This window comes from Bradyrhizobium sp. Kon58 (assembly GCF_055807455.1).
The window spans coordinates 55071-109986 of sequence record NZ_JBVVOT010000004.1; the positions used below are offsets into that span (position 1 = coordinate 55071).

General features: G+C 64.0%; 56 protein-coding genes and 1 tRNA gene (2 of these 57 only partly in view). 33 read left to right on the forward strand and 24 right to left on the reverse strand.

Annotation, left to right across the window (positions count from 1 at the left end):
- Positions 1 to 732 carry the 5' portion of a hypothetical protein gene (locus AC0L20_RS09010; protein WP_473288237.1) on the reverse strand. Its footprint begins 210 nt before the window's first position, so the window shows 732 of its 942 coding nt (coding positions 1–732); its start codon is at positions 730 to 732; its stop codon lies off the left edge, out of view.
- A 396-nt stretch (positions 733 to 1128) separates the two neighbouring features.
- On the opposite strand from AC0L20_RS09010, the gene dnaK reads away from it, so the two are divergent.
- The 8 genes from dnaK to AC0L20_RS09050 all read left to right on the forward strand — a co-directional run bounded on the left by dnaK (position 1129) and on the right by AC0L20_RS09050 (position 8595).
- The gene (gene dnaK, locus AC0L20_RS09015) at positions 1129 to 3030 is read left to right on the forward strand and encodes a molecular chaperone DnaK (protein ID WP_027566215.1); all 1902 of its coding nucleotides are present in this window, start codon (positions 1129 to 1131) and stop codon (positions 3028 to 3030) included.
- Positions 3031 to 3305: 275 nt separating this feature from the next.
- Complete coding sequence (gene dnaJ, locus AC0L20_RS09020; RefSeq protein WP_473288238.1) at positions 3306 to 4439, forward strand: molecular chaperone DnaJ; 1134 nt, start codon at positions 3306 to 3308, stop codon at positions 4437 to 4439.
- 88 nt (positions 4440 to 4527) lie between these two features.
- Positions 4528 to 5127: a class I SAM-dependent methyltransferase gene (locus AC0L20_RS09025; RefSeq protein ID WP_007598495.1), complete on the forward strand. Its 600-nt coding sequence runs from the start codon at positions 4528 to 4530 to the stop codon at positions 5125 to 5127.
- A 57-nt stretch (positions 5128 to 5184) separates the two neighbouring features.
- Positions 5185 to 5763: an NADPH-dependent FMN reductase gene (locus tag AC0L20_RS09030; protein WP_007604013.1), complete on the forward strand. Its 579-nt coding sequence runs from the start codon at positions 5185 to 5187 to the stop codon at positions 5761 to 5763.
- A gap of 6 nt (positions 5764 to 5769) precedes the next feature.
- Entirely contained in the window at positions 5770 to 6480 is a 711-nt protein-coding gene (gene pyrF, locus AC0L20_RS09035; protein WP_473288239.1) for an orotidine-5'-phosphate decarboxylase, read from the forward strand.
- A 23-nt stretch (positions 6481 to 6503) separates the two neighbouring features.
- On the forward strand, positions 6504 to 6815 hold the full coding sequence (locus AC0L20_RS09040; protein WP_027566211.1) for a DUF1330 domain-containing protein: 312 nt from the start codon (positions 6504 to 6506) through the stop codon (positions 6813 to 6815).
- Positions 6816 to 7075: 260 nt separating this feature from the next.
- Positions 7076 to 7891: a 4-hydroxy-tetrahydrodipicolinate reductase gene (dapB, locus tag AC0L20_RS09045; RefSeq protein WP_473288240.1), complete on the forward strand. Its 816-nt coding sequence runs from the start codon at positions 7076 to 7078 to the stop codon at positions 7889 to 7891.
- A gap of 80 nt (positions 7892 to 7971) precedes the next feature.
- On the forward strand, positions 7972 to 8595 hold the full coding sequence (locus tag AC0L20_RS09050) for a 2,3-bisphosphoglycerate-dependent phosphoglycerate mutase (RefSeq protein WP_007598504.1): 624 nt from the start codon (positions 7972 to 7974) through the stop codon (positions 8593 to 8595).
- Between the two features lie 113 nt (positions 8596 to 8708).
- Here AC0L20_RS09050 and AC0L20_RS09055 read toward each other — a convergent pair whose 3' ends face one another.
- Together AC0L20_RS09055 and AC0L20_RS09060 are read right to left on the reverse strand one after the other, a co-directional pair.
- Positions 8709 to 9605, reverse strand: a complete 897-nt coding sequence (locus AC0L20_RS09055) for a methylated-DNA--[protein]-cysteine S-methyltransferase (RefSeq protein ID WP_027514780.1) — start codon at positions 9603 to 9605, stop codon at positions 8709 to 8711.
- A gap of 56 nt (positions 9606 to 9661) precedes the next feature.
- On the reverse strand, positions 9662 to 10195 hold the full coding sequence (locus AC0L20_RS09060; RefSeq protein WP_473288241.1) for a DUF2244 domain-containing protein: 534 nt from the start codon (positions 10193 to 10195) through the stop codon (positions 9662 to 9664).
- Between the two features lie 22 nt (positions 10196 to 10217).
- Between AC0L20_RS09060 and nth the strand changes: the two genes are divergently transcribed.
- The 3 genes from nth to AC0L20_RS09075 are packed head-to-tail and all read left to right on the forward strand — an operon-like array spanning position 10218 to position 13756.
- Complete coding sequence (nth, locus tag AC0L20_RS09065) at positions 10218 to 10970, forward strand: endonuclease III (protein WP_473288242.1); 753 nt, start codon at positions 10218 to 10220, stop codon at positions 10968 to 10970.
- 34 nt (positions 10971 to 11004) lie between these two features.
- On the forward strand, positions 11005 to 12141 hold the full coding sequence (locus tag AC0L20_RS09070) for an HlyD family secretion protein (protein ID WP_473288243.1): 1137 nt from the start codon (positions 11005 to 11007) through the stop codon (positions 12139 to 12141).
- Positions 12128 to 13756 carry an MFS transporter gene (locus tag AC0L20_RS09075; RefSeq protein WP_473288244.1) on the forward strand — a complete coding sequence of 543 codons (1629 nt, stop codon included), beginning with the start codon at positions 12128 to 12130 and terminating at the stop codon, positions 13754 to 13756. The genes AC0L20_RS09070 and AC0L20_RS09075 overlap by 14 nt, the downstream gene beginning before the upstream one ends.
- Before the next feature lie 6 nt (positions 13757 to 13762).
- Here AC0L20_RS09075 and AC0L20_RS09080 read toward each other — a convergent pair whose 3' ends face one another.
- Positions 13763 to 14503 carry a sulfate transporter family protein gene (locus tag AC0L20_RS09080; protein WP_473288245.1) on the reverse strand — a complete coding sequence of 247 codons (741 nt, stop codon included), beginning with the start codon at positions 14501 to 14503 and terminating at the stop codon, positions 13763 to 13765.
- Positions 14504 to 14695: 192 nt separating this feature from the next.
- Between AC0L20_RS09080 and AC0L20_RS09085 the strand changes: the two genes are divergently transcribed.
- Complete coding sequence (locus tag AC0L20_RS09085) at positions 14696 to 15889, forward strand: CoA transferase (protein ID WP_473288246.1); 1194 nt, start codon at positions 14696 to 14698, stop codon at positions 15887 to 15889.
- Entirely contained in the window at positions 15886 to 16830 is a 945-nt protein-coding gene (locus AC0L20_RS09090; protein ID WP_473288247.1) for a beta/alpha barrel domain-containing protein, read from the forward strand. Before AC0L20_RS09085 ends, AC0L20_RS09090 begins: the two co-directional genes overlap by 4 nt.
- Before the next feature lie 154 nt (positions 16831 to 16984).
- Here AC0L20_RS09090 and nikR read toward each other — a convergent pair whose 3' ends face one another.
- Both nikR and AC0L20_RS09100 read right to left on the reverse strand, forming a co-directional pair.
- Entirely contained in the window at positions 16985 to 17431 is a 447-nt protein-coding gene (gene nikR, locus AC0L20_RS09095) for a nickel-responsive transcriptional regulator NikR (protein WP_473288248.1), read from the reverse strand.
- A gap of 186 nt (positions 17432 to 17617) precedes the next feature.
- Positions 17618 to 20047, reverse strand: a complete 2430-nt coding sequence (locus tag AC0L20_RS09100) for a heavy metal translocating P-type ATPase (RefSeq protein WP_473288249.1) — start codon at positions 20045 to 20047, stop codon at positions 17618 to 17620.
- Positions 20048 to 20097: 50 nt separating this feature from the next.
- Between AC0L20_RS09100 and AC0L20_RS09105 the strand changes: the two genes are divergently transcribed.
- Entirely contained in the window at positions 20098 to 20373 is a 276-nt protein-coding gene (locus AC0L20_RS09105) for a metal-sensitive transcriptional regulator (protein WP_007598521.1), read from the forward strand.
- 59 nt (positions 20374 to 20432) lie between these two features.
- On the opposite strand, the gene AC0L20_RS09110 is transcribed toward AC0L20_RS09105, so the two are convergent.
- Positions 20433 to 21401, reverse strand: a complete 969-nt coding sequence (locus AC0L20_RS09110; protein ID WP_473288250.1) for a YiiX/YebB-like N1pC/P60 family cysteine hydrolase — start codon at positions 21399 to 21401, stop codon at positions 20433 to 20435.
- Between the two features lie 192 nt (positions 21402 to 21593).
- Between AC0L20_RS09110 and AC0L20_RS09115 the strand changes: the two genes are divergently transcribed.
- Positions 21594 to 22982, forward strand: coding sequence for a flavin monoamine oxidase family protein (locus AC0L20_RS09115; RefSeq protein ID WP_473288251.1), 1389 nt, complete (start codon positions 21594 to 21596; stop codon positions 22980 to 22982).
- 157 nt (positions 22983 to 23139) lie between these two features.
- Here the strand turns inward: AC0L20_RS09115 and AC0L20_RS09120 are convergent, their stop codons facing one another.
- The 3 genes from AC0L20_RS09120 to pheS are packed head-to-tail and all read right to left on the reverse strand — an operon-like array spanning position 23140 to position 27421.
- On the reverse strand, positions 23140 to 23910 hold the full coding sequence (locus tag AC0L20_RS09120; protein ID WP_473288252.1) for a sulfite exporter TauE/SafE family protein: 771 nt from the start codon (positions 23908 to 23910) through the stop codon (positions 23140 to 23142).
- A gap of 23 nt (positions 23911 to 23933) precedes the next feature.
- Positions 23934 to 26342: a phenylalanine--tRNA ligase subunit beta gene (gene pheT, locus AC0L20_RS09125; protein ID WP_473288253.1), complete on the reverse strand. Its 2409-nt coding sequence runs from the start codon at positions 26340 to 26342 to the stop codon at positions 23934 to 23936.
- On the reverse strand, positions 26339 to 27421 hold the full coding sequence (gene pheS / locus AC0L20_RS09130; RefSeq protein WP_456766966.1) for a phenylalanine--tRNA ligase subunit alpha: 1083 nt from the start codon (positions 27419 to 27421) through the stop codon (positions 26339 to 26341). Before pheS ends, pheT begins: the two co-directional genes overlap by 4 nt.
- Positions 27422 to 27571: 150 nt before the next feature.
- Here pheS and AC0L20_RS09135 point away from each other — a divergent pair, with 150 nt between their 5' ends.
- A complete protein-coding gene (locus AC0L20_RS09135; protein ID WP_473288254.1) occupies positions 27572 to 27982 on the forward strand; it encodes a hypothetical protein in 411 nt (136 codons plus the stop codon).
- A gap of 11 nt (positions 27983 to 27993) precedes the next feature.
- Here the strand turns inward: AC0L20_RS09135 and rplT are convergent, their stop codons facing one another.
- Positions 27994 to 28353: a 50S ribosomal protein L20 gene (gene rplT, locus AC0L20_RS09140; protein WP_007598538.1), complete on the reverse strand. Its 360-nt coding sequence runs from the start codon at positions 28351 to 28353 to the stop codon at positions 27994 to 27996.
- Positions 28354 to 28442: 89 nt separating this feature from the next.
- On the reverse strand, positions 28443 to 28643 hold the full coding sequence (gene rpmI, locus AC0L20_RS09145) for a 50S ribosomal protein L35 (protein ID WP_007598540.1): 201 nt from the start codon (positions 28641 to 28643) through the stop codon (positions 28443 to 28445).
- Between the two features lie 270 nt (positions 28644 to 28913).
- On the opposite strand from rpmI, the gene AC0L20_RS09150 reads away from it, so the two are divergent.
- On the forward strand, positions 28914 to 29318 hold the full coding sequence (locus AC0L20_RS09150) for a hypothetical protein (protein WP_473288255.1): 405 nt from the start codon (positions 28914 to 28916) through the stop codon (positions 29316 to 29318).
- Between the two features lie 110 nt (positions 29319 to 29428).
- On the opposite strand, the gene infC is transcribed toward AC0L20_RS09150, so the two are convergent.
- A complete protein-coding gene (gene infC / locus AC0L20_RS09155; RefSeq protein WP_085349942.1) occupies positions 29429 to 29968 on the reverse strand; it encodes a translation initiation factor IF-3 in 540 nt (179 codons plus the stop codon).
- 249 nt (positions 29969 to 30217) lie between these two features.
- On the opposite strand from infC, the gene AC0L20_RS09160 reads away from it, so the two are divergent.
- A complete protein-coding gene (locus tag AC0L20_RS09160; protein WP_473288256.1) occupies positions 30218 to 31042 on the forward strand; it encodes an alpha/beta hydrolase in 825 nt (274 codons plus the stop codon).
- A gap of 188 nt (positions 31043 to 31230) precedes the next feature.
- Positions 31231 to 31695 (forward strand): nuclear transport factor 2 family protein, encoded by a 465-nt coding sequence (locus tag AC0L20_RS09165; protein ID WP_473288257.1) that lies wholly within the window; start codon positions 31231 to 31233, stop codon positions 31693 to 31695.
- Positions 31696 to 31711: 16 nt separating this feature from the next.
- On the opposite strand, the gene AC0L20_RS09170 is transcribed toward AC0L20_RS09165, so the two are convergent.
- The 3 genes from AC0L20_RS09170 to AC0L20_RS09180 form a co-directional block, all read right to left on the reverse strand.
- Positions 31712 to 32509 (reverse strand): acyl-CoA thioesterase domain-containing protein, encoded by a 798-nt coding sequence (locus tag AC0L20_RS09170; RefSeq protein WP_473288258.1) that lies wholly within the window; start codon positions 32507 to 32509, stop codon positions 31712 to 31714.
- Between the two features lie 195 nt (positions 32510 to 32704).
- Positions 32705 to 33895 carry a tRNA epoxyqueuosine(34) reductase QueG gene (gene queG / locus AC0L20_RS09175; protein WP_473288259.1) on the reverse strand — a complete coding sequence of 397 codons (1191 nt, stop codon included), beginning with the start codon at positions 33893 to 33895 and terminating at the stop codon, positions 32705 to 32707.
- Positions 33844 to 34536, reverse strand: coding sequence for a glutathione S-transferase family protein (locus AC0L20_RS09180; protein ID WP_007598553.1), 693 nt, complete (start codon positions 34534 to 34536; stop codon positions 33844 to 33846). Before AC0L20_RS09180 ends, queG begins: the two co-directional genes overlap by 52 nt.
- 169 nt (positions 34537 to 34705) lie before the next feature.
- Here AC0L20_RS09180 and AC0L20_RS09185 point away from each other — a divergent pair, with 169 nt between their 5' ends.
- Positions 34706 to 35512, forward strand: a complete 807-nt coding sequence (locus tag AC0L20_RS09185) for an undecaprenyl-diphosphate phosphatase (protein WP_027566187.1) — start codon at positions 34706 to 34708, stop codon at positions 35510 to 35512.
- Between the two features lie 169 nt (positions 35513 to 35681).
- On the opposite strand, the gene AC0L20_RS09190 is transcribed toward AC0L20_RS09185, so the two are convergent.
- On the reverse strand, positions 35682 to 36647 hold the full coding sequence (locus AC0L20_RS09190) for a complex I NDUFA9 subunit family protein (protein ID WP_473288260.1): 966 nt from the start codon (positions 36645 to 36647) through the stop codon (positions 35682 to 35684).
- 163 nt (positions 36648 to 36810) lie between these two features.
- Here AC0L20_RS09190 and AC0L20_RS09195 point away from each other — a divergent pair.
- Positions 36811 to 36897: transfer RNA gene (locus tag AC0L20_RS09195), tRNA-Leu, on the forward strand.
- Between the two features lie 370 nt (positions 36898 to 37267).
- On the opposite strand, the gene AC0L20_RS09200 is transcribed toward AC0L20_RS09195, so the two are convergent.
- From AC0L20_RS09200 to AC0L20_RS09210, 3 genes are all read right to left on the reverse strand, one after another.
- Positions 37268 to 37633: a response regulator gene (locus AC0L20_RS09200; RefSeq protein WP_473288261.1), complete on the reverse strand. Its 366-nt coding sequence runs from the start codon at positions 37631 to 37633 to the stop codon at positions 37268 to 37270.
- Positions 37626 to 39806, reverse strand: coding sequence for a PAS domain-containing sensor histidine kinase (locus AC0L20_RS09205; protein ID WP_473288262.1), 2181 nt, complete (start codon positions 39804 to 39806; stop codon positions 37626 to 37628). Before AC0L20_RS09205 ends, AC0L20_RS09200 begins: the two co-directional genes overlap by 8 nt.
- Positions 39807 to 40401: 595 nt before the next feature.
- Positions 40402 to 40707: a hypothetical protein gene (locus tag AC0L20_RS09210; protein WP_473288263.1), complete on the reverse strand. Its 306-nt coding sequence runs from the start codon at positions 40705 to 40707 to the stop codon at positions 40402 to 40404.
- Here AC0L20_RS09210 and AC0L20_RS09215 point away from each other — a divergent pair.
- Positions 40706 to 40921 (forward strand): hypothetical protein, encoded by a 216-nt coding sequence (locus AC0L20_RS09215; protein ID WP_473288264.1) that lies wholly within the window; start codon positions 40706 to 40708, stop codon positions 40919 to 40921. The genes AC0L20_RS09210 and AC0L20_RS09215 overlap by 2 nt on opposite strands.
- Before the next feature lie 54 nt (positions 40922 to 40975).
- Positions 40976 to 41320, forward strand: a complete 345-nt coding sequence (locus tag AC0L20_RS09220; RefSeq protein WP_473288265.1) for a response regulator — start codon at positions 40976 to 40978, stop codon at positions 41318 to 41320.
- Here AC0L20_RS09220 and AC0L20_RS09225 read toward each other — a convergent pair.
- Both AC0L20_RS09225 and AC0L20_RS09230 read right to left on the reverse strand, forming a co-directional pair.
- On the reverse strand, positions 41317 to 41661 hold the full coding sequence (locus tag AC0L20_RS09225; protein WP_473288266.1) for a response regulator: 345 nt from the start codon (positions 41659 to 41661) through the stop codon (positions 41317 to 41319). The genes AC0L20_RS09220 and AC0L20_RS09225 overlap by 4 nt on opposite strands.
- A 488-nt stretch (positions 41662 to 42149) precedes the next feature.
- On the reverse strand, positions 42150 to 42611 hold the full coding sequence (locus tag AC0L20_RS09230) for a lysozyme inhibitor LprI family protein (RefSeq protein ID WP_473288267.1): 462 nt from the start codon (positions 42609 to 42611) through the stop codon (positions 42150 to 42152).
- A gap of 563 nt (positions 42612 to 43174) precedes the next feature.
- Here AC0L20_RS09230 and AC0L20_RS09235 point away from each other — a divergent pair.
- The 10 genes from AC0L20_RS09235 to AC0L20_RS09280 all read left to right on the forward strand — a co-directional run bounded on the left by AC0L20_RS09235 (position 43175) and on the right by AC0L20_RS09280 (position 54105).
- Positions 43175 to 44698 (forward strand): hypothetical protein, encoded by a 1524-nt coding sequence (locus tag AC0L20_RS09235; protein WP_473288268.1) that lies wholly within the window; start codon positions 43175 to 43177, stop codon positions 44696 to 44698.
- Positions 44695 to 46209, forward strand: a complete 1515-nt coding sequence (locus AC0L20_RS09240; RefSeq protein WP_473288514.1) for a glycosyltransferase family protein — start codon at positions 44695 to 44697, stop codon at positions 46207 to 46209. The genes AC0L20_RS09235 and AC0L20_RS09240 overlap by 4 nt, the downstream gene beginning before the upstream one ends.
- A 119-nt stretch (positions 46210 to 46328) precedes the next feature.
- A complete protein-coding gene (locus tag AC0L20_RS09245) occupies positions 46329 to 46943 on the forward strand; it encodes a ribonuclease D (protein WP_027514742.1) in 615 nt (204 codons plus the stop codon).
- A 144-nt stretch (positions 46944 to 47087) separates the two neighbouring features.
- On the forward strand, positions 47088 to 47816 hold the full coding sequence (gene lptC, locus AC0L20_RS09250) for an LPS export ABC transporter periplasmic protein LptC (protein ID WP_473288269.1): 729 nt from the start codon (positions 47088 to 47090) through the stop codon (positions 47814 to 47816).
- 5 nt (positions 47817 to 47821) lie between these two features.
- On the forward strand, positions 47822 to 48532 hold the full coding sequence (locus AC0L20_RS09255; RefSeq protein WP_473288270.1) for an LptA/OstA family protein: 711 nt from the start codon (positions 47822 to 47824) through the stop codon (positions 48530 to 48532).
- Between the two features lie 256 nt (positions 48533 to 48788).
- Positions 48789 to 49799: an LPS export ABC transporter ATP-binding protein gene (lptB, locus tag AC0L20_RS09260; RefSeq protein WP_473288271.1), complete on the forward strand. Its 1011-nt coding sequence runs from the start codon at positions 48789 to 48791 to the stop codon at positions 49797 to 49799.
- 91 nt (positions 49800 to 49890) lie between these two features.
- Positions 49891 to 51504, forward strand: coding sequence for an RNA polymerase factor sigma-54 (gene rpoN, locus AC0L20_RS09265; protein ID WP_473288272.1), 1614 nt, complete (start codon positions 49891 to 49893; stop codon positions 51502 to 51504).
- Positions 51505 to 51584: 80 nt separating this feature from the next.
- Positions 51585 to 52190: a ribosome hibernation-promoting factor, HPF/YfiA family gene (gene hpf / locus AC0L20_RS09270; protein WP_473288273.1), complete on the forward strand. Its 606-nt coding sequence runs from the start codon at positions 51585 to 51587 to the stop codon at positions 52188 to 52190.
- A 237-nt stretch (positions 52191 to 52427) separates the two neighbouring features.
- The gene (ptsN, locus tag AC0L20_RS09275) at positions 52428 to 52889 is read left to right on the forward strand and encodes a PTS IIA-like nitrogen regulatory protein PtsN (RefSeq protein WP_027514736.1); all 462 of its coding nucleotides are present in this window, start codon (positions 52428 to 52430) and stop codon (positions 52887 to 52889) included.
- 103 nt (positions 52890 to 52992) lie between these two features.
- Positions 52993 to 54105 carry a tetratricopeptide repeat protein gene (locus AC0L20_RS09280; protein WP_473288274.1) on the forward strand — a complete coding sequence of 371 codons (1113 nt, stop codon included), beginning with the start codon at positions 52993 to 52995 and terminating at the stop codon, positions 54103 to 54105.
- Positions 54106 to 54156: 51 nt separating this feature from the next.
- Here the strand turns inward: AC0L20_RS09280 and AC0L20_RS09285 are convergent, their stop codons facing one another.
- Complete coding sequence (locus tag AC0L20_RS09285; protein WP_473288275.1) at positions 54157 to 54651, reverse strand: PIN domain-containing protein; 495 nt, start codon at positions 54649 to 54651, stop codon at positions 54157 to 54159.
- Positions 54648 to 54916 carry the 3' portion of a type II toxin-antitoxin system Phd/YefM family antitoxin gene (locus AC0L20_RS09290; protein WP_219681904.1) on the reverse strand. It continues 25 nt past the right edge of the window, so only the last 269 of its 294 coding nucleotides appear in the window; its start codon lies beyond the right edge, outside the window; it ends in the stop codon at positions 54648 to 54650. Before AC0L20_RS09290 ends, AC0L20_RS09285 begins: the two co-directional genes overlap by 4 nt.

Here is a 54916-nt window from a genome sequence, read left to right on the forward strand (position 1 = left end):
CTCGGACATGGTGACGCGCGACTCGCGCACGCCGGGAATCTGGAGCGCCGCCTCCTGGGCGAAGCGGGCGCGGTCGTCGGCGGCTTGCGGGGTGGCGCCAATCACGCCGAGGATGATGAACGGCTTCGATTCATAGCCGGAGCTCTCGTCGCCGTCGGCCAGGATGATGCTCGAGCCCGGCGCCAGCGTGCGAACGTCCTTGAAGTCGGCGAGATCGGTGATCTTGAACGGCATCAGCGCGATCTGCTCTTCGGCCGAGACCTGCTTGCGGGTGACGACGCTCGCAAACATCTGCCGCACCGCCTCGTCGGTGTAGATCTTGACCGCATTCTCCGGAATCTGCACCGCGACATAGCCGGAGAAGCCGGCGCCCGGCACGATCATCGAATAGCGCCGCACGGGGGTCTCGCCGGCCTTGCCGCTCTCGATCGTGAAATAGGCAAGACCCGCGGGCGTCTCGATCTTGTCCTGCTTGACGCCGTTGGCTCCGGCCGGATTGGAGTTGAAGGCGCTCACGACCTCGCCATAGGCCGCCGGCGGCAGTTCTGTGATCAGCACCTTGACGTTGCCGTCCTCGCTCTCGAAGCCGGGAAAGGTCTTGGCCGTGTTGAGACCGACCAATGGCACCATGCCGAGGCGCAAGCCGGGTGGGAAGACGGCGTCGGCAGCCAGAGCCGGAAGCGCAGAGGCAACGAGGAGGGCGAGCGCAGCAAGGGGGCGGATCAGCTTCATGGGCACTCTGATTGGTTCACATTGAGGCCGTTCGATGGTGGCCAGCCGGCCCCTTTTGTCGCGCGAGGCAGTCCGATGACGAGCCCGGCCGGCTGCCCGCCTTTTAGCGGGTTTGGACTTGCCGCAACAGGGCGGGGCGGAATGCGGTAGCCGATGCCGGCTGATCGCGGCACCTGTTAATAATTCCTCACCTGCAAGGGCGGTGCAGCCCGGATATGTTCTTCCAAAACCCAATGTTTTCACGGCCGAAACTTGCGTTCGGTCCTTGCGGGCACCTCCCCCCCTCCTATATGACCCCCAACCATCGCAATATCGCGAATGTTTGATCTTAGGGGGTTTCGGTTCGGGTGCCTTCTGGGCCCAGCCAGCCTGCCGCAAAAACAAGGATAGAGGACCATGGGAAAGGTCATCGGGATCGACCTCGGCACCACGAATTCGTGCGTCGCCGTAATGGATGGCAAGAACGCCAAAGTCATCGAGAATTCCGAAGGCATGCGCACGACGCCTTCGATCGTCGCCGTGACGGACGACGGTGAGCGCCTCGTCGGGCAGCCGGCCAAGCGCCAGGCCGTCACCAATCCCGAGCGCACGTTCTTCGCAGTGAAGCGCCTGATCGGCCGCCGCTACGACGACCCGATGGTCGAGAAGGACAAGAAGCTCGTTCCGTACAAGATCGTGAAGGCTTCCAACGGCGACGCCTGGGTCGAGGCCGACGGCCAGACCTACTCGCCCTCGCAGGTCTCGGCGTTCATCTTGCAGAAGATGAAGGAGACCGCGGAAGCCCATCTCGGCCAGAAGGTCGACCAGGCCGTCATCACCGTGCCCGCCTACTTCAACGACGCCCAGCGCCAGGCGACCAAGGACGCCGGCAAGATCGCGGGCCTTGAAGTGCTGCGCATCATCAACGAGCCGACCGCGGCGGCGCTCGCCTATGGCCTCGACAAGACCAAGACCGGCACGATCGCCGTGTACGATCTCGGCGGCGGCACGTTCGATATCTCGATTCTCGAAATCGGCGACGGCGTGTTCGAGGTGAAGTCGACCAACGGCGACACCTTCCTCGGCGGCGAAGACTTCGACATGCGCCTGGTCGGCTATCTGGCCGACGAATTCCAGAAGGAGCAGGGCATCAACCTGCGCAACGACAAGCTCGCGTTGCAGCGCCTGAAGGAAGCTGCTGAAAAGGCCAAGATCGAGCTGTCGTCGACGACGCAGACCGAAATCAACCTGCCCTTCATCACCGCGGACCAGACCGGCCCGAAGCATCTGACGATGAAGCTCACCCGCGCCAAGTTCGAGGCGCTGGTCGATGACCTCGTCCAAAAGACCGTCGAGCCCTGCCGCAAGGCGCTGAAGGATGCCGGCCTCACCGCCGCCGAGATCGGCGAAGTGGTGCTGGTCGGCGGCATGTCGCGCATGCCGAAGGTCCAGGAAGTCGTGAAGCAGCTGTTCGGCAAGGAGCCGCACAAGGGCGTCAACCCGGACGAAGTCGTGGCGATCGGCGCCGCGATCCAGGCCGGCGTGCTTCAGGGCGACGTCAAGGACGTGCTGCTGCTCGACGTGACCCCGCTGTCGCTGGGCATCGAAACGCTGGGCGGCGTGTTCACCCGCATCATCGACCGCAACACCACGATCCCGACCAAGAAGAGCCAGGTGTTCTCGACCGCCGAGGACAGCCAGAACGCGGTCACCATCCGCGTCTTCCAGGGCGAGCGTGAAATGGCGGCCGACAACAAGATGCTCGGTCAGTTCGACCTGATGGGCATTCCGCCGGCTCCGCGCGGCATGCCGCAGATCGAGGTGACCTTCGACATCGACGCCAACGGCATCGTCAACGTCTCGGCCAAGGACAAGGCCACGTCCAAGGAGCAGCAGATCCGCATCCAGGCCTCCGGCGGTCTGTCGGAAGCCGACATCGAGAAGATGGTCAAGGACGCCGAGGCCAATGCCGAGGCGGACAAGAAGCGCCGCGAGGCCGTGACTGCCAAGAACGACGCGGATGGACTGGTGCATTCGACCGAGAAGGCACTGGCCGAGCACGGTTCGAAGGTCGCAGAGACCGAGCGCCGCGCGATCGAGGATGCCGTCAGCGACCTCAAGGAAGCGCTGAAGGGCGACGATGCCGAAGCCATCAAGGCCAAGACCCAAACGCTGGCCCAGGCGTCGATGAAGCTCGGCGAGGCCATGTACAAGCAGCAGGCCGAGGCCGACGCCAAGAAGGATGCGGCCAAGGACGACGTCGTCGACGCGGAGTTCACCGAAGTCGACGACGACAAGAACAACAAGAAGTCCGCCTGAACCCCGCGAGGGTGATGATGCGGATGGCTTGGACCCCACACGCGCCAACGGCCTCCTCCCTCGCGGGGGAGGCCATCGTGTCGGGCTTGACGGGGCAAGAGTCTTTGAAAATCGGCTCTGTGAAAATCGGCCTCGTTACGATCGATCAATTCCCAGCCGTTATTCTGAATGCTGCCGTGCAATCCTCTGCCGCGAGGCGGAAGGCTGCCTATATCGTTGCATGGCGACGTTGCTTCGCTCCGACTTGAATCGCGATCGGATAGACCGAGCTCATCATGTCCACGTCCACCAAGCGCTGCTATTACGAAACCCTCGAAGTCGAACGCGATGCCGACGATTCCGTCCTGAAATCGTCGTTCCGCAAGCTGGCGATGAAGTTTCACCCCGACCGCAATCCCGGGGACGACACCAGCGAAGTCAAATTTAAGGAAATCAACGAGGCCTACGAGGTCCTGAAAGACAAGGACAAGCGCGCCGCCTATGACCGTTACGGCCATGCCGCGTTCGAGCAGGGCGGCGGTGGCGGCCCCGGTTTCGGCGCGGGCTTCGCCTCTTCCTTTTCCGACATTTTCGAAGATTTGTTCGGCATGGCCGGACAGCGCGGCGGCCGTGGCGGCCGCGAGCGCGGCGCCGACCTGCGCTACAACATGGAAATCACGCTCGAGGAAGCTTTTGGCGGCAAGACCGCGCAGATCGAGATCCCGGTCTCGGTCACCTGCGAAGCCTGCTCGGGCATCGGGGCCAAGGCCGGCACCAAGCCGAAGACCTGCTCGACCTGCGGCGGCGCCGGACGCGTACGGCAGTCGCAGGGCTTCTTCACCCTGGAGCGCACCTGCCCGGGCTGCCAGGGGCGCGGCCAGATGATCGAGGACGCCTGCCCGTCCTGCTCGGGTCAGGGGCGTGTCACCCGCGAGCGGAATCTGTCGGTCAACATTCCCCCTGGAGTCGAGGACGGCACCAGGATCAGGCTCGCCGGCGAGGGCGAGGCCGGGGTCCGCGGCGGCCCGCCTGGCGACCTCTACATCTTCCTGTCGCTGGCCCAGCACCAGTTCTTCCAGCGCGACGGCGCCGATCTGCATTGTCGTGTGCCGATCTCGATGGTGACGGCGGCGCTTGGCGGCGAGTTCGAGGTGCCGACCATCGAGAAGGGCAAGACCAAGGTGAAGGTCCCCGCGGGGACCCAGTCCAGCCGCCGATTCCGCATCGCATCAAAAGGCATGCCGGTGCTGCGCTCGCGCCAGATGGGCGACATGTATGTTCAGGTCGTGGTCGAGACCCCGCAAAATCTCACCAAGAAGCAGCAGGAATTGCTGGCCGAGTTCGAAAAACTCTCCTCCGGCAACACCCAGCCGGAATCCGAGGGTTTCTTCACCAAGGTCAAGGATTTCTTCGGTAATCGGGCAAGTTGACGCGTCTTGACCGTGCCGCCTTCGGCCTATACGTCTTTATGACCATTTTCTGACACGCCGCGGTCACGCGGTCCCGGCCGGTCCCGACATGCCATTGCCATCGTCCGCGCGTGCGTTGAAGAAGCCCCGTCTCGATGACGAGGTGCGTTTTCTCCGGTCATGGATTGAAAAGCCCCTCCACATGGGCGCGGTGATGCCGTCGGGCAAGCTGCTCGCCCGGACCATGGCCCATTACGTCGACGTCAATTCGGACGCACCGGTGGTCGAGCTCGGGCCCGGCACCGGCGCCATCACCTCGGCCCTGGTCGAGCGCGGCGTCGACCAGAAACGTCTCGTCCTCGTCGAATACAATCCAGGCTTCTGCGCCCTGCTGCGCGATCGCTACCCGCAGGCCAAGGTGGTGCAGGGCGATGCCTATCGCCTGCGCGACACGCTCTGGAACGTGCTGAGCGCGCCGGCCTCCGCGGTCGTCTCCGGCCTGCCGCTGGTCACAAAACCGATGCTGACGCGGCTGCGGCTCATCCGCGACGCCTTCACGGCCCTGGCGCCCGGTGCGCCCTTCGTCCAGTTCACCTATGCGGTGGTGCCGCCGATTCCGAAATCGCTGCCCGGCGTGTCCACAGAGGCCTCGGAACGGATCTGGATGAACCTTCCGCCGGCCCGCGTCTGGGTGTATCGCAAGGACTAATTCCGCCGGCATTCCTGTTTGCGTGGCGGGCTCGTTTCGCCGAACGCATGGAAGCGGATGTCCGCACCGAAAATCCTGATCATTCCCGGCTCACTGCGCACCGGCTCGCACAATGCGAAGCTGGCAGCGGTCGCCGCCTATGCATTCGACCAGGCCGGCGTCGACGTCACCCGCATCTCGCTCGCCGATTTTCCGCTGCCGATCTATGACGGCGACCTGCAGGCCAAATCCGGTGTGCCCAAGCACGCGATCAATCTCAAGCGCATGATCGGCGCGCATCATGGCGTGCTGATCGTCTCGCCCGAATACAATGCCTCGGTGCCGCCGCTGCTGAAGAACGCGATCGACTGGGTCAGTCGCGTGCACGAGCTGCACGAGCCGCGCGGCGAGGTGTTCCGCAACCGCGTCTTCGCGCTTGCCGGCGCCTCGCAGAGCCGGCTTGGCGCGGCTCGCGCGCTGCAGGCGCTTCGGCTGATCCTGACCTCCTGCCACGCCAATGTGATTGCCAGCCAGCTCACGCTCGCCTTTGCCGACCAGGCCTATGACGATATGGACAGGCTGAAGCACGAGGGCGATATCGCCGCGTTGAAGGAACTGGTGCGGCAGTTGATCGACATTTCCCAACGCATGATGTGAGGTGACATGACGCCAGCCGAGATCGCCCCGAAAGACCGCCTGATCGTCGCACTCGATCTGCCCGGCGTTGATGCCGCGGAAGCGATGGTCAACCGGCTCGGCGACAGCGTCACCTTCTACAAGATCGGCTATCGGCTGGCTTATGCCGGCGGCTTGCCGCTGGTCGGCAAGCTCGCCGACAAGGGCAAGAAGGTCTTTCTCGATCTCAAGCTGCACGACATCGGCAACACCGTGGCGCAGGGTGTCGACAGCATCACCAGGCTCGGCGCGACCTTCCTCACGGTGCACGCTTATCCGCAGACCATGAAGGGTGCCGTCGAAGGTCGCGGTAGCTCGAACCTGAAGATCCTCGCCGTCACTGTTCTGACGTCCTACAACGAGGACGATCTGCACGCGGCAGGCTTCCGGCTCGGCGTCTCCGAGCTCGTCGAAGCGCGCGCGCAGCAGGCGCAGGTGCTCGGCATCGACGGGCTGGTATCGTCGCCCGAGGAAGTCGGAGCCTTGCGCAAGATCGTCGGCCACCAGATGAGCCTCGTCACCCCCGGCATCCGGCCGGCGGGCGCGGCGAGCGGCGACCAGAAGCGCATCATGACGCCGGGCCGCGCGATTGCGGCCGGCGCGGACTTTCTCGTCGTCGGGCGGCCGGTGGTGGAAGCCGCTGACCCCAAGGCAATCGCTGAGGCCATTCAGGCGGAGATCGCGCAAGCGCTTGGCTAACCAACAACACAGGGAGAAGAACAATGGCAAAAGGCTACTGGATCGGACGCGTCGATGTGAGCAGTGACGAGGGCTACAAGCCCTATGCCGTCGCCAATGGTCCGATCTTCAAGAAATGGGGTGGCCGCTTCGTCGTCCGCGCCGGCAAGTTCACCACCGTCGAAGGTGCCAGCCGCACCCGCAACGTCGTGATCGAATTCCCGGACTACGAGACCGCGATCGCTTGCTACAACTCGCCGGAGTACCAGGCCAACATCAAGGTGCGCCAGCCGCACTCCGTTGCCGACCTCATCATCATCGAGGGCTATGACGGCCCGCAGCCGTCAGACGGCTGAGGCTGGGTCTGCGCGCACGCCTCGTCCTTCGAGACGACCGCTCCGCGGTCTCCTCAGGACGAGGCTAAGCAGGATCGGCGCCCGTCGAATTTGTTGCCACGGATTCCGACCTCATCCTGAGGGCCCGCCGTAGGCGGGCGTCTCGAAGGATGGCCGCAAGCGACCGGCGCTCCAGGGGAAGGTGGAAGCCCGCCTGCCCGATCCCCCTCGGTTGCCGGAACTGCCTCCCCCCGCTACAACGACCATGAGAGGATCGCACCATGTCCGACATGCGCTTGATTGTTGCTGGAGCCGGCGGCCGGATGGGCCGGGCGCTGACGCGGGCGATTGCCGAGAGCAAAGGCGCGGTGCTGGCCGGCGCGCTGGAGGCGCCGGGCTCGGAGCTGCTCGGCAAGGACGCCGGCGTGCTCGCGGGCCTGCCGGCCAACGGCATCAAACTCTCCGGCGATCTCTGGGCGTTGTCAAAGGATGCCGACGGCATTCTGGATTTCACCGTGCCCGCGGCGACGCTGGCCAATGTCGCGATCGCCGCCGAACGCGGCCTCGTTCACGTGGTCGGCACGACCGGGCTGTCGGGCTCCGACAACGCCGTGATCAAGAGCGTCACCAACCGCGCCGTCGTGGTGCAGTCCGGCAATATGAGCCTGGGTGTCAATCTGCTCGCCGCCGTGGTCAAGCGCGTCGCCAAGGCGCTCGACGAGAGCTTCGACATCGAGATCGTCGAAACCCATCACCGCATGAAGATCGACGCGCCCTCGGGCACGGCGCTGATGCTGGGCCAGGCGGCCGCTAGCGGCCGCGGCATCGCGCTCGACGAGCATGCAGAGCGCGGTCGCGATGGCATCACCGGCGCGCGCAAGCCCGGCGACATCGGCTTTGCGTCGCTGCGCGGCGGCACCGCGGCCGGCGATCACAGCGTGAGCTTCCTCGGCCCGTTCGAGCGGCTGACACTGTCGCATCACGCGGAGGATCGCATGCTGTTCGCCCACGGCGCGCTGAAGGCCGCGCTCTGGGCGCATGGCAAGAAGCCGGGGCACTACTCCATGGCCGACGTGCTCGGCCTGTCTGACATCTGAACGAAGCATGATCCGGAAAAGTGTGAAGCGGTTTTCCGACAAGATCATGCTTAGACAACGAACGAAACGGAAAGCAGTCAATGAGCGAACGTCTTCTCGTGCTGGTGCGGCACGGTCAGAGCGAATGGAATCTCAAGAACCTGTTCACGGGCTGGAAGGATCCTGACCTCACCGAGCTCGGCGTGAAGGAAGCCTCGGAAGCCGGCCGCAAGCTGAAGGCGCAAGGCCTCGTGTTCGACGTTGCCTACACCTCGGTGTTGACGCGCGCACAGCACACGCTCGACCTCATTCTCGGCGAGCTCGACCAGAAGGGCCTGCCGACGACGAAGAACCTCGCGCTGAACGAGCGCGACTATGGCGATCTCTCCGGCCTCAACAAGGACGACGCCCGCAAGAAATGGGGCGAGGACCAGGTGTTGATCTGGCGCCGCTCCTACGACGTGCCGCCGCCCGGCGGCGAAAGCCTGAAGGATACGCTGGCGCGCGCACTGCCGTATTACGTGCAGGAGATCCTGCCCGGCGTGCTCAACGGCAAGCGCACATTGGTCGCCGCCCATGGCAACTCGCTGCGCGCGCTGATCATGGTGCTGGAAAAGCTCTCGCCCGAAGGCATTTTGAAGCGCGAGCTCGCGACGGGTGTGCCGATCATCTACCGCCTCAATGCGGATTCGACGGTGGCCTCGAAGCTGGATCTGGCGGGCTGAACGATCGCGCAATTCGTAGGGTGGGTTAGCGGAGCGTAACCCACCACTTTAATTTCCGCGGGGACGGAAGAGGTGGGTTACGCCTTCGGCTAACCCACCCTACGGCAGCTCGCCTACTGCATCCCCAGCTGCCCGGCCTCCCAGCCCAGCATCGCCTGCTTGCGGGTGATGCCCCAGTGGTAGCCGGTGAGCGTGCCGCTCTTGCCGAGCGCGCGGTGGCAGGGCACGACAAAGGACACCGGGTTCTTGCCGACGGCGGCGCCGACGGCGCGTGATGCTTTCGGGCTGTTGATGTTGCAGGCGATGTCCGAATAGGACACTGCGCGACCCATCGGGATCTTCAGCAACGTCTCCCACACCCGCACCTCGAAATCGGTGCCGATCATCACCACGCGCAGCGGCTGGTCCGGCCGCCACAGTTTCGTGTCGAAGATGCGCTGCGCCAAGGGTGCGGTACCTTCGTGATCCTCGACGTAAGTTGCGTTCCGCCATCGCCGCGTCATGTCGGCGAGCGCCACCTGTTCCTCACCGGGATCGGCGAAAGCGAGTCCCGACAATCCGCGATCGGTCGCGATCACAATCGCGGTGCCGAACGGCGAGTGATGGAAGCCATAGCGCAAGATGAGCCCCGCGCCGCCGTTCTTCCATTCGCCCGGTGACATCGCTTCATGGGTGACGAACAGATCATGCAGCCGGCCCGGACCCGAAAGCCCGGAGTCGAGCGCCGCATCGAGGATGCTCGCGGAGTCCCGCAGCAAGCCCTTGGCGTGATCGAGCGTGAGCGCCTGCATGAAGGCCTTCGGCGTGATCGAGGCCCAGCGGCGGAACAAATGGTGCAGCTCGTCCGGCGTGACGCCGGCCGCATCCGCCATCGCCTCGATGGTCGGCTGTGCGCGCCAGTTTTCGGAGATGAAGGCGATCGCCCGGCGCACGGAATCATAGTCGCGCAACGCGGCGTTCTGGGAGCCCGGTCCGGCCAGGCGCTGGTCATGTATCGCGAGTGTCATCATGATTGGAAATGTAGGAGAGGGCGGGGTGCGAAACCACCCGATTTCCGATCCGCAAATCAGGTGACCGGATTGTAGGTCGGGCCGCGCCTGGCGGCATTCAATGCCTCAACCAAACCTTTGTAAAAACTTGCCTTTTCGTCCGGCCCCAGGAAGCGGGCGATCTGGATCTGGTGACCTCGCGAGATCAGATAGAGGTGCTCGATGCCAAAATCCTCGTCGATTTCCATGTCGAGACGGACCCAGAGCGGGTTGAAGGTCCACTCGACCACCTGGCCGTGCTGGCTGATGCGCCGCACGCGTAATTCAGATGGCGTGACCACGATCTCCTCGCTGGCCCGCGCCGCGCGGAAATTGGCTTTGAAGGCCCACCAGATCACCAGCACGTCCAGCCCGAAGAAGCCGAACACCGGCCACGCCCCCATCATCAGGAAGACGAGGCCGGTGACGAAGCTGACAGCGCTTAGGAACAGCATCACGGCGAGAAAGCCGGTGCGGTTCAGCGAGCGGTGCGGCGTCAGGCGCGCGGAAAAGATCTGAGGCTCGGCCTCGCTTCCGGATCGTTCGCGCTCAATTTCGTTGCCTGTGCTCATCGTCCCTCAGTATATCCCGATCATGGCGAAAATCACCCGCAAGCCGGTCCCGCGTAAAACGTCCGTGCCGAAGAAAAAGGCAAAGCCGGTCGCGGCAAAACCAAAGGCGCCCGCGAAGAAATCCCTCAAGGCCATGAAACCCTGGACGCCGCCCGAGGTCCACGAGGCCTTCAGCCGTTTCCGCAAGGCCAATCCGGAGCCGAAAGGCGAGCTCGAGCACGTCAATCCGTTCACGCTGCTGGTCGCCGTGGTGCTGTCGGCGCAGGCGACCGATGCTGGGGTCAACAAGGCGACGCGCGCGCTGTTTGCGATCGCCGACACGCCGCAGAAGATGCTCGACCTCGGCGAGGAACGCCTGCGCGAGTACATCAAGACCATCGGCCTCTACCGCACCAAGGCGAAAAACGTGATCGCGCTGTCGGCGAAGCTGCTCAGCGAGTTCGGCGGCGAGGTGCCGCGCACGCGCGCGGGGCTCGAGTCGTTGCCCGGCGCCGGTCGCAAGACCGCCAATGTCGTGCTCAACATGGCCTTCGGCGAGCACACCATGGCGGTCGACACGCATGTCTTCCGCGTCGGCAACCGGACCGGACTCGCGCCCGGCAAGACGCCGCTGGAGGTCGAGCTCGGTCTCGAAAAGGTGATCCCGGCCGAGTTCATGCTGCATGCCCATCATTGGCTGATCCTGCATGGCCGCTATACTTGCCTCGCGCGCAAGCCGCGCTGCGAGGTGTGCCTGATCAACGATCTCTGCCGGTGGCCGGAAAAGACGGTCTGAGACGAGCGTTCGGAAAAGTGATTCGGAGTCTATCGTGAGTCAGCAGGAACAAATCTCGCCGTCACCACCTCCTGCCACGCCGGCGCCGCCACCGAAGCCAACGCAGCGACCGGCGAGTTCGCTGTGGAGCCGGCTCGCGATTCCGCTGTTCGCGGTGATCGTCGCGCTCGGCTTCGTCGCGCTGGCAACGCAGCGCTTCGACGAATGGGTCGGCAATTCGGCGGTCCAGACCACCAACGACGCCTATGTGCGCGCCGAGCTGACGCGGCTGGCCAGTCGCGTCTCCGGCGAAGTGCTGACCGTGGGGGTCACCGATTTCCAGCGTGTCAAGGCTGGCGATCTCCTGATCCAGATCGATCCTGCCGACTATCAGGCGCAAGTCGCGCAGTCCGAAGCGGCGGTCGCCGCCGCGCAGGCCGTGCTCGACAATTTGGCCAATCAGATCGAGCTGCAATATGCGACGATCGCGCAGGCGCAAGCGGCGCGGCTCTCGGCCGAAGCCGTGGAGGTCGAGGCGCGGCAGGAGCAGGAGCGTCAGCAGTCGCTGTCGCAGACCGAATCCGGCACGCGGCAGCGGTTCGAGCAGGCGGTCGCAGGCTATGCCAAGGCGCAGGCCGACGTGCGCGCAAGCCGCGCCGTGATCGCGGCCCAGCAGCACCAGCTCGAGGTCCTGCAAGGCACCAGGAAGCAGCGCGCCGCCGATCTCGAAGCGACCAAGGCGACGCTGGCGAGTGCGAAGCTCAAGCTCGGCTACACCAAGATCACGGCACCGTTCGACGGCGTCGTCGGCGAGCGGCAGGTCCAGCCCGGCGACTACGTCAACATCGGCACCAACCTCATCAACGTCGTGCCGTTGCCGAAGGTCTACGTGATCGCGAACTACAAGGAGACCCAGCTTACGCACGTCGCACCGGGTCAGTCGGTCGAGATCACCGTCGACAGTTTCCCGCGCGAGAAGCTGCGCGGCCGGGTCGAGCGCATTGCGCCCGCGACCGGCGCGCAGGTCGCGCTGTTGCCGCCGGACAACGCAACCGGCAACTTCACCAAGGTCGTGCAGCGCATTCCCGTGCGCATCCAGTTCGACGACAACCAGCCACTGCTGGCGCGGCTGGTGCCGGGCATGTCGGTCGTCACCAGCATCGACACCAAGGCCGGCAATGGCGGAAAATGACGATTCCAGTCGCGGGCCGCTCTCGCGCGGCGGCGTCGCCCCGCAGCCGCTGTTTGCGGTGGCAGCGGTGCTGCTCGGCTCGTTCCTCGCCAATTTCGACAGCCGCCTGACCACGATAGGCCTGCCGGACCTGCGCGGCGCGTTCTCGCTCTCGTTCGACGAGGGCGCCTGGCTGTCCACGGCAGGCATCGGCTCGCAGATCTTCATCGCACCCGCGGTGGCCTGGCTTGCCACCGTATTCGGCCTGCGCCGCGTGCTGGGTATCCCCAGCCTCGTCTATGCCGCGGTCTCGCTAATCATCCCCTTCGTGCACGACTATTCGACATTGCTCGCGCTCAGCGTCGTACATGGCCTCTTGCTGGGCACCTTCGTGCCGGCGACGCTGATGATCGTGTTCCGCAATTTGCCGATCCGCTGGTGGCTCCCGGCGATCTCGATCTATTCGATCCGCGTCGGCTTCGCGCTTGATACCTCGAGCTCGCTGGTCGGCTTCTATGTCGACCATCTCGGCTGGCAATGGCTGTACTGGCAGAGCGTCGTGATCGCGCCGCTGATGGGCCTGATGGTTTATTGGGGCACGCCGAACGAGCCGGTGAATCGCGCTTTGCTGCGCGAGGCAGATTGGGGCGGCATGCTGCTGCTCGGCGCCGGCGTCTCGATGATCTATGCCGGGCTCGACCAGGGCAACCGGCTGGACTGGCTGGGGTCGGGGACGGTGATGGCGTTGATCACCGCGGGCGCGGTGCTGGTCGCCGGCTTCCTCGTCAACGAGGCCCTGGTGCGGCAGCCCTGGGCGCATGTGAACGTCTTGTTCTCGCGCAATATCGGCCTGGGCCTGGTCCTGATCCTGCTCTACACGCTGACCAGCCTGTCCAATGCGTCGCTGGTGCCGAACTTCCTCGCCACCATCGCCCTGCTCAGGCCGGAGCAGAGTGGCCTCTTGCTGCTCACCTATGGCGCGTTGCCGATGCTCGTGCTGGTGCCGCTTTCGATCTGGCTGCTGCGGCATTTTGATACGCGGACGGTGGTGGTCGTGGGATTTGCCTGCTTCGCCGCCGCCAATCTCTGGGGCACGCAGCTCAGCCATGATTGGGCGCGCGAGGATTTCGCCGGCATCGTGCTGCTCCAGGCCATCGGGCAGTCGCTGACCTTGCTACCGCTGATCATCACGCTGCTGTCCAATTCCGATCCGAGCCGCGCCACCTCATTTGCCGCCTATATCCAGATCATGCGGCTCGGTGGCGCAGAGATCGGCGTGGCGTTGATGGGGACGTGGCTGCGCGTCCGCGAGCAGATCCATTCCTTCTATCTCGGCCAGAATCTCGGCGTCGGTGATGTCGATGTGGTCCGCGTGCTGAAACAGTTCGCCGACCATTTTGCGGCCCATGGTGCGGGCTCGGCCCAGGCCCGCGCGGTCGGTACGCTCGCGGGCTTGGTTCAGCGCGAGGCCAATGTGCTCGCCTATATCGACGGCTTCTGGCTGTGCTTCTGGGTGGCGATGGCCGCGCTCGGCGTCGTCGCGCTGGTCACCCGTGCCCCGCCCGGCCCGTTCACGCCGGCGCCGTTCGGCTTCGCCAGGATGCTGTTGCGCAGATGCGGGCTGAAGGTGAGGTAGACACCGTCACCGCATCTGCCGCGCCGGCTCGATCAGCTCGGGTCGCGAGCCTGACAGCCGCTTGTGCATGTGGACCATGAAGGCCATGGCGAAGATCGGCGTCGCCAGATTGACGATCGGGATCGAGACGAAGGCTGCGATGAAGAGGCCCGCGGTGAAGATGGTCGCGGCATTGTCGCGCCGCATCGCCTTGGCTTCTTCCGGCGAGCGAAACCGCATCGCCGCGAGCTCGAAATATTCGCGGCCGAGCAGCCAGGCCGTGGCGAGGAAGAAGACCAGGAAACCGGCGCCGGCGAAAAGTACCAGCGGCAAGGCGATCAGGTAGACCAGGATCGTCAGCAGCGCGGTCTTGACGCCCTCGTAGATCGCCTGGCTGAACGGCAGCGCGACGCCGGGCCGGTCGGCCGGATAGTGCTCGCGCTCGACGATGTCGGCGACGTCGTCGACGAACAGGCTCGCCACCAGCGAGGTGATCGCGGGCATCAGGAACACAGCTCCGAACACGACGCCGAGGCCTGCGGCGATCGAAATGATCCAGGACAACACCTCGAGCGATGCGTGCCAGCCCGGACCGAGCAGGCCCTCCAGCCAGGCCTCGCCATAGGTCGCAAACCAGCTCAGCAGGCGCTGCAAGCCGACCGCCAGCACGATGATCAGCACCAGTGCGACGCCGATCGACCGCCACAGGATCGAGCGCATCGCCGGCGACATCATTTGCGACAGCGCCTTGACGGCGGCATCCAGCATGGGAGTTCCTCTCACGAAATCACTCGCGAGAGGTAGACACCCCGGGTCAGTTCGGCAAGGGAGATCGGCGGCGCCGCTCATGGCCGGATTGACCGCCCGCATCAACGAAGCCACGATGAATGCGGCAAGACCGTTGCTTCACCAACCCGCTTGACAACACGCGGAACCAGCCGGGCAAAGGAACAGGCGCATATGGCGATGGAAGAATCGGCGGCCGGATTGCCGCTTGCAGGCGTCCGCGTCGTCGAGATGACCCACATGGTCATGGGCCCGACCTGCGGCATGATCCTGGCGCAGCTCGGAGCCGACGTGATCAAGGTCGAGCCGCCCGCGGGCGACAAGACCCGAAGCCTGGGAGGCATGGGCACCGCCTTCTTCCCGTTGTTCAACCGCGGCAAGCGCAGCGTGGTGCTGGATTTCGAGAAGCCTGAGGATCGCGACACCATGCACCGGCTGCTGGCGACGGCCGACGTGTTCCTTGAGAATTTTCGCGACGGCCAGCTCGAGAAGCAGGGGCTTGGCGCCGACGAACTGCGCCGCCGGCATCCGGAGCTGATCATCGCCGGCCACAAGGGTTTTCTCTCAGGTCCCTACGAGCACCGCCCCGCTCTCGACGAGGTCGTGCAGATGATGGCGGGCCTTGCCGCCATGACCGGCACCAGCGAAAAGCCCCAGCGCGTCGGCTCGTCCGCCAACGACATCATGGGCGGCATGTTCGGCGTGATCGCGATCCTCGCGGCGCTCTATCAGAAGCGCGGGGGAAAACGCGACGGCGCCGACATCCGCATCGGCCTGTTCGAGAACTGCCTGTTCCTGGTCGCCCAGCACATGGTCGAATACGAGATGACCGGCAACAAGCCGCGCTCGATGCCGGAGCGCGAGCATGCCTGGCCGATCTACGACATCTTCGAGACCGCCGGCGGCGAGCGTATCTTCATCGGCGTCGTCACCGAAGGCCATTGGCAGAGCTTTTGCCGCGAGTTCGGGCTGACTGAATTCCTCGATGATCCCGCCTTGCGCACCACGACCGATCGTATCCTGGCGCGTGGCCGGATCATTCCGCGCGCCGCCGACATCATCAGGCAATGGGACGTGGCAAAACTGTCGCAGAGGCTCGATGCGCTCAACATCTGCTTCTCGCCGATCAACCGGCCCGAGGATCTCTTCACCGATCCGCATGTCCTGCGGCCGGGCGGGCTCGTCAACAATGTCACCGCCGACGGCAAGCCGTTCCGGGTGCCGGCGCTGCCGATCGAATGGAACGGTAGCCATATCGGCGAAGGTCTGAAGGTCGCGCCGCTCGGCGCCGACACGGCGGCCGTTCGCGCCGAGATCGACAACGAAAATGAGGACGTCACGTCAAAAACAACAGGGAGGCGCGAATGAGCCGAATTCAGGAGATTTACCCCGCAGAGCGCGTCAGCCTGCGCGAAGTTGGCCTGCGCGACGGGCTCCAGCTCGTGAAGAAAATTCCGTCGACCGACGCCAAGCAGCGCTGGGTGCGGGAGGAATATGCCGCCGGCGTGCGCCATTTCGAGGTCGGCTCGTTCCTGCCGGCAAAGACGTTTCCGCAATTCGTCGATGTTCGCGACGTCGTCACGACCGTCGCTTCATTGCCCGGCGCGCATGGCATCGCGCTTGCGCTCAACGAGCGCGGCGTGAACGAGGCGCTGGCGTCAGGCGTCGGCGAGATTGCCTCGGTGGTCTCGGCAACGGAAGAGCACAGCCAGGCCAATGCGCACCGCTCACGCGAGTCCGCGATCGCCAATCTGAAACGCCTGTGCGAGATGCGCGATGCCACCAGCCACAAGCCGCTCGTCAACGCAGCGATCTCGATGGCGCTGGGCTGCTCGATCACCGGGGCGGTTGACCCTGCGGAGGTGCTGCGGCTGGTCGACAAATGCCTGGAGGCTGGTGTCGATTTCGTCGGCATCGCCGACACCGTCGGCTATGCCGGGCCGAAGCAGGTGGCGGAGCTGACGCGCGCCGCGGTGAAGCTCGCAGGGTCAAAGCCGATCTGCATCCATCTCCACGACACCCGCGGTATGGGCATCGCGAACGCGGCCGCGGCGCTCGACGAAGGCGCGCGTATCCTTGACGGCTCGCTCGGCGGCCTTGGCGGCTGCCCCTTCGCGCCCGGTGCGACCGGCAATGTCGTGTTCGAGGATCTCGTCTTCCTGTGCGAGAGCAAGGGTTTTCCGACCGGCATCGATTTGGAGAAGCTGATCACGGTGCGCAGGATCCTGCGCGAGGAGATGCCGAATGAGCAGCTCTACGGCGGCCTCGCCCGGGCGGGGCTGCCGGGTGGGAGCGCGAAGGCGGCCTGAGCTCTTTCTTCACCTCGCCCCGCTTGCGGGGAGAGGTCGGATCGCGCAGCGATCCGGGTGAGGGGGAGTCTCCGCGCGTCCAACTGCTACCGCCCCCGCGGAGACTCCCCCTCACCCCGAACCCTCTCCCCGCAGGCGGGGAGAGGGAGAAGTATCACTCATGCCGGTGCCCGTGCTTCCGCGCTTTCGCCTGCTTGCTGTCCCCCGTCGGGATCATCACCACGCGTCCATAACGCACGCCGCGTTCGGCGATGATGTGGTCGGCGAAATGTCTGACCTCGGAGGCGTCGCCGCGCAGTGCCGTCATCTCCATGCAATTGTTGTCGTCGAGATGGACATGCAGCGTCGCCAGCGCGAGGTCGTGGTGACCATGGAATTCCTGCACCAGGCGTTTTGAGAGATCGCGGGCGGCGTGGTCGTAGACATAGACGAGACCGGCGACGCAGGGCCCTGCCTGTGCGGTGTCCTCGCTGCTCTGTTGCAAGCCGGCGCGCGCGAGATCGCGGATGATCTCGGAGCGGTTCTGGTAGCCGCGCGCGTCCGCCGCAGCGTCGATCTCCGACAGCAGATCGTCCTCGATCGTGATCGTAATTCTCTGCATCAAGTCCTCTCTGCAGGTACTGCTCTTTCTTACCTCGCCCCGCTTGCGGGGAGAGGTCGGAATTCGAGCGTAGCTTGAATTCCGGGTGAGGGGGAGCATCCGCGAGTCCAATTGCCACCGTCGCCATGGAGACTCCCCCTCACCCCAACCCTCTGCCCGCGAAGTGCGGGGCGAAGGAGTCCACTGTCACAGCCGCGTCGCCCGCAGCCGCAGCGCATTTCCAACGACGCTCACCGAAGAGAGCGCCATCGCGGCCGCGGCGATGATCGGCGACAGCAGCACGCCGAAGGTCGGATAGAGGATGCCGGCCGCGATCGGAATGCCGGCGGCGTTGTAGATGAAGGCAAAGAACAGGTTTTGCCGGATGTTGCTCATGGTCGCCTGCGACAGTTTTCGCGCCCGCACGATGCCGGTGAGATCGCCCTTCAGCAGCGTGACGCCGGCGCTCTCCATCGCCACGTCGGTGCCGGTGCCCATGGCGATGCCGACTTCGGCAGCGGCCAGCGCCGGCGCGTCGTTGACCCCGTCGCCAGCCATGGCGACGCTGCGGCCGGCCTTCTGCAGCTTTGTCACCACCGCGCTCTTCTGGTCCGGCAGCACCTCGGCCTCGACATCGGCGATGCCGAGCCTGCGCGCCACGGCCTCCGCCGTGGTGCGGTTGTCGCCGGTCAGCATGATGACCTTGATGCCCTCGGCCGCGAGTGCCTTCAGCGCCTCCGGGGTCGAAGCCTTGACCGGATCGGCGATCGCGAACAGGCCGGCAAGCCGGCCGTCGACCGCCATGTTGATCACGGTCGCGCCATCGCCGCGCAGCCGTTCGGCCTCGCCATCGACCGCTTTGGTGTCGATGCCGATCGACGTCAGATATTTGGCATTGCCGAGCACGATGGCTTTGCCGTCGACCTTGCCGGTGGCGCCCTTGCCGGTCGGCGAATCGAATTGTTCGACCTGGCCGAGCGCGAGCTGCTTCTCCTTCGCCGCGCGCATGATCGCGTCGGCCAGAGGATGCTCGCTGGCGCGCTCGACGCTGGCGGCCATGCGAAGGATGTCGTCTTCCGCAAAGCCGGCCGCCGGCACGATCGCGACCACCTTCGGCTTGCCCTCGGTCAGCGTGCCGGTCTTGTCGACCACCAGCGTGTCGATCTTCTCCATCCGCTCCAGCGCCTCGGCGCTCTTGATCAGCACGCCTGCTTGCGCGCCGCGGCCGACGCCGACCATGATCGACATCGGGGTCGCCAGGCCGAGCGCGCAGGGGCAGGCGATGATCAGCACGCTGACGGCGGCGACGAGGCCGAAGGCCAGCCGCGGCTCCGGCCCGAACCAGGCCCAGGCCGCGAAGGCAGCCACCGCGACCGCAATCACCATCGGCACGAACCAGCCCGCAACCTGGTCGGCGAGGCGCTGGATCGGCGCGCGCGAGCGCTGCGCGTCGGCGACCATCTGCACGATCTGCGACAGCAGCGTCTCACGCCCGACCTTGTCGGCGCGCATGATGAAGCTGCCGGACTGGTTGAGCGTGCCCGCGATCACCTTCGCGCCGGTCTCCTTGGTGACCGGCATGGATTCGCCTGTCACGAGCGACTCGTCGAGCGAGGAACGGCCCTCCAGAATGACGCCGTCGACCGGCACTTTTTCGCCCGGACGCACGCGTAAGCGGTCACCGGCATGAAGTGCGTCGATCTCGACCTCGTGCTCGCTACCGTCAGCGTCGACGCGGCGCGCGGTTTTCGGGGCGAGCTGCAGCAGCGCCTTGATCGCACCCGAGGTCGCGTCGCGGGCGCGCAGCTCCAGCACCTGACCGAGCAGCACCAGCACGGTGATGACCGCCGCGGCCTCAAAATAGACCGCGACCGCGCCTTCATGGCCGCGGAAGGTGGCCGGAAAAATCTGCGGCGCGATGGTGCCGATCAGGCTGTAGACATAGGCAACGCCCGTGCCCATCGCGATCAGCGTGAACATGTTGAGGTTGCGCGTCAGCAGCGACTGCCAGCCGCGAACGAAGAACGGCCAGCCGGCCCACAGCACCACGGGCGTGGTGAAGACGAGCTGGATCCAGTTCGACAGCGTCGCATCGATCCAGTTGTGCGGGCCCGCGAGATGGCCGCCCATCTCCAGCACCACGGCCGGCAAAGCCAGTGCGCCGCCGATCCAGAACCGCCGCGTCATGTCGGCGAGTTCCGGATTCGGGCCGGTCTCCAGGCTCGCCACTTCCGGCTCCAGCGCCATGCCGCAGATCGGACAGCTTCCGGGCCCGACTTGGCGGATCTGCGGATGCATCGGGCAGGTGTAGATCGTACCCGCCGGCATCTCGGGCTCGGGCGTCTTTTGCTTTGCGAGGTACTTTGCGGGGTCCTCGGCGAATTTGGTGCGGCAGCGGGCCGAGCAGAAATGGAAGGTCTCGCCGTGATGGTCGAAGCGGTGCTTGGACGTCGCGGGATCGACCGTCATGCCGCAGACGGGATCGCGGACTTTTGCCGCGGCGCCGTGTGCGTGATCGCCGTGCGCGCCGCAGCAGGACGCAGCCGCGGGCTTGTCGACCGGGGCAGCCTTACTGGAACAGCCGCATCCGGAATGTGTTTCCGGCTTGTGATGGTGTTCGTGTTCGGCGTCGTTCATTGCCACGCTCCGGCCTTGCAAGTTATACCCTGGGGGGGTATATAGGCCGCATGCGCAAGGACATCAAGGCATCCGTCGGAAAACGTCTCGGCCGGATCGAGGGGCAGGTTCGCGGCCTCTCGAAAATGGTCGAGGAGGACCGCTATTGCATCGACATCGTCACGCAGATCTCGGCGGTGCGCGCCGCGCTGCGCCGGGTCGAGGAAGAGGTTCTGAAAGATCACGTCGCCCATTGCGTCGAACATGCGATCGCGAGCGGCGACAAGGCCGACCAGCGCGAGAAGATCGCGGAGCTGATGGCGGTGATTGGGCGGGCGGAGCGGTAGCTCGCCGTCATTGCGAGGAGCGCTTCGCTTCGCTCGCAATGACGATGTTGGAGGGACGGCTACGCCGCCATCGCCCGCGCATGTCCCTGCGCGCGGTACTTTGCGAGATCGTTCAGCAGCACAAAATGCTCGGAGAAGGCAACGCTCATCTCCGCAGCCGCCTCACGCATCACTTCTTCAGCCGGAACCGGCGCCTCTTCGTCAATCGCTTCAGGAACGAGCGGCGGCGCACTGAACGTTTCTGGAAACACACCGAAGGTGCCGGCTACCTCCTCGAGCGGCTTCTGCTTGTCGGCCCAGTGCAAGGCGGTGTAGTCGAAGCCGTGCACGATGGTGGGTTTGACGACTTCGAAATAGGGCGAGATATCGAAGTCGCGGGGCATGTAGAGCGAGGAATCGCGGATGTGCAGGATCTCGCGGCGGGCAGCACGGCTGCCGGCCTTGGTGATCTTGGGCAGGATCGGGTAACGCACGGCGTCGAACGCCTGCGCGATCAGCGCCGAGCAGATGATCTTGGTGGGATCGCCCGAGCCGATCGAGATCATGCGGCGCCGCCAGCGCTGCGGGATCGGCAGCGGAAACAGAAAGCGCATCAGGTCGACGATGTTCTTGGTGTCGTAGCCGAAGCCGATGCGGTTGATCGCATAGCGGCAGACCGTGGTGCGGTCCTCATAGGACAGCCCGACCGGGCGGCAGACGCGGGTGTGATAGGGGAAATATTTCGACAGCGGCGCAGAGGTGACGCCTTCGCCGATATTGGCCTCGATCAGCACGTGCGGCTCGCCGTCGGGCTCTTCCGCGCCCTCGATCGGGCCGACATAGAGTGCGCCGTGGGACCAGGTCGACTGCGTCAGATATTTGATGATGCCCGAGATGCGGTTGTTGCCCTCGACCAGCAGCACGTCGCCGGGCTCGATGACGCCGCGCAGATGCTCGGGGTCGCTCGGCGTGAACGGCTCATAGCCCGGCACCTCCTTCGAGAGGTACGCGGCAATCAGCTTGCCGACCGAATCCAGGACCGTCCCCATTTCAAAACTCCCCCACGGCCTTTTCCGGCCGTCTTTTTCTCTTCTCTACCATGGTCTGAACGTGTTGCAATTCGGTTCATCGCTCCGTGACATCAAGCACGATTGATTCACCATGATGGTTGCCGCGCAACATCAGATACGGCAAGGTTCGCTAGCTGTTCCCGTTTGCTGCAAGTCTCCGGAAACCATGCCATGACAATCACGCGCCGCAGCTTCCTATCGGCGTCGGCGGGCCTTGCCGCGATGCCGGTCCTGCGCGCGACCGCCGCGCCCCTGCCGCGCGAGGCTGACATTGTCGTGATCGGCGCGGGCGCGGCCGGAATTGCCGCGGCGCGGCGCATCATGGCGGCCAATCGCAAGGTCGTGGTGGTGGAAGCTGCGTCGCAGATCGGCGGCCGCTGCATCACGGATACGACCACCTTCGACACGCCGTTCGATCGCGGCGCGCGCTGGATGCACAATCCCGACACCAATCCGATGATCCGGCTGGCGCGCAGCGCCGGGCTCGACGTTCTGCCGGCGCCGTCAGGCCAGAAGATGCGCATCGGCCGCCGCAACGCACGCGCCGGCGAGACCGAGGAATTCCTGGCGGCGCTGGTGCGCGCCAACCGCGCCATCGACGAGGCCGCGCGCGGCAAGCTCGATACCGCCTGCGCCTCGGTGCTGCCGAAGGACCTCGGCGACTGGGCCGGCGCGGCCGAGTTCATGCTGGGCGCGAGCTTCGCCGGCAAGGACCTGAAGGAGTTGTCTGCGATCGACAAGGCGCGGGCACAGGATCGCAACGCCGCGATCGCCTGCCGCCAGGGCCTGGGGACCCTGATCACCAAACTCGGCGAGCAGGCGCCGGTCGCGCTGTCGACACCGGCGAGCCGGATCGTCTGGAGCAATCGCGACGTCAGCGTGGAGACACAGGCCGGCAAGATCGCCGCACGCGCCGCCGTCATCACGGTCTCGACCAATGTGCTGATTTCGGGCGCGATCAAGTTTGGGCCTGACATTCCAAAGCGCACGCTCGATGCCGCCTCAAAGCTCACGCTCGGAAGCTACGATCACATCGTGCTGCAACTGCCGGGCAATCCGCTCGGCCTGTCGCGCGACGACATCCTGATCGAGCAGAGCAACTCGACGCGCACGGCGCTGATGTTCGCCAATATCGGCGGATCCTCGCTGTGCTCGATCGATGTCGGCGGCTCGTTCGGCCGCGATCTCACCCAGCAAGGCGAAAAGGCGATGACTGCCTTCGCCAGAGAATGGATCACAAAGCTGTTCGGCAGCGAAGTCGCCGCCGCCGTGCAGAAAGCCAGCGTGACGCGCTGGAACGCCTCGCCTTTCGTGATGGGTGCGATGTCGGCGGCCTCGCCCGGCGGTCAGCTCTCGCGAAGAATCCTGGCCGAGCCGATCGGCAACATGTTCCTCGCCGGCGAAGCCACGCACGAGACGCTGTGGGGCACCGTCGACGGCGCCTGGGAAAGCGGCGAGCGCGCCGCGGACGCAGCCTTGCGCAAGATCGGCGCGCTGAAGGACGAGCCGGCCGATGTGCCGACGCAGTCGACGAAGAAGCGGCGGGCGCCGCGGCAATAGGGCAGTTGATTCAGCCGTCGTCCTGGACAAGCGCAGCGCAGATCCAGGACCCATTACCCCGGGAAGTCGTTTGGCGAAGACTTTTGGTCGCCAACTCGCGCTACAAACACTGACCGGGGTAATGGGTCCTGGCTTTCGCCAGGACGACAATTGATGGCTACCGCAACACCCCATCCAGCAGCGGCAGCCCGGCGATCACCGCGATCGCGATCAGCGCGTAGCAGATCCCACGAAACACCTTTTCGCTGGCACGGCCGAACAGCGACGCGCCGAAGGCGACGCCGATCGCATAGACCGGCCCGACGATGAGCGAGAGCACGAGCGATTCGCGTGAGATCAGGCCGGTGGTCGCGTAGCTGACCATCGAGAAAAAATCCGACGCGCCAAAAAACAGCAGGATGTTGGCGCGCGCGACGATCGATGCAATCGGGCGGCCTAGCCAGTAGCCGACGATTGGGGGGCCGCCGGTCTGGGCGAGGCCGCTACAGAAGCCGGAGAGGCTGCCGATGCCGACCGAGAGCCAGGCGTGGTCTTTGCCGCGATAGCGCCAGCCCGACAGCAGCAGAAGCAACAGCGCGGCGACGAAGCAGGAGATGATCCATCGCGTCGTAACGGGTTCGAGCACGCTGAGGAAATAGGTGCCGACGGGGACGCCGACCAGCGCGCCCAGCACGATCACGGCGGTGGCCTTGCGATCGGCCTTGCGCCAGGCGTCGGGCAGCAGCGGCGCGGCCGCGACGAAATCGATCACGAGGAGCAGCGCGGCAACCAGACGCGGCGCCGCGATGCTGCTCGCCAGCGGCATGAAGATCAGCGCCGAGCCGAAGCCGGAGAAGCCGCGCGCGGTGCCTGAAACGAAAGCGACGGCGCAGAGCGCCATCGCAATGGTGAGGCTGACGTCCTTCGGAAGAAAGTCAGTGAGACTCATGCTCTATGATTTCTCGAGCATGATCATGCTCTCAAGGTGCCGCCGGTCTTCTTCGTCACCTCCGCCACGATCTTCGCGGCAACGGCCTCGATCTCCTGGTCGGTCAGGGTCTTTTCGCGCGGCTGGATCGTCACCGCGATGGCGATCGACTTCTTGCCGTCGTCGATGCCCTTGCCTTCGTAGACGTCGAACACGTTCACGGCGGTGATCAGCTTCTTGTCGACGCTCTGAGCCGCGCGCACGATGTCGCCACTCTTCACGGTGCGGTCGACGATGAAGGCGAAATCGCGTGAGACCGGCTGGAATGCCGACAGCTCGATCACGGGCTTGGCACGGGTCGGCTTCTTCTTCGCCTCGGGGATGCGGTCGAGGATCACCTCGAATACCATCAGCGGGCCGCCGGCGCCGAGCGCCTCGAGCGCGCGCGGATGCATCTCGCCGAAATAGCCCAGCACGTTCTGCGGCCCGATCTGGATCGTACCGGAGCGCCCGGGATGCAGCCAGGACGGGCCGCCCGCGACGATCTGAAGGGCCTGCATCGGTGCGCCGGCGGCGGCGAGCACCGCGAGCGCATCGGCCTTGGCGTCGAACAGGTCAGCCTGCGCCGAACCCGACCAGTGCCGTCCGAGGCCTTGCGACGACGCAAAGCCGCGGCGGACGCCGCTTGCCGCCATGAACTGATCCTGCGGGCGATCGCCCTTGAACACCTGCCCGACCTCGAACAGCGCGACATCGCCAAAACCGCGATCGGCATTGGCCTGCGCCGCCGCGATCAGGCCCGCCAACAGGGTCGGGCGCATGTCGGAGAGATCCGACGCGATCGGGTTGGCGACCTCGAGTTCGCGCTGGCCGCCGCCGAACAGCTTTGCGGCAGACTTGGTGATGAAGGACCAGGTCACCGCTTCGATGATGCCGCGGCTCGCCAGCGCGCGCCTGGCGCGGCGGGTGCGGAACTGGAGCGGAGTCAGCACGGGTTTGCGTGCGTCCTCGCCGCGCTCGAACGGCGTCATCGGCACCTTGTCGACGCCGTGGATGCGGATGACTTCCTCGACGATGTCGGCCTTGCCATGCACGTCGGTCCGCCACGACGGCACCGCGACCTTCACGACCGGGCCCGGGCCCGCCATCATGAAGCCGAGATGGGTCAGGATGCGCTTCATCTCCGGCATCGGCACTTCGATGCCCGAGAGGCGCTTGACCTCGGTGACCGGAAAATCGATCACGCGGTCGTCGCCGAAGGTCTTGCCGACCACGACATTCTCCGACGGCGTGCCGCCGCACATCTCCATCACGAGCTTGGTCGCGAGCTCCAGCCCCGGCACCATGAAGGCCGGATCGACACCGCGCTCGAAACGATAGCGCGCGTCCGAATTGATGCCGAGCTTGCGGCCGGTCTGGGCGATGTTGATCTCGTTCCACAGCGCCGATTCGATCAGCACGTCGGTGGTGCCTTCGTCGCAGCCCGAAGCCTCGCCGCCCATGATGCCGGCGAGCGATTCGACGCCGTGCTCGTCCGCGATCACGCAGATTGCGGGATCGAGATTGTAGCTGCGGCCGTCAAGCGCGAGCAGCGTCTCGCCGTCACGCGCGCGGCGCACCACGAGATTGCCCTTCACTTTCTTCGCGTCGAACACGTGCAGCGGCCGTGCGCGGTCGTAAGTCATGAAGTTGGTGATGTCGACCAGCGCGTTGATCGGACGCAGACCGATCGCGGTCAGCCGCTTCTGCAGCCATTCCGGCGACGGTCCGTTCTTCACGCCACGCACGAGGCGTAGTGCAAAGCCCGGGCACAGCGCGGCCTCCTCGACCGTGATCTTCACCGGGCACGGGAATTCGCCCTTGATCGGCTTGATGGTGGGGTCCTTGAACTTGCCCATGTCGGCGGCGGCAAGATCGCGCGCGATGCCGTGCACGCCGGTGCAGTCCTGCCGGTTCGGGGTCAGATTGATCTCGACCACGGGATCGCCGAGGCCGGCCCATGCGGCGTAAGCAGCGCCGATCGGCGCATCCGCGGGCAATTCCATGATGCCGTCATGGTCGTTGGAAATCTGCAATTCGGCCGCCGAGCACAGCATGCCGCGGCTCTCGATGCCGCGGATGGTGCCGACACCGAGCGTGATGTCCTTGCCGGGAATGTAGGTGCCGGGCGGTGAAAACACGCTGACGAGACCCGTCCGCGCATTGGGCGCGCCGCACACCACCTGCACGGGCGCGCCACCGTCGCCGGTGTCGACCATGCAGACGCGCAGCCGATCCGCATTCGGATGCTGCTCGGCGGAGATCACCTTCGCGATGGTGAACGGCTTCAGCGCCTTCGCCTTGTCCTCGATGTTCTCGACCTCGAGCCCGATCATGGTGAGCTTCTCGGCGAGCTTGTCCAAGGGCTCGTCGGTGTCGAGATGGTCTTTCAGCCAGGAGAGGGTGAATTTCACGAGCTCAGCCCTCCCGCGAGGGTCGGCACTTCCAGCGGCTTGAAGCCGTAATGGGAGAGCCAGCGGACGTCGCTGTCGAACAGCTGGCGCAGATCGGCGATGCCGTATTTCAGCATGGCGATGCGGTCGATGCCCATGCCCCAGGCGAAGCCCTGGTACTCGTCGGGATCGATGCCGCAGGCGCGCAGCACGTTTGGATGCACCATGCCGCAGCCGAGAATCTCGAGCCAGTCCTCGCCCTCGCCGAAGCGGATCTCGCCCTTGTCGCGGCGGCACTGGATGTCGACTTCCAGCGACGGCTCGGTGAACGGGAAGAACGAGGGCCGGAAGCGCATGTTGATGTGATCGACCTCGAAGAACGCCTTGCAGAACTCGTGCAGGATCCATTTGAGGTGGCCGAGATGAGAGTGCTTGTCGATGACGAGGCCTTCGACCTGGTGGAACTGCGGCGTGTGGGTCGCATCCGAATCGATGCGATAGGTGCGGCCCGGGCAGATCACGCGGATCGGCGGCTTCTGGCTCAGCATGGTGCGCACCTGCACCGGCGAGGTGTGGGTTCGCAACAGCATGCGGGAGCCGTCCTCCTTCGGATGGAAGAAGAAGGTGTCGTGCATCTCGCGCGCGGGATGGCCTTCCGGAAAATTCAGCTTGGTGAAGTTGTAGTCGTCGGTCTCGATATCGGGACCCTCGGCGACCGAGAATCCCATGTCGGCAAAGATCGTGGTCAGCTCGTCCCAGACCTGGCTCAGCGGATGGATGCGGCCGGCCTCGACCGGCGCATCGCGCAGCGGCAGGGTGACGTCGATGGTTTCCGACGCAAGCCGCGCGTCGAGCGCGGCGGATTTCAAAACGTCGCGCCGCGCGGCGAGTGCTTCGGTGACCTTGTCCTTGGCCTGGTTGATCGCGGCGCCTTGGGTCTTGCGCTCGTCCGGCGACATTTTTCCGAGCGTGGCAAGCAGTGCCGAGATCGAACCCTTCTTGCCGAGGGCAGCGACGCGCACCGCTTCGAGGGCGGCCTCGTCGCCGGCGGCGGCGATCTGGTCGAGGATGGATGTTTCGAGCATTGCGAGGTCGGACACGGTCAAATCCCTGCTGCCAAATTCGGCTGGGTTGTCGCCGCCCGAAGGCCGTAACGTCAAGCGAAAAGCCGGTCATTCGGGCTGACGAGCGGCTGGGTTGAACCTCGCGCGGGAGGCTGGCACCAAGGGGGATACGAGGAGGCTTTCACGATGCTCTCAAGATCCGGTCGGGCTGCTCTCGCCGTCGTTCTCTTGGTCGCGAGCACCCCGGCGCGCGCCATGGTCTGCATGGAGAAATCCATGACGCTGGACGAGGTCGTCGACACCATCGCTGCCCAGAAGGGCTGCGAAAGCGCGATGAAAATGTTTCAGGATTGCCAACTGACCGCGAGCGGCGATGTCCAGCTCGGCGCCGCCGTCGAGAAGAAATGCGAGGCGGACTTCATGCCCGGCCTCAACATTGCGCGGAAACAGGCTTACCAACGCGAGATGCGCGCGTGCGACCGGAAGTACCGGAATAAATCCGGCACCATGTATCTGTCGTTCACGGCATTCTGCCGGGCGGAGATCGCCCAGCGCTACTCGCAACGCGCGCTGAAGGCCGGCGCAGCCGGCCGTTAGCGCGAGCGTGCTCAGGCCGCCAGAGCGGCCTTGGCCTTCTCGGCGATCGCCTGGAACGACGCGGGCTCGTTGATCGCGAGATCCGACAGCACCTTGCGGTCCACGGTGATCCCGGACTTGGCCATGCCGTCGATAAAGCGGCTGTAGGTCAGGCCGAACGGACGCACGGCAGCGTTGATGCGCTGGATCCAGAGCGCGCGGAACGTCCGCTTCTTGCGCTTGCGATCACGGAAGGCATACACGAGAGCCTTCTCGACCGCCGGCTTGGCGGTGCGGATCGTGTTCTTGCGGCGGCCGCGGAAACCCTTGGCGGCCTTGTAGACTTTCTTGTGCTTGGCGTGGGCGGTCACACCGCGTTTGACGCGAGCCATGACAAATATCCTTCAGAAGTGACTTGATGTTCGGATCGCCGCGAAGCTGCGGCGCGGGTGGCAATGATCTTGAACGATCTTGGACGCGATCAGGCGTTCGGCAAGAAGTACTTCTTGACGTTGTCGCCGTCGGTCTTGAACAGCACGGCGGTGCCGCGCAGCTGCCGGATCTGCTTTTTCGTCCGCTTGATCATGCCGTGACGCTTGCTGCGATGAGCGAACATCACTTTGCCGGTGGCAGTCACCTTGAAGCGCTTTTTAGCGCCCGATTTGGTCTTCAGCTTGGGCATTTGGCTCTCCTAATGGCCATAGAAATCCGCCCGCGAAGGCGGCTGGCCGTCAAAATGCTCGTTAGAGCGTTGATTGTGCTCAGGTTTTGCGAACAAGCGCGAAACCCGCACGGACACCGCCACGGCAGCCCTTAATCAGCCGGGCAATGAAGGCTGGGCTTATGACAGAGGACGGGCGAATTGGCAACGATGAACCGGTGGAACCTAGCCGCCGACTATCCGGAATTGCTAACCTCATGTCCGGGCCGTGTCGCCCGGAGCAGGATTAAAATGCCCTATTTTTCCCAATCGCTTCCGTCTTTGACGGATGTCGCTCGTCCGCGCCGCCTGGCGCTGTTGGCTGTGCTCGCCATGGCTGCGTTTCCCTCGACTGCCGATGCTCGCATCCGCGGCTATGACGGCGTCTGGAACGTCACCTTCGCCACCACCCGCGGCAATTGCAGCTCCGGCTACAGCGTTCCCTTCACCGTCGCGGGCAGCCGGGTGTCGTCCGCCGGCGGTGGCCGGGTCTCCGGCACGGTCAAGCGCAGCGGTACCGTCGCGGTCCAGGTCTCGGTCGGGGCGTCCCATGCCCACGGCGGCGGCCGGCTCGCTGGCGTGAACGGCGCCGGTTCGTGGAGGGGTATCATCTCCGGCGATCAGTGCAGCGGCACCTGGCAAGCGACGAGGAGCTAGTCGCCAAGCACGCGATGCGGCTCCCTCCCCCGCTTGCTCCTCGGCCAAAACAAAACGGCCCGCCGGAGATCCGGACGGGCCGTTGAATTTACCAATTCAAAGGATCGGCGTCAGCGCGGCGCCAACACCATGACGACCTGACGGCCCTCGAACCGCGCGTCCTGCTCCACCTTGGCGAGCTCGGCGACGTCGGTCTTGATCTTGTCGAGCAGCTTGGTGCCGATCTCCTGGTGCGCCATTTCGCGGCCGCGATAGCGCAGGGTGATCTTGACCTTGTCGCCTTCTTCGAAGAACCGCTGCATGGCGCGCATCTTCACTTCATAATCGTGGTCGTCGATCATCGGGCGGAGCTTGATCTCCTTGATCTCGACGATCTTCTGCCGCTTGCGAGCTTCGGCGGCTTTTTTCTGCGCGGAATACTTATACTTCCCGTAGTCCATGATCTTGCAGACGGGAGGGCTGACGTTCGGCGAGATCTCGACCAAATCCATGCCGGCTTCCTGGGCCAGGCGGATAGCCGCGACGGTCTCGATGGTGCCCTTGTTGTCACCGGTCTGATCGATCAGCTGGATCTGCGCATTGCGAATGTCGTCATTGATGCGCGGCCCGTCTTTGGCGGCAGTGGGCGGGGCTTTATTTGGACGGCGAATGGGTGGTTCTCCAAAGTTATGAAAAGAGGCGGCTATTTTGCAGGAAGATACGGTTGCCGGCAAGCAATCGCTCGTGCGGCGGTCGAAAAAGCCTCAAATGCGAGGCATTTTGGCCACGGCGGGGCACGCAGAGGGACATAGACACCTTGCTTCTGTTCCGCAAGCGTCCCAAAGGGCCAATGACGACGTCCAGCTGCGCTGCGGAGCACGTCCGGACAGCTCAAACCGCACAGCCAGAGTAAACGTTCCATGAATCACCCAATTCCCGATGCCGTGCTCGACTTCATCGATGTGGGCGAAGGCCCGTCCGCACGCAGGATCGCGGTGCGCCGCCGCGCGGCCCAAGAATCTGAGCAAGAATCTGGGCAAGGACCTGGGCTGGTCTGGCTCGGCGGGTTCAAATCGGACATGCGGGGCAGCAAGGCCGTGGCGCTGGACGAATGGGCCCGGGACCACGGCCGCGCCGTGGTCCGGTTCGATTATTCCGGCCACGGCGAATCCGGTGGCGATTTCGCCGACGGAACCATCGGGCGCTGGCTCGAGGAAAGCGTCGCGGTATTCGAGCGGTTCTGCGCCGGCCCGCAAGTCCTGATCGGCTCGTCCATGGGCGGCTGGATGGCGCTGCTGCTCGCGCGCGAAATCAAGAAGCGGCAAGAGAAACAGCAAGCCAAGGCCTCGCTGGCGGGTCTGGTGCTGATCGCGCCGGCGCCCGACTTCACCGAGGAGCTGATGTGGAAGAATTTTCCGGCCGGGGTGAAGAAAGAGATCGAGACCAAAGGCGTCTGGCTGAGACCGTCGGACTATGGCGACGGCTCGCCCTATCCGATCACGCGGAATCTGATCGAGGAGGGGCGCAACCACCTCGTGCTCGGCAGCGCCATTGATCTCGGCTGTCCCGTCCGCATCCTGCAAGGTGCGCAGGATCCTGACGTGCCCTGGCAGCACGCGTTCGCGCTGACCCATCGCCTGCCGGCCGACGACGTCGTGCTGACCATGATCCAGGATGGCGATCATCGCCTCTCGCGCCCGCAGGACATCGCCCGCATTCTTGCCGCGGTGGCCGAGATCGGGTGAAGTGCTTTCTTCCTTCCCCCCTTGCGGGGGAAGGTGGCGCGCAGCGCCGGATGAGGGGTTGCTTCCGCAAACGCGAGTGTCGCATTCGCGGAAACAACCCCTCACCGAAGTGAATGCGTGTCAACGAGCGGAGCTGCCCTCTCCCGCAAGGGGCGAGGGCACAATAAAAAGCACCGGGAGAATCGCCCATGACCACCGCCATGCTGCGCGCGTTCTGCGACGCCGTCGAACAACGCAACGGAAAAGCCTTCGCGGATCTCTTCACCGAGGATGGCGTCTATCACGACGTGTTCTATGGCGCCTTCGCCGGCCGCGAGAAGATCGCCGCGATGATCGACGACTGGTTCTATCGCACGGCGACCGACTTCCGCTGGGACATGCACGACCCGGTGTCGAACGACACCACGCTCTATGCGCGCTACACGTTCAGCTATCGCTCGACCTTGCCGGAGGCTGATGGCGCGCGGGCGATGTTCGAGGGCGTGGCGATCATGACACTCCGCGACGGCAGGATCGTCAGCTATCAGGAGGTCGCCAACACCGCGCCGGCGTTCGTCGATCTGAAGTTTGCGCCGGAACGGATTGCCAAGATCGTCGCCAGGCAGGGCGCGGAGCTCAAGGCGCGGCCGGAGATGCAGCGGCACTTGGGTTAGCCGTCGTTCGGCGTCCTTAGCGCTTCGACGGATTTACCATCGGCTTGCGCTGCGCCAGCGCGGCGACCGTCGCGGTGCCGATCGGGCCCTGCTCGTCATAGAGCCAGCATTCGCCGATCGCGACACCATCGGTGGCCTGGTGGTTCACCACCTCGAAGCCGATCCAGTTCGTCACCGGCAGGCGGTGCAGATAGATCGTAACGTCGCTGTTGATGTAGCCGAGCCCCTTGTCGCCGGCGTTCGCGAACGGACTGGCGAAGTCGGCGCCGGTGGCGACATGGACGAACGGCGTCATCGGCACGCCCGCGACCAGCTCGCGCACCTCGCTCATCCAGAGCTTTCGTGGCCCGAGCGAGCCCATCTGGCCGACGATCGGTCGCGTGGTCCATTTGCCGTTCATGCCGAGCCTGGGATCGGTGGGCTTGGGAATGTCGGCCGGCTTCGGCACGTCCCAGTTCGGCGGCGACCAGACATTGCCGTCCGGATTCTGTGTTCGCCGCAACAGCTGGCACGAGGCGCGCGCCATGCTGACGCCGCCGGAAAAGAACTCTGCTTCCACGATGCGGATGCGCATCCCGTCGCGCACCAGCCGTGTCGTCACCTCGATCGGCTTGTCGATGGTCGGCAGCCGAAACATGTCGACGGTCAGCCGCGCCGGCACGAATTCAGGGCCGGAATGGCGCTCCTCGATGGCGAAGCCGAGCAGGCCGACAATGACGCGTCCGTGCAGCGATTTTGGATCCCAGGGGCCGTTGGCGACTTCCGTCGGATGGAATGTGTCGCCGTCGCGGGTGAAGAAAGGCATGTTTGTCATGACGCGCGAGATTGGAGGAACGTGCGGGGAAATCAAGGGTGGCGGCGAGATGTCAGGGGCGCAGCACTGCGCACTACACAACTGCTGTCATCGTCCGCGAAGGCGGACGATCCAGTACTCCGAGGCGGTTGTGATTGCATCGAGACGCCGCGGCGTACTGGATGCCCCGCCTTCGCGGGGCATGACAGCGCAATGTTAGGAGACTGATTGCCACTCCTCGCGCACGCTTTCGTCGCGCTCGCCAGCAATCGCATTCGTCTTGATCGCCTCGAACTCATCCCGTGGCATCAACTGCTCCAGCGCCCACACCGCAGCCCCGCGCACCAGTGCGCTCTCATCCTCCAGCAATCGTCGCGCCTCGTCCGCCAGTGCGATATCACCGGAGTTGCCGATCGCGATCAGCACGTTGCGCAAAAAGCGGTCGCGGCCGATGCGTTTGACCGGAGACTTCGTGAACAGCGCGCGGAACGACGCGTCGTCGAGCCGTGCGAGCTCGGCGAGACCTGGCGCGCGCAAAGCGTCACGCGCGGCGAGCTTGGCCTCGCGGCCCTCCTGCGCGAACTTGTTCCAGGGACAGGCGGCGAGGCAATCGTCGCAGCCATAGATGCGGTTGCCGATGTTTTTGCGAAATTCGCGCGGGATCGGTCCCTTGTTCTCGATGGTGAGGTACGAGATGCAGCGCCGCGCATCGAGCTTGTAGGGCGCGGGGAAGGCCGCAGTCGGGCAGATGTCGAGACACGCCCGGCACGAGCCGCAATGATCGATCTCGGCATCGTCGCGCGGCAGCTCCAGTGTGGTGTAGATCGCGCCGAGAAACAGCCATGAGCCGAATTCGCGCGAGACCAGATTGGTGTGCTTGCCCTGCCAGCCCAGATGCGCGGCTTGCGCCAGGGGTTTCTCCATCACGGCTGCGGTGTCGACGAACACTTTCACTTCGCAAGGCTTCACCTCGCAAGTTGCGGTCGCGATCAGCCATCGCGCCAGTGCCTTCAGGCGCTTCTTGATGAGGTCGTGATAGTCGTCGCCCTGCGCGTAGACCGAGATCGCCGCGCGTGTGCGCTGTTGCAGGATCGCGAGCGGATCCTGGTCGGGGCCGTAATTGACGCCGAGCATGATGATGCTGCGCACGTCCTGCCACAGCCCGCGCGGATCGACCCGGCGCTCCGGCTGCGCGGCGAGCCAATCCATGTCGCCATGGCCGCCCGATGCGATGAATTCGAGAAAATGTTGTCCGGCGCTTTCGATCGTGCCGGGCTCCGTGATGCCGATGCAGTCGAAGCCGAGCGCGCGCGCCTCGTTTGCGAGCGCGGTCTTCAGTTCGGTCGGATCGGAGTTCAGAAGTCCAAGTCCACGTAGGTCCGCGACGCCGGCACGCCGGCCAGCCATTCGCTCAACAGCGGACGGAACGACGGGCGGGATTTCACCCGTGCGTACCACGCCTTTGCCGCGTCGTCCTCGCTCCATGGCACGTCGCCCAGATAGTCGATCGCCGAGAGGTGCGCCGCGGCGGCGAGATCCGCGTAGCTGAGCCGGTCGCCGGCGAGGAAATTACGCGTCTGCGCCAGCCAGCCGATATAGGCAAGATGATAGCGCACATTGGCCTTGGCGGCGCGCATCACGTCGGCCGAGGGCGGGCCGCCGCCGTTGTCCTCGCTCATGAAGCGCTTGTAGATGCGCTCCGTGACGAGCGGGTGGGAGACTTCCTCGAAGAACTTTTCGTTGAACCAAGCCATCAGCCGGCGGACCTCGACGCGCTCGCCGATCGTGTCCGGCATCAGGCGCTTCAGTCCCATCTCGGAGCCGTAGGCCTCGTCGACATATTCGGCCACGATCGCCGCGCCCGGGATCGGCGGCTGCTCGTCATCCACCAGAACGGGCGTCGTGCCCGCCGCATTGAGCAGCAGAAACGCTTCGCGCCGCTCCCAGCTGCGCTCTTCGATCAGCTTCAGCTCAAGCCCGTATTCTCCCGCGATCAGGCGGATGAACCGCGAGTGCGGGCAGAACGGATGATGAAACAGCGTAAACATGAAGCCTTTGACTATGTGATGGTGCTTAACAATCCATCAATGTTTGTGCGGCGCCACACTAGTCATTCAAAACCGCGAAGCAAGGGCGCGACGCCGCATTTTGCGATTGCAGCAAGGGAGCGGATGGGCGAGAAGAACCCCGCTTTTCCAGCCGAAATGGACCGTAAATATGTCAGATGCAATACGGGCAGTGATCCTCGGCATCATCGAGGGTGTGACCGAGTTCCTTCCCGTGTCCTCGACAGGCCATTTGCTGCTCGCGGAGCGCTTTTTCCATCTCGGCGAGGGCGCGTTCTGGGATTCGTTTACGGTCCTGATCCAGCTCGGCGCGATCCTCGCGATCGTCGTGTTGTACTTCAAGAAATTGTGGGACGTCGCGATCGGCATGTTCACGGGCGACGCCTATGCGCGTCGCTTCGTGATCGGCGTGCTGGTGGCGTTCCTACCCGCTGTCGTCGTCGGTCTCGTCGCCGGCAAATACATCAAGAGCATGCTGTTCAATCCGTGGGTGGTGTGCTTCTCGCTGATCGTCGGCGGCGCCATCCTGCTCTGGGTCGACAAGCTCGATCTCAAGGCGCGCGAGCACGACGCCACCCGGTTTCCGCTGCTGATGTATCTCTATATCGGCATCGCGCAGTGCATCGCGATGATCCCGGGCGTATCGCGCTCCGGTGCCAGCATCGTCGCGGCGATGTTCCTCGGGGCCGACAAGCGCGCGGCGGCGGAGTTCTCGTTCTTCCTCGCCATTCCCACCATGATCGGCGCGTTCGCCTACGATTTCTACAAGAACCGCTCCGAGATGACGATGGACCACATGGGCATCGTCGCGATCGGTTTCGTGGTGTCGTTCGTCACCGCGATCATCGTGGTGAAGACGTTCCTGGAATACGTCACCCGCCACGGCTTCGTGGTGTTCGCCTGGTGGCGCGTGATCGTCGGCACGCTCGGCCTGATCGCGCTGGCGCTGGGGCGGTAAACTTCCGAAGCAAGGCTGCGGTGCACTCCCTCGCCCCGTTCTTACGGGGAGAGGGTTGGGGTGAGGGGCCTCTCTCCACACCTGAGATCGCGGTGGGACCCGTACCCCCTCACCCGGATCGCAAGGGCGATCCGACCTCTCCCCGCAAGCGGGGAGAGGTGAAAAAAACCTACGCGCTCTTGCGCTGGAATTGCCCGGCGGCGCGGAAACGCCAGAGATATTGCGGGGCGATCGCTTCAAGCGAGTCGGGCGTGATGCCGAGGCCTTCCAGCGTTAGCCCAGCGGCCTTCGCCGCATCCGAAACCACGTTGTCGCGCGCGAGCAGCGTGACCTGGTCCGGCGTCAGCTTCAGCGCGCCCGGCGCGAATTGCAGGAAGTTGGCCTTGAAGCGGGCGAGGCCAAACGGCAGCGGCATCAGCATCGGCTTGCGATCGGCAATCTCGAGAATGGCCTCGATGATCTCGCGCATGGTCAGCACTTCCGGGCCGCCGAGCTCGTAGGTTGCGCCCGCCTTGGCCTTGCCGTCGACGGCGTCCGCGATTGCGGTGGCGACGTCGCCGACATAGACCGGCTGCATCTTCGTGTCGGCGCCGATCAGCGGCAGCACCGGCGACATCCGCGCCAGCGCCGCGAAACGATTGGTGAACTGGTCCTCGGGGCCGAACATCACGGAGGGGCGGAAGATCGTCGCCGACGGCACCGCGGCCATGACTGCGGCTTCGCCGGCCGCCTTGGCCCTGGCATAGCGCGAGGGCGATTCCGCGTCGGCGCCGATCGCCGAGACATGGATCAGCTGTGCCCCGGCGGCGGCCGCCGCCTTGGCGATGGTCTCGGCGCCCTTGGCCTGGACGGCGTCAAAACTCTGCGCGCCGCCCTCGGCGAGGATGCCGACCAGATTGATCACCACATGCGAATCACGCAGTGCCGCCTCGATCGAGGCCGGATAGCGCACGTTGGCCTGCACGGTGTGGACCTGCCCGACCTTGCCGGACGGCTGGAGGTAGCCGGCCAGCTCCGGCCGCCGCACCGCGACCCGGACCCGGTAGTCGCGCCGGCACAGCGCGCGGACCACATTCCGGCCCAAAAACCCCGATCCGCCGAAAACCGTGACGAGCGTGTCCAGATTCGATGCCATGGGATCCATTCCTGGGGTCCATATCCTGCGGGAAGAGTGCGTGTCGTCAGGCTTGTATCGGGCCGGTTTGCGATGCGCAATCCGCATCCCGAAGCGGGGTTCAAGCATGAATTGACAACCGCGTCACCGAACCGTAGTAACCGCCTCCGTGCCTAACCGGCATGCCCAGGTGGTGGAATTGGTAGACGCGCTGGCTTCAGGTGCCAGTGGCTTAACGGCCGTGAAGGTTCGAGTCCTTTCCTGGGCACCATACGATTCTGGATCGCAAGCAAATCCAGATAGATAAGGCCTTTCAGGGCACAAAGCGGTCGGTTCCGAGCTGGCGATTCCGCTCGGTGACCGCTTCGTTTTCGTGACGCTTAGCGAAGGCGCTCAGGCCGTCCGGTTCTCCCTTCGCACCACGGAGCCAAGCGAGGTCAAGACGCGTCAGGCGCTCGCGGCGGCACGCGGCTTGGAAAGAAGCGACTGTTATGGCGGCTCAGACGTTGCAAGGGATTGATGGAAAGCTGGTGCCCGGCAGGGAATGGCGAATGCAAAACACTCTCTTCATCCTGCACGTCAGCGCCGAGAAACTTGAGTGACGAAAGCTCGTCCCAGCGGAGGATAGACGGTGAAGAGCCTCAGGAACGCGATAGAAGCGTCCGCAATGTTTCGCTCAACTGGTCTACCGAGAATGGCTTGCCGATCGCGGGCACTTCTCTGAACTCCTCCTCCAAAGGAGGTGCGCCGTAGCCCGTACTGAAGAGGAATGGGATCCTTCGATCGCGCAGGACGCGCGCTACCGGGAAAACAAACTCTCCAGCCAAGTTGACATCCAGAAGCGCTAAATCGAATGAGCCGGTGGTCGCCAACTCACGTGCCCTATCAAGATGGGCAGCAGAGGCAACAACCTTGAGGCCCAATTCCTCAAGCATGTCTTCGATCATAAGCGCAACCAACCCTTCATCCTCAACGAGGAGGACCCTGACGCCAGCTACGTCAGACATTGGCAGCTGATGTCAGCTTGATGGGAAATGCTATGCGGCAGCGCGTCCCTTCTGGATCGAAGACCAGGTCGAAATCACCGGCAAGATCATGTTCGACGCAGCGTTCCATTAGCCTCGTGCCGAAGCCTCGCCGCTTGGGTGGCACAACTGGTGGGCCACCGCGTTCGATCCATTCGCATTCTAGCGAGATCTGGGACCGATCGCCGCCGACGATACTCCAGGTTAGCGAAGCAGATCCGCTCGGCACTGACAATGAGCCGTACTTTGCCGCATTGGTCAGAAGCTCGTTGAGAACCATGGTGACGCTCAGTGCGGTACGAGCGTCCAAATTGACGTTCGGCCCACCTATGACAACCCGTCCGCCGGAGACAGGCGCGACGATATCGTGAACCAGCTGTGGGAAAGGGGCATCCTGCCAATTGCGTGTCGTGAGAAGGTCATGGGCACGGGCAAGGGCCAGCAGCCGTCCCGTGAATGTCGGCAGAAACTCTTGCAGATCTGCAGCATGGCGAGCCGTCTGGCTCGCAAGTGACTGCACCGTGGCTAGCGTGTTCTTCACACGGTGGTTCAGTTCGTCGATGAGCACCTTTTGGGCATTCTCGGCCTGTTTGCGCTCGCTGATATCGACAAGCATGTTGATGGCGCCGACCATGTTTCCTTCCGAATCGCGCAGCGGCGTCGGATAAGGAATGAACGGGACGCGTCTGCCGTCTGGGCGTTCGGCAATTGCTTCGGCACCGCGAACTGGGCGGTTTTCACGTAGCGCCACTGCCATCGGGCATTCATTGTGCGGCAGAGGCGAGCCGTCAGGCCAATATAGCTTCCAGGTTACGCACCATTCATCGCCAGGCTGGGGGGTTCTCCCCGCCATCTCGACCGCGGCCCGATTGAAGAAATTAATCCGCCCCTCAGCATCAGTGGTGTAGATCGCGGCAGGCAGAGCCTCAAGGAGATCGCGCATGCGCTGCTCGCCTTCGCGCAACCGATCTTCCAACAGTTTGGCGGTGGTGACGTCCTGGGCAACACGGACGCCGTAAAGAAAGCGTCCAGCCGAATCCCGTACCGACGAACTGAAAACATCGAGATGGCGCATGGACCCGTCAGGCCGCAACACACGCTTGCGGGTGGTGTAGTTCTCGATATCACCACGAACTTGGCGCGCATATTGCTCGGCGTCCTCCGCCCGATGATCCGGCGCGGTGTAATCCAGGAAGGTCATTCCAAGCAATTCGTCGCGCGAATGGCCGGTGATGCGGCATATGGAATCGTTCACCCGCAAGAAGCGCCCGTTATGGTCTGTCTCGGAGATGCCGACGCTCGCAGCCTCATAAGTCGCCGCGAGACGGGCTTCACTTGCTTGTCGTGCCTCTTCAGCAGCATGCAGTTTCGATACGTCAATGGTGAAGCAGCGCGTATTAACGAACTTGCCATCCACGAAGCGGCTGTTTGAGGTAATCAGCACATGCTTAACGGAGCCATCACGCGCCCGCAGCCGCGCGGGATACCGATCGAGCGGCTGGCCGCAGGACAGGCGCTGAAGGATGTCGCCGATCACCGGAGCGTCGGCATGAAACTCGGCGATGTGGCGGCCAATGTACTCCTCGGCGCTGTACCCAAGCAGAGTCAACTCGGCTCGGTTGGCTCGAAGGACAATGCCTTCGCCGCTGACGATATGAAGGCCGACCGCGCTGTTCTCGAAGAAATCCTCCAGGTCCTGCGTTTTCTGTCGGACTTCTTCTTCGATCTGCTTGCGTTCAGTGATGTCTTGAAAGCAGTTGATGGCGCCCTGGATGCTTCCCGAGTGGTCGCGCAACGCTCGGATGTTGACTAGGGCCGTAAAGCGAGAGCCGTCCGGCCGCGCCATTATGACTTCGGCATTGCGGGTCGGCGTTCCAACACGAACTGCCGTGGCCATAGGACAGTCGCTACGGGCAAGTGGACTTCCGTCAAGAAGGTACAGTTGATGCGAACCGCAGAAGCGCTCCTTTTTGGCAGGGTTCCGGCCCCACAATTTCACCGCCTCGGTGTTGTAGGCCACCAGCAATCCCTCAGCATCGCAAAGGTAAACCGCCCCAGGAATGGCATCCAGCGCGATCTGGCCGGCCGCCACCAGAGCCGCAAACTCCGTGGGCTGGCGACGGGCCGAGAGCGGAAATTCCTCGACGTTGGACATAGAAGGTTCTCTCGGGGCGAGAGGAGGCCGCCGTGGGGCCATTCTGTTCAGGAGGAAACCGGCGGACTCCCCCGCTGGGCCGCCGAACAAGCCATAACGCATCGGAGGGCGGATAGTTCCTTGCCGAACTGGAGTCGCGATTCACATTGTTATTCCAGCGGTGTCTCCGGCGGGAAAAAGCGTAGTAGCGGGGGAATTCTGAAGGCGATTAGAGCAACGGGCCATTCGCCTGAAATGGCAAGATCCCTGCTGCGGTAAGGTGCGAGTTACCGATCTATCGCTGCTATGATTGCCGGCAAGAGGTTTGGAAGTGAAAGCTGGGTCGCTCCCGCCCTCATGACGACGAGCCGCGATCATCCTAGGCTTGGTGTCCGCAACCGCAGCGATAAAGCCGATGGCTGCGGCCTGTTAGTGGATCAAGGAACGTCTGAAACTTCGGAAGCTGCAATCCGCACTTGAGGCATTTCGGTTCCGTTGGCTGCGCTTTTATTGTCCATCAGTGTCAACTAACACTCATGGGGTAGACCGCGCTCCCGATCACTACCTACGGGGAGTACGGAATGACGTTGTGAGCGTCCTCGATCCCTGGACACTCTCAAGGATGCGGCGGCTGCAACGGTTGGCTAGGCGGCGGAAGCCCCATCCCCTCCGCGCGCATCGCGGCCAGCTTTCGGTAAGCTGTCGCTTGGCGCTCGAGATTGGCTTTCAAATCAGGGGCGCTCTCATTGGCAGCAAGCCGCTCGAACGCGACGGCTCTTTCAAGGTAACGCATTAAAGCATCGATCATCTGCCCGATCTCCGGCAGCGGCACACCATGGTGGCTGGGTGGATTCGGCCACTCTTGACAAGAAAACACGCTGCGGCAAATTAGGTTCCGGGCTAGGAACAGGACAGGTGCCATGAGCCTATCCGAACGCGTCAAGTCGAACATGGAAGTGGTGCTAGAAGAGGTCTGCCGCGAGCTTCCCAATGGTGGCGACCACGAAATCCGAAAACGTATCGCTAAACATCTTTTGAGGGCGGCGGAGGAGGGCCAGCATACGCTGAATGATCTTCGTGCGGCCGGTCTTCGGGCGTCTGCCACCGCCAACTGGCCCAAGAGGAATGCACAGTAGCGACACGGCATCACTTGAGACGCTAATCAGTGCGATGTGGTGGGGTAGGGCGGTATGGCGTCAGTGCTTTTGGTGGAAGACGAGGCGCTCATCCGCATGATGATCGCGGACATGCTGGCGGAGCTAGGTCATACCGTCGCAGGTGAAGCTAACGATTTGCAGGGCGGGCTTATGCTTGCCTCTGCACCCGGCGTGGATGCCGCCATTCTCGACATACAGCTTGGCGACCATAGCTCTGAACCCATCGCAGAAGCGCTACGAGGCAGGGGAATTCCGTTTGCCTTCGCGAGCGGATACGGCGCGGGCGGCGTACCCAAGAGCTTCAAGGATTATCCCGTGCTTCAAAAGCCATTCCCAATGGACGAGCTTGAGCGCTGTTTAGCGACTCTGCTGCGCTAACAAAGTCCCGTCGTTTGTTCCATGACGCGAGCGAGGTCTTCCTCAGAGAACGGTTTCCTGAGCAATGGGAAGCCATCACGCCTTCGCTCTCGGCCCGATAGCTGTAGAACTTTCAGTGTCGGGCGAACCCGCGTGGCAAGTTCGGCCAGCTCATGACCGTCCATACCCGGCATGTTGATGTCCGTGATGAGGATCGAAACGTCTTCATTCTTCGCCAACGTATCGAGAGCTTCCGGGCCGCTGTGCGCACAAACGACTTTGCAGCCAAGGTCGTCGAGCATGGATGCGATCACGTCCAATACGCCCGGATCATCATCTACTACTAGAACCGTATGACTCATGGAGACTACCTCACGGAGTTAACTTATGCGAATGGGTGGGGTTCCGGCCCATGAGCCATCCGCGAAGCCGAGCTTGAGATTAACCTGGATCATCAAGTTTTCACGGCGCGGTAGCGACTCGCACTTGGGTTGGAACGGCTCAAAATACGCCTCGTTGCCGGATAAGAAGACGCATTGTCGTCCTCCCCTTGACTGACCCGGTCGGTACTGCTGGCCGGGTTTTTCTTTCGGAGAATGGGCCGTGAGCAACGCTGATGGATTCGACGGTCCCGGCGACCCACTCAGTCATGTATTTGGCGGCGTAGTTTCCACTGCAGGAACTGTAAGGACCTTTACGCAGTTGAGGGAGTGGGCAGCGCCCCAAACCGGCTCGCACATGAGCCAATGGCTTTCCTCATCCGGTTTGCGCCCACCGGAGTAATCGCTCGTCGGGTCGGCTCGGATCGCAGGCAATCTGGAGGCGGCTGGCTTCAGTCGCTCAGGAGCTCTCAGTGCTCGTTGACCGCGGCGCCGAGCTTGATCAGGCTCAGCGAGCGGTTCGCGGTCTCGCGCAGGCGGCAGTAGCTCGCGTCGCCCGGGTACATGCCGTGCTCGACCTTGTCGAAGACCGCGCAGAAGCGATCACGCGAGGCGGCGAAAGTTTTCTGCGAGTCATTGACCGCCTTGATCACGTCGGCGAACCCGCCGGCCTGAACTTTCTTTAGCGCCTCATTGGTTTTCTGCGTCCAAACGGCGAGTTCGCGCGCCGCGCAGGCTTTCCATTTGGCGACATCGTCATTCGCGCCCTCTGCCGCTTTGATGCAGGGGTCGGCGACGAGCCCGACGCACGCGCCGCCGAAACCGCCGGTTTTCTCCGCGGTCTTCAGGCAGCCATCGATCACCGCAAGGTCGGCTGGCCCGATGCCTTGGGCGAAAGCCATCGATGCGAGCGGGAGGCCTGCGGCGAGCATCGCGGCGGCAAGTTTGAGCTTCATTGGAGATCTCCGTTCGGCGCATCGAAAATATGCAACACAATACCACTGCGAGCGCATGAAGCTCAGCGAGACGGTAGACCGGCGGGTGTGGCGGAAGGGCCGGACGGCGCGCGCGAAGGGAAAACGAGAGGGTATGCGGCTTCGGCTACGCCCTCTCCAATCACTGCCTTTGAATGCGCCTTGACCTGACTTACGAGATTTTCGACCAATAGGTGATACATGCAACTTTGGTCATCGAAGGCCCAGCGTTGGTTCACCTGAATGTGGAACAGGAGCTACGCTGACGAATAATGACGGCGGGACCGGTTAAGGCACGCACGGCCTCTGCCTCTTGGGCGTTAAAATTTTCAAGTCGGAACAGCCGCTTGGAGGCTTTCGAAGCCGGCCGTCGAGAGGAATTTCATTCCGCCAAACCCCCTCGATTGCGCCGTCCGAATTTACCCGACTTTAGACAACTTGGCCCTAAGTCAGCGGGCAGGCTCGCATCCGGCCGTCGGCGAGCGCGGAGCCATCGGGCTCGCTTTGTCGTGAGGGAAGCGGTGGATCAGCACCAGGTCTGGCACGAGCCGGCATTCGACAGGGTTGCGAACGCGATCAGCGCGCTCTTCCTGAGATCGGGAATTTATCTGTTCCTGATCTCGTTCATCTCCCTGTTCTACGTCTTGAACGCGCCGCTTCTGCTCGGTCACTACGATCTGGGCTGGCATCTGGCGGCCGGGGATCTCATCCGGGAACGCAACGCCATCCCGCTCCACGACCCCTGGTCGTTCACCCACGGCGACAAGCCGTGGCTCAATCTGTCCTGGCTCTGGGACGCGCTTGCCAGTGCGACGCTTCAATACGCGGGCTTCGGCGGCCTCGTCCTGTCGACGGTGGCCTGTGGCGCAGCGATCGCCGGCATCCTGATTGCGATCTCTCTCGGCTACGGCGCCTCGGCGATCGCGGTTTGCGTGGCGGTCTTCCTCGCCTGCCTGCTCTATCCCGCCTACGAAGTTGCGCCGAACATGTATCTCGCGGTCGCGCCGAATACATGCACGATGTTGTTCTGCGTCGTCTTCTATCGCGAATGCCTGCGACGCACGCGATGGTTCGTGCTTCCCGTGTTGATGGCGTTTTGGGCCAATCTGCACGGCGGTTTCCTGCTCGGCTTTTTCGTGATTGGCGTCTTCTGCGGCGCCGCCTTGCTCAGAGGCGCCTGGGCCGATCTCAGGGTCCTTGCTCTCGCCGGGATCGGGTGCCTCGCTGCGACATTCGTCAATCCGCTCGGCTGGAATATCTATGCCGGCGCCGCCGCGACGATGGGGCACTTCGTCCAGGGTAATATTACCGAATGGCGGTCCTACTCCGACAACATTCAAATACCCGGCAGCATTCCCGGCATCCTGTACATGCTCACTTTCGTCGCGATCGAGCTTCGCTACAGAAACTCCAGGCCCATCCCGCTCGAACCGAGATTGATGTCCTGGCTGTTCCTGATTCTGGGATTGTATCAGTTCAGGTACATCGCGTTCTTCTTCATCTTCTCCACCGCGCCGATGGCGCTTCACCTCAGCCGCTTGCTGCCTCGGCGTCTCACCGCCGTTGACGTGCGCGGAGCGTTGCTGGCCGCCGGCATCGTCGGTCTCGGCACCCTGCCGCTGGCTTACTTGCGCGTTGCGCCGGCGCTCGCACTCCCGACGATGCTGTCGAGCGAAGATGCCGGCTATCTGCAAAAGCATCTCACCGATGCGCGGGTCCTGAACCATTGGAATGTCGGCGGCTACCTGATTTTCGCAACGCACGGCACCGTTCGCCCGTTCGTCGATGGCCGCGCCGCGACCGCCTATCCGGACGATCTGCTGCGCGATTATTTCAAGCTGGTGAGCTGGGAAATCGACGAAGCCGCATGGGACATGGTGCTCGACAAATACCGGATCGACGCCGTGCTGTGGGTCAAGGCGCACGAACAGCTGCGGCAGTTCCTGGTGGAGCGGCGAGGCTGGCGCGAGCAATACACCGGCGCTTACGTGACCGTTTACGTCAGGCCCCAATCCGGTTTGGCTGGCGAAGCCAAAACACAATGACGACCAGCGCCGCAGCTCTGCCCGCCATCGCGCCCGCCGTCAAAGCCAAAAGCTTCGCGACGCGGTACGGCGCCTTGTGCGCATTGCTGCTGCTGGCTGCGGCAGTCCGGCTGCCGCTCGCCTTCTGGCCGAACATCGTTCACGTCGACGAACTGTATCAATATCTGGAGCAGGCCTGGCGCCTGCTTGGCCACCAGGGGGTCGTCACCTGGGAATGGCGCGACGGCATCCGGAGCTGGTTTCTTCCGACCTTGTTCGCAGGGCCGGTCGCTCTCGGAGACTGGCTTGCGCCGGGCGGGTGGGGTGCCTTCGTCGTGCCTCGCCTGGTGGTCGGGCTTGCCTCGCTGTCGATCGTCGTCACGGCCTGGCATTTCGGCGAACGCATCTCCCGGTCGCATGCCGTCGTTGCGGCGTTTGCCGCCGCGGTCTGGTTCGAGCTGGTCTATTACGCGCCCCACACGCTGAGCGAACCGCTGGCGACGGCCGTGATCCTGCCGGCGGCCTATCTGCTGACGGGCGAACTGGCGCGAAACCGGCTCTTCACCGCGGGCGCATTGCTTGCTCTCGCCTGCGTCTGGCGCTTTCAATATGTACCGGCTTGCGCGGTGTTTGCGTTGGCGGCGTGCTGGCGCGACCTGCGAAACGCGATCGCCCTGGTCGCGGGCGGATGCGTGGTCCTGGTGCTGTCCGGCGCCCTCGACCTTGCCCACGGCTCAGCGCCGTTTGCGTGGCTTGTTCAGAATATTCAGCAAAACCTCCTGCATGACCGCGCATCGGAATTCGGTGACGCGCCCGCGGCCGCTTACATTCTCCAGGCTTCAATTCTGTGGTCGGGAGCGACACTGCTGATGCTGCTGGCGCTCTGGCGCGGCTGGCGACATGCCCCCCTGCTGATCGTCGCGGCCGTCGTCAACGTCGCGTTTCACAGCATGATCGTGCACAAGGAATACCGTTTCATTTTCCTGTCGATCGCTCTGCTGATCATCGTGGCCGCACTTGGCTCCGCCGATTGGGTCCAGATGATGCGCCGGCAACGCGCGTGGCGCTCACTTGCCGTCGTATGTGGCGGCTGGCTGCTGCTCTCGCTCGGTCTGTCGGGCGCAACGCTCATCATGCGTGACAACTGGATGCGCGGCATCGGCGTGGCCCAGTTGATGGCGGAGCTCGAGGCCGATCCTGAATTTTGCGGTCTGGCCCTGTACGGGATCAACTATCCCTTTGTGCCCGGACGCGGGCAGCTCGCGGCCCGCCGCCCGATCTATTCCTTTTATCGGGATGACCCCCTGGCCAAGGGGCGACTTCCGGCTGTGGTGAAGACGCACCAGGCCGGGTTCAACCGCATCATCGGCCCGGCGAGCCTGGCCAGCGAATTGCCGGCGGATTTCTCGCCACGAAGTTGCGCAATGATGAGCGATGACAAGCCGGCCTGCGTCTTCGCGCGGCGCGGCGCGTGCGATACGTTCGCCAGCCCCTTCGGCGTCAATGACGTGCTCGTGCGCCTGAACTACTAGCCGCGTCGGATGCTTGCGCCGGCGGCTGCCAGCGGATACATCGCGGCCGGCCCTCGCCAGCGTCTGTCCCGGGGATTAGCCTGCAAAAGCCCACCGATTCGATTGAGGTTTGAAACGTCATGACCGTACGCCTGCACCGCGGCGACCTGCCCGATCTGTCCCGCTACACCGGAGCGGTGGCGATCGACACCGAGACCATGGGCCTGAACCCGCATCGCGACCGGCTCTGCGTGGTGCAGCTCTCGCCCGGCGACGGCAGCGCGGACGTGGTGCAGATCCCCAAAGGTCATACCGACGCGCCGAACCTGAAGGCCCTTTTGGCCAATCCCGCGAACACGAAAATCTTCCACTTCGCGCGGTTCGACGTCGCGGTGCTGTACCAGACGTTCGGCGTCATGACCGGGCCGATCTACTGCACCAAGATCGCCTCCCGCCTGATCCGCACCTATACCGACCGCCATGGTCTCAAGGACCTCGTGCGCGAGGTCCTTAATGTCGACCTCTCCAAGCAGCAGCAATCGAGCGATTGGGGTTCCGACAGCCTGACCGAGCCGCAGCTCGCCTACGCCGCCTCCGACGTGCTGCATCTGCACGGCTTGCGCGAGCGGCTCGATGCCATGCTGGCGCGGGAAGGCCGCACCGCGCTGGCCAAAGCCTGTTTCGACTTCCTGCCGACCCGCGCCTTGCTTGACCTCCAAGGCTGGGCCGAACAGGACATATTCGCGCATTCCTAGCGTTTCGCGGAATGGCCGCGTGGGGCGGTCGCCCCGTTTCAGACACTTTCGTAACGGCCTGTCGCTGGCTGCATATTTTGGCGCTGCCGGCTACAATGGGGCGCCCGCCAGCCGGACAAGGCGGGCGACACCTCAGGAGCCCAGGTGAATTCGGCCCATAATGTCACCTACGACGCCGCGCTTGCGGCGAAGTTCGCCAGCGCGGCGCGCCACAGCCGCCTGGTGCGGATTCTGCGCGTCGCGGTGCCGGCGACAGTGGCTGCGGCAATGGGTCTGCTCGTCCTTATCTCGACCATTTTCAACCCGTTCCAGATCCCCGTGAAGCTCGACTCCGGAAATCTCGTGGTCACAGGCACCAAGATCACGATGGAATCGCCGCATATGTCCGGCTTCACCCCGGATCAGCGGCCCTACGAGCTCTGGGCCAAGACCGCGACCCAGGACATCACCGATCCCGATCATGTCGATCTCCATGATCTGCGCGCGAAAGTGCTGATGGAAGACCAATCGACCCTGTTCCTCGATGCCCGCACCGGAAGGTTCGACAACAAGCAACAGCAGCTCGACCTGCACAAGGACATCTTCCTGCGCACCTCGACCGGCTACGAGGCGCGGCTGAACTCGGCCTTTGTCGACATGGGCAAGGGCACGGTCTCCTCGGATGAGCATGTCGACGTCAAGCTGACCAACGGAACGCTGACCGCCGATCGGCTGCGGATCACGGAGGGCGGCGACGTCATCCGCTTCGAAGGCAATGTGGTGATGCACCTCGATAAGCTGGACGACCCTGCGGCCAGCGCGCCTGCGCCGGCCGAACCCACGCCGGCGGCGAAGACACGTACGCCCCAGAACAAGTCTGCCAATTCAAAGTGATTTTCATGATCAGGTTTTTCCCGCGCAACGACGACAAGCGGCGCGTCATCCCTGGTGCGGCCGCACTCGCCGTCGGCATCGCACTGGTCGCAACGGGTGCGGCCGTCGCGCAGAGCACGATGCAAGGCGTACCCAACGCGATGCAGGGCTTCTCGCAGAACCGCGATCAGCCGATCCAGATCGAAGCCGCCTCGCTCGAGATGCGCGACAAGAAAAAGGAAGCGACCTTCTCCGGCAATGTGAAGGTCATTCAGGGCGACACCACCATGACCTCGAAAACGCTGGTGGTGTTTTATGATTCGGGCGGCGACAAGCCGGCCACGCCACAGCCTGCGGCAAAGGCGACAAAGGGGGCGCCGATGCAGTCGGCGACGCCGGGCCCGGGCGGCAACTCCTCGATCAAGCGGCTGGAGGCGCGCGGCAATGTCGTCGTCACCCAGAAGGACCAGGTGGTAACGGGCGAGACCGCCGTGTTCGACACCCGCACCAACCTCATCACCATGCTTGGCGGCGTCGTCTTGACGCAGTGCAAGAACGTGCTGCGCGGCGACCGGCTGGCGGTCGACATGACCACGGGCGTGTCGCGTGTGGAATCCGACAGCGGCCGGGTGCAGGCGCTGCTGCCGCAGGGCGGCGGCAATGATTGCGGATCCGGAGGCGCGGGCAAGCCCGGCGCGGGACCTCTGCAATTGCCTGGCGCAACCAAGCCCAAATGAGCTGAAGCCAGTCAAAGTAAATTTGAAGAATGATTTCAGATGGTTGGGTTGATCTCTCCCGATCCGAGGTTGAAGCTTGCGCGCCGAGACTGTATCTAGCGCGAAGGGCTTTCGAAGCGGGGTTCGCCGCTTTTCGGGCGTGTTTCACTGGGCATGAGACATCCCTTCATTCATGCTGCGTCGGCGAATCCTGAGGCCGGCGCGGCAGATCGCGCGAATATCGCGCAGGATCGTCGCGAAAGGCTAGAAGGCGGGGATGGTCGATCTCTTCAGCATGTTCCGTCGGCGCCCCGCCAAACGCGGCCGGCCAGGATTTGCGCGCCAGGACATCACCGCGCTCGGTGACAGCGTCGGCGGTCTCGTGGCCAGCCCGGTCAGGGACGCGCCGCCGATCGCCCGTAACCAGCCGATGCATGCACCCGATCAGTTCCAAGGGGACTATCAAGGCGACTATCAGGCCGAGCCGCCCCGAGCCCAGGCGGTTCACCCTGTGCGGGCTGCCGGCAGGCCCAACGGGTCCGGCGGGCCGCAGCTCTTGAAGCGGCCGGGCTTCCTGGCTGTGCATAGCGTGGAAAAGAGTTTTGGCAGCCGCCAGGTCGTGCGCGGCGTCAGCATCTATGTGCGACGCGGCGAAGCGGTCGGCCTGCTCGGGCCCAACGGCGCCGGCAAGACCACCGTGTTCTACATGATCACCGGCCTGATCAAGGCCGATCGCGGCGCGATCGAGCTCGACGGCCACGACGTCACCAAGCTGCCGATGTATCAGCGTGCGCGGCTCGGCATCGGCTATCTGCCGCAGGAAGCCTCGATCTTCCGCGGCCTCACCGTCGAGCAGAACATCCGCGCCGTGCTCGAAGTGGTCGAGCCCTCGCGCAAGAAGCGCGAGCAGCAGCTCGACTCGCTGCTCGACGAATTCAACATCACGCGCCTGCGGAAATCGCCGTCGATTGCGCTGTCCGGCGGTGAGCGCCGCCGCGTCGAGATCGCGCGTGCGCTGGCGACGCGTCCGAACTACATGCTGCTCGACGAGCCCTTTGCCGGCATCGATCCGATCGCGGTCGGCGACATCCAGGACTTGGTCCGCCACCTCACCAACCGCGGCATCGGCGTGCTGATCACCGACCACAATGTGCGCGAGACGCTCGGCCTTACCGATCGCGCCTACATCGTCTATGCCGGTGAGATCCTGACCGAGGGGAGCCCGGATGAGATCGTGGCCGATCCGGACGTGCGCCGCCTTTACCTTGGCGAGGAATTCCGCCTCTAGCCCGTTTTTCCAATTCGTCAAGACGTGTACATCGGGCTTGGACTAGGATAAGCAAAAATCGGACCAACTTTTTGGGATCGGTTCTTGCTTCATGGCGCTTTCGCAGAGATTAGAGTTCCGGCAATCGCAGTCGCTGGTCATGACGCCGCAGTTGATGCAGGCGATCAAGCTGCTGCAATTGTCCAATCTCGATCTCACGACCTTCGTCGAAGAGGAACTCGAGCGTAACCCGCTGCTGGAGCGGGCCAATGACGAGCCGCCTGCGGGCGAGGGCCCGGCCGAGACCGGCCAGTTCAACGACAGCGATGGCGGCCACAACGACGAGCCGGGCGGCGGCCCGGGCGAAGCCTTCGAGCCCGGCCAGGAAGAGTGGATGAGCAAGGATCTCGGCACCCGCGCCGAGATCGAGCAGACCATGGACACCGGGCTGGACAACGTCTTCTCCGAGGAACCGGCCGAGGCGGCCGCGCGCAACGCCCAGGATGCGGCGCCGACCACCTATACCGAATGGGGCGGCGGCGCCTCCGGTGACGAGGACTACAATCTCGAAGCCTTCGTCGCCGCGGAGCTTACGCTCGGCGACCATCTCGCCGAGCAGCTCTCGGTTGCCTTCACCGGGGCCGCGCAGCGCATGATCGGCCAGTATTTGATCGACCTCGTCGACGAGGCCGGCTATTTGCCGGGCGATCTCGGCCAGGCCGCCGAACGGCTGGGCGCATCGCAACAGGACGTCGAGAACGTTCTTGCCGTGCTGCAAAAATTCGATCCGCCCGGCGTCTGCGCGCGCAATCTGAGCGAATGCCTGGCAATCCAGCTCCGCGAGCTCGACCGCTACGATCCCGCGATGCAGGCCCTGGTCGAGCATCTCGATCTCCTTGCCAAGCGCGACGTCGCGGCCTTGCGCAAGCTCTGCGGCGTCGACGACGAGGACATCGCCGACATGATCGGCGAGATCCGCCGGCTCAATCCCAAGCCCGGCATGAAGTTCGGCACGGCCCGGCTCCAGACCATGGTGCCCGATGTCTATGTCCGCCCGGGACCCGATGGCGGCTGGCATGTCGAGCTCAACAGCGACACCTTGCCGCGCGTGCTGGTCAACCAGACCTACTATTCGCAGCTCTCGAAGAAGATCGGCAAGGACGGCGACAAGTCGTATTTCACCGACGCGCTTCAGAACGCGACCTGGCTGGTGCGCGCGCTCGATCAACGCGCCCGCACCATCCTGAAGGTCGCAACCGAGATCGTGCGCCAGCAGGACGGCTTCTTCACCCATGGCGTGGCGCATCTACGACCGCTGAATCTGAAGGCCGTCGCCGACGCCATCCAGATGCATGAATCCACGGTGTCGCGCGTCACCGCCAACAAATACATGGCGACCAATCGCGGCACGTTCGAGCTGAAATATTTCTTCACGGCCTCGATCGCCTCGGCCGATGGCGGCGAGGCGCATTCGGCCGAAGCCGTGCGTCACCACATCAAGCTGCTGATCGATGCGGAGGCGCCATCCGCGATCCTGTCCGACGACACCATCGTGGAACGCTTGCGCGGCTCGGGCATTGATATCGCCCGCCGCACGGTCGCGAAGTACCGCGAAGCGATGCGCATTCCGTCCTCGGTGCAACGCCGTCGCGACAAGCAGAGCGCTCTTGGTAACGTCCTCTCCACCGCCATGGCCGATCGCTCCCGCAATCCCGAACCGGCCTGATTGCGCCGGCGCCAAATCGCGCTACTCTCGATCCGCTATCGGGCCCGATCCTGGCCAGGCACGAACCAAGCGAGGTTCACATGACTCTCCGCATCTCGGGAAAGAGCGTCAATGTCGGCGAGGCCCTGCGCGGCCGCGTCACCGACCGGACTGAAGAGGTCCTGCGCAAATATTTCGACGGCAATTACTCGGGTCACATCACGCTGAGCAAGGACGGCTTCGGCTTCCGCACCGACTGTGCACTGCATCTTGATTCGGGAATCACGCTCGAGGCCGATTCGAACGCACCGGATGCCTATGCCAGTGCCGACCAGGCCCTGGTAATGATCGAGAAGCGGCTCAAGCGCTACAAGAGCCGGCTCAAGGACCGCTCCGCCCGCAAGGCCCATGTCGCCTCCGCGGCGCTGGCCGCCATGGATGCCACCAGCTACGTGCTGGAGGCCCCGGGCGAAGGTGAGGACGAGGACGAAATCACCGGCTACAGCCCCGTCATCATCGCCGAGGCCACCACCTCGCTGAAGCCGCTGTCCGTCAGCGAAGCGGTCATGGAACTCGACCTCAGCGGGGCGCCCTGCCTGGTGTTTCAGCACGGCTCCTCGGGCCGGGTGAACATCATTTACCGCCGGGCGGACGGCAATGTCGGCTGGATCGACCCCCCGGGGGTCAAGGCGGACGGCAAGGCCTGAGGCGGCTGGCGACACCCTGCGGCCCGGCGCCGGGTGCCCCTTTCCGCCTTAACAATGACCGGGGCAAAGCTGCACGCGGGAGTTGGCACCGGGATTGCGTTGGAGTAGAAGCCCCCCACATCAGGGGCGAGCTAAGTCCGCCTCCTGCTTCAACTTCTTGATGTCGGCCCGCCCAGGTTCTTTGTCCAGGCTGGCCAATTCGGAACCTGACGTTTTCATTCACCTCGGAAGACTTCCATGCCGATTACCGATCTGGTCGCGCCCGAGGCGATTCTCCCGGCATTGAAGGTCAACAGCAAGAAGCAGGCGCTTCAGGAACTCGCGGCCAAGGCCGCCGAGCTGACCGGGCAGAATGAACGGTCCGTGTTCGAGGTGCTCCTGCAACGCGAGAAGCTCGGCACCACAGCGGTCGGCTACGGCGTCGCCATTCCCCACGGCAAGCTGCCCAAGCTGGAAAAGATCTTCGGCTTGTTTGCGCGCCTCGATCGTCCGATCGATTTCGAATCGATGGACGGCCAGCCGGTCGATCTCGTCTTCCTGCTGCTCGCCCCCGAAGGCGCCGGCGCCGATCACCTCAAGGCGCTGGCCCGCATCGCCCGCCTGCTGCGCGACCAGGACATCGCCAAAAAGCTCCGCGCCTCGCGCGATGCCCAGGCGATCTATTCCGTGCTGGCGCTGCCGCCGGCGACTGCGGCTTAACCTTCTCCCTCGAACCGACGCAGCGCCGTCTGCGACATATTGTGCAGCCGGGCGCTGCGATAGATCGTCTCCGGCACGGTTTTCGGCGCGGGGATTTTGCAAGATGATGTGCGGTTCGATCGGGCGGGTTTTCGGTCTGCTTTGCTCCGTCACCATTGCCGCCACCGCCGTGGCCCGCGCCGACGAGGCGTCCACCGACCGCGTCATCGCGGAGAAGACCGAGATCATTGCGGCCGATGCAACCAATGCGGTCGCTTACGAGCTGCGCGGCGAAGCCTACTACATCAAGCACGACTGGAATCGCGCCTTCGAGGATTGCAGCGCCGCGATCCGGATCGATCCGAATTTCGGGCGGGCCTATAATTGCCGCGGTCGCGCCTATTCGGCGAAGGGCGATGGCGATCACGCCATGATCGACTACAACGAGGCCATTCGCCTCGACCCAAATTATGGACCGTCCTACACCTCGCGCGCCGAGGAATATTTCAACAGGCGCGATTTCGATCGTGCGATCGCCGGCTTCACCGAGGCCATCGAACGCAGCCCCAAGCAGGCTTACCGTGCGCTCGTCATGCGAGGGGAGGCGTATGCAGCGAAGGGCGACACCGATCACGCCGTCGCCGATTACAGCGAGGCGATGCAGCGCAATCCGGCCGCCGCCTGGCCCTACGAGTTGCGAAGCACCATTCGCTCCCACAAGGGCGAGATCGATGCAGCTCTGGACGATTGCGACAGCGCCGTCCGCCTGGAACCCGGAAATGCCGGCGGCCACTACTGCCGGGCCATGGTGTTCCTGAAGAAGGACGATGCCGACAGCACCATCCGGGAACTGGATGACGTGACGAGGATGAGACCGTATTTCGCAAAGGCCTATCTCGTTCGCGGCGTCGTCCTGCACGGAAAGGGCGACGACAAACGCGCCCTTGCCGATTTCGACGAAGTAATCCGATTACAGCCGGGGAATTGGGAGGCCTACAACAGTCGCGCCGGTCTGTTTCGGGATATGGGACAGCACGATCGCGCGCTCGCCGACTACAACGAGGCGATCCGGCTCGATCCGAACAGCCAGCTCGCCCTGGTCAATCGTGCCCTCCTCTACATGATGATGTCCAACCCCAAACATGCGCGCGCGGATTTCAACAGCGTGCTCGCGCTGCCACTGAGCGACAAATGGGCCGTGGACACGGCGCGCGAAGGACTCGGCTTTGTGAAGTGATCGCGGAGCCGGGGCCGCCATCTTCCGTGGGGCTTGGGACGATCTGCTTTGCTACAAACTCGATATCGCTTCGAGAGTCACGGGTGGCCGCATGAGCGTCTCGTCGCCGTGGCAGTAGAATTTGTGCGTCCACGGATCAAACACCGGCACGCGCGCTTCGACGAATTCGTCGATATCACGTGTAACAACAATCAGATCCTGTAGCGCGACGATAGCCGCGATGAACAAGTCAGGCTGCCCGAACGTATGGCGGCGCTTGCGGCCCTCGATGACCATCGTTTTCCACCGCACGATGACATCTTCGGTGATGGGAAGAACCCGCCCCGCAAACAGCGGTCGCAGCGTGTTGTCTAACCACGATCGAAGGTCTGTGCGTCTGGTGGGATCGGACAGTTGTTCGATGCCGTAGACGATTTCGGCGAAGGTGACCTCGGTGACATAGAGATCATCGCCGTTTTGGCTGGCGACAAAATCGGCAACGTCAGGATTGGGTTTGGGCCGGCGTAGTTCCGAAACCACATTGGTATCGAGCAGCCATCCTCTCAAAGCTCGACGTCCCGAACTTTGGATTTGATCGTCAGGCGTTCAAATTCCACATCGCCCAACGGCGATTTGGCAAGGACCGAAACGATGTCGCGGCCGCTCACGGGACGTTGGAGGCGATCGAATTCCTCTGCCGCGATAATAACCGCGGCGTCCTTCCCGTGCAGCGTAACGCGCTGCGGTCCGGTGCGTTGGGCCTCCCTGACGATCTGGCTGAGGTGAGTCTTCGCATCCTGAAGGCTCCATCGCCCGGATTGGGGGCGCTTCT

Excerpts from the sequence above, each read along its gene's own strand:
- AC0L20_RS09090 (WP_473288247.1), top strand. The coding sequence starts at position 15,886 with ATGAGCCGAATTCAGGAGATTTACCCCGCAGAGCGCGTCAGCCTGCGC.
- AC0L20_RS09050 (WP_007598504.1), top strand. The coding sequence starts at position 7,972 with ATGAGCGAACGTCTTCTCGTGCTGGTGCGGCACGGTCAGAGCGAATGG.
- AC0L20_RS09040 (WP_027566211.1), top strand. The coding sequence starts at position 6,504 with ATGGCAAAAGGCTACTGGATCGGACGCGTCGATGTGAGCAGTGACGAG.
- AC0L20_RS09120 (WP_473288252.1), bottom strand. The coding sequence starts at position 23,910 with ATGAGTCTCACTGACTTTCTTCCGAAGGACGTCAGCCTCACCATTGCG.
- AC0L20_RS09030 (WP_007604013.1), top strand. The coding sequence starts at position 5,185 with ATGTCCGCACCGAAAATCCTGATCATTCCCGGCTCACTGCGCACCGGC.
- rpoN (WP_473288272.1), top strand. The coding sequence starts at position 49,891 with ATGGCGCTTTCGCAGAGATTAGAGTTCCGGCAATCGCAGTCGCTGGTC.
- pyrF (WP_473288239.1), top strand. The coding sequence starts at position 5,770 with ATGACGCCAGCCGAGATCGCCCCGAAAGACCGCCTGATCGTCGCACTC.
- AC0L20_RS09135 (WP_473288254.1), top strand. The coding sequence starts at position 27,572 with ATGCTCTCAAGATCCGGTCGGGCTGCTCTCGCCGTCGTTCTCTTGGTC.
- AC0L20_RS09060 (WP_473288241.1), bottom strand. The coding sequence starts at position 10,195 with ATGAGCACAGGCAACGAAATTGAGCGCGAACGATCCGGAAGCGAGGCC.
- AC0L20_RS09075 (WP_473288244.1), top strand. The coding sequence starts at position 12,128 with ATGGCGGAAAATGACGATTCCAGTCGCGGGCCGCTCTCGCGCGGCGGC.
- AC0L20_RS09255 (WP_473288270.1), top strand. The coding sequence starts at position 47,822 with ATGATCAGGTTTTTCCCGCGCAACGACGACAAGCGGCGCGTCATCCCT.
- AC0L20_RS09085 (WP_473288246.1), top strand. The coding sequence starts at position 14,696 with ATGGCGATGGAAGAATCGGCGGCCGGATTGCCGCTTGCAGGCGTCCGC.
- rplT (WP_007598538.1), bottom strand. The coding sequence starts at position 28,353 with ATGGCTCGCGTCAAACGCGGTGTGACCGCCCACGCCAAGCACAAGAAA.
- AC0L20_RS09180 (WP_007598553.1), bottom strand. The coding sequence starts at position 34,536 with ATGTTTACGCTGTTTCATCATCCGTTCTGCCCGCACTCGCGGTTCATC.
- lptB (WP_473288271.1), top strand. The coding sequence starts at position 48,789 with ATGGTCGATCTCTTCAGCATGTTCCGTCGGCGCCCCGCCAAACGCGGC.
- queG (WP_473288259.1), bottom strand. The coding sequence starts at position 33,895 with ATGGCTGGCCGGCGTGCCGGCGTCGCGGACCTACGTGGACTTGGACTT.
- AC0L20_RS09230 (WP_473288267.1), bottom strand. The coding sequence starts at position 42,611 with ATGCTCGCCGCAGGCCTCCCGCTCGCATCGATGGCTTTCGCCCAAGGC.
- AC0L20_RS09165 (WP_473288257.1), top strand. The coding sequence starts at position 31,231 with ATGACCACCGCCATGCTGCGCGCGTTCTGCGACGCCGTCGAACAACGC.
- AC0L20_RS09200 (WP_473288261.1), bottom strand. The coding sequence starts at position 37,633 with ATGTCTGACGTAGCTGGCGTCAGGGTCCTCCTCGTTGAGGATGAAGGG.
- AC0L20_RS09025 (WP_007598495.1), top strand. The coding sequence starts at position 4,528 with ATGCCATTGCCATCGTCCGCGCGTGCGTTGAAGAAGCCCCGTCTCGAT.
- AC0L20_RS09115 (WP_473288251.1), top strand. The coding sequence starts at position 21,594 with ATGACAATCACGCGCCGCAGCTTCCTATCGGCGTCGGCGGGCCTTGCC.
- hpf (WP_473288273.1), top strand. The coding sequence starts at position 51,585 with ATGACTCTCCGCATCTCGGGAAAGAGCGTCAATGTCGGCGAGGCCCTG.
- AC0L20_RS09100 (WP_473288249.1), bottom strand. The coding sequence starts at position 20,047 with ATGAACGACGCCGAACACGAACACCATCACAAGCCGGAAACACATTCC.
- AC0L20_RS09105 (WP_007598521.1), top strand. The coding sequence starts at position 20,098 with ATGCGCAAGGACATCAAGGCATCCGTCGGAAAACGTCTCGGCCGGATC.
- nth (WP_473288242.1), top strand. The coding sequence starts at position 10,218 with ATGGCGAAAATCACCCGCAAGCCGGTCCCGCGTAAAACGTCCGTGCCG.
- dapB (WP_473288240.1), top strand. The coding sequence starts at position 7,076 with ATGTCCGACATGCGCTTGATTGTTGCTGGAGCCGGCGGCCGGATGGGC.
- AC0L20_RS09055 (WP_027514780.1), bottom strand. The coding sequence starts at position 9,605 with ATGATGACACTCGCGATACATGACCAGCGCCTGGCCGGACCGGGCTCC.
- AC0L20_RS09280 (WP_473288274.1), top strand. The coding sequence starts at position 52,993 with ATGATGTGCGGTTCGATCGGGCGGGTTTTCGGTCTGCTTTGCTCCGTC.
- AC0L20_RS09245 (WP_027514742.1), top strand. The coding sequence starts at position 46,329 with ATGACCGTACGCCTGCACCGCGGCGACCTGCCCGATCTGTCCCGCTAC.
- AC0L20_RS09210 (WP_473288263.1), bottom strand. The coding sequence starts at position 40,707 with ATGGCACCTGTCCTGTTCCTAGCCCGGAACCTAATTTGCCGCAGCGTG.
- rpmI (WP_007598540.1), bottom strand. The coding sequence starts at position 28,643 with ATGCCCAAGCTGAAGACCAAATCGGGCGCTAAAAAGCGCTTCAAGGTG.
- AC0L20_RS09110 (WP_473288250.1), bottom strand. The coding sequence starts at position 21,401 with ATGGGGACGGTCCTGGATTCGGTCGGCAAGCTGATTGCCGCGTACCTC.
- dnaK (WP_027566215.1), top strand. The coding sequence starts at position 1,129 with ATGGGAAAGGTCATCGGGATCGACCTCGGCACCACGAATTCGTGCGTC.
- AC0L20_RS09225 (WP_473288266.1), bottom strand. The coding sequence starts at position 41,661 with ATGAGTCATACGGTTCTAGTAGTAGATGATGATCCGGGCGTATTGGAC.
- AC0L20_RS09170 (WP_473288258.1), bottom strand. The coding sequence starts at position 32,509 with ATGACAAACATGCCTTTCTTCACCCGCGACGGCGACACATTCCATCCG.
- ptsN (WP_027514736.1), top strand. The coding sequence starts at position 52,428 with ATGCCGATTACCGATCTGGTCGCGCCCGAGGCGATTCTCCCGGCATTG.
- dnaJ (WP_473288238.1), top strand. The coding sequence starts at position 3,306 with ATGTCCACGTCCACCAAGCGCTGCTATTACGAAACCCTCGAAGTCGAA.
- AC0L20_RS09205 (WP_473288262.1), bottom strand. The coding sequence starts at position 39,806 with ATGTCCAACGTCGAGGAATTTCCGCTCTCGGCCCGTCGCCAGCCCACG.
- AC0L20_RS09185 (WP_027566187.1), top strand. The coding sequence starts at position 34,706 with ATGTCAGATGCAATACGGGCAGTGATCCTCGGCATCATCGAGGGTGTG.
- AC0L20_RS09080 (WP_473288245.1), bottom strand. The coding sequence starts at position 14,503 with ATGCTGGATGCCGCCGTCAAGGCGCTGTCGCAAATGATGTCGCCGGCG.
- AC0L20_RS09220 (WP_473288265.1), top strand. The coding sequence starts at position 40,976 with ATGGCGTCAGTGCTTTTGGTGGAAGACGAGGCGCTCATCCGCATGATG.
- AC0L20_RS09240 (WP_473288514.1), top strand. The coding sequence starts at position 44,695 with ATGACGACCAGCGCCGCAGCTCTGCCCGCCATCGCGCCCGCCGTCAAA.
- AC0L20_RS09150 (WP_473288255.1), top strand. The coding sequence starts at position 28,914 with ATGCCCTATTTTTCCCAATCGCTTCCGTCTTTGACGGATGTCGCTCGT.
- nikR (WP_473288248.1), bottom strand. The coding sequence starts at position 17,431 with ATGCAGAGAATTACGATCACGATCGAGGACGATCTGCTGTCGGAGATC.
- AC0L20_RS09190 (WP_473288260.1), bottom strand. The coding sequence starts at position 36,647 with ATGGCATCGAATCTGGACACGCTCGTCACGGTTTTCGGCGGATCGGGG.
- AC0L20_RS09215 (WP_473288264.1), top strand. The coding sequence starts at position 40,706 with ATGAGCCTATCCGAACGCGTCAAGTCGAACATGGAAGTGGTGCTAGAA.
- AC0L20_RS09160 (WP_473288256.1), top strand. The coding sequence starts at position 30,218 with ATGAATCACCCAATTCCCGATGCCGTGCTCGACTTCATCGATGTGGGC.